Origin of the sequence: Streptomyces sp. NPDC127197 (genome assembly GCF_042672405.1) — a bacterium.
Lineage (GTDB): Bacteria > Actinomycetota > Actinomycetes > Streptomycetales > Streptomycetaceae > Streptomyces > Streptomyces flavusporus.
Genome location: NZ_JBHXVG010000010.1, coordinates 111972 through 168099 on the forward strand (window position 1 = coordinate 111972; position 56128 = coordinate 168099).

51 protein-coding genes, 2 pseudogenes and 1 riboswitch (2 of these 54 only partly in view) are annotated in these 56128 nt (G+C 71.4%); of the genes and pseudogenes, 27 read left to right on the forward strand and 26 right to left on the reverse strand.

The window, feature by feature from the left end:
• Positions 1 to 348: the 5' end (the start) of an NCS2 family permease gene (locus tag ACFVJQ_RS17980; RefSeq protein WP_385511075.1), read on the reverse strand. Its footprint begins 1104 nt before the window's first position; only the first 348 of its 1452 coding nucleotides appear in the window; it begins with the start codon at positions 346 to 348; its stop codon lies off the left edge, out of view.
• Between the two features lie 118 nt (positions 349 to 466).
• Between ACFVJQ_RS17980 and ACFVJQ_RS17985 the strand changes: the two genes are divergently transcribed.
• Both ACFVJQ_RS17985 and ACFVJQ_RS17990 read left to right on the forward strand, forming a co-directional pair.
• Positions 467 to 733, forward strand: a complete 267-nt coding sequence (locus ACFVJQ_RS17985) for a DUF2530 domain-containing protein (protein WP_385784933.1) — start codon at positions 467 to 469, stop codon at positions 731 to 733.
• A 97-nt stretch (positions 734 to 830) separates the two neighbouring features.
• The gene (locus tag ACFVJQ_RS17990; RefSeq protein WP_385784936.1) at positions 831 to 3224 is read left to right on the forward strand and encodes an HAD-IC family P-type ATPase; all 2394 of its coding nucleotides are present in this window, start codon (positions 831 to 833) and stop codon (positions 3222 to 3224) included.
• 69 nt (positions 3225 to 3293) lie between these two features.
• Here ACFVJQ_RS17990 and ACFVJQ_RS17995 read toward each other — a convergent pair whose 3' ends face one another.
• The 5 genes from ACFVJQ_RS17995 to ACFVJQ_RS18015 all read right to left on the reverse strand — a co-directional run bounded on the left by ACFVJQ_RS17995 (position 3294) and on the right by ACFVJQ_RS18015 (position 10716).
• Positions 3294 to 4220, reverse strand: coding sequence for a hypothetical protein (locus ACFVJQ_RS17995; protein WP_385511078.1), 927 nt, complete (start codon positions 4218 to 4220; stop codon positions 3294 to 3296).
• A gap of 146 nt (positions 4221 to 4366) precedes the next feature.
• Complete coding sequence (locus ACFVJQ_RS18000) at positions 4367 to 5305, reverse strand: hypothetical protein (RefSeq protein ID WP_385511079.1); 939 nt, start codon at positions 5303 to 5305, stop codon at positions 4367 to 4369.
• A gap of 207 nt (positions 5306 to 5512) precedes the next feature.
• Positions 5513 to 6370, reverse strand: coding sequence for a calcium-binding protein (locus ACFVJQ_RS18005; protein ID WP_385511080.1), 858 nt, complete (start codon positions 6368 to 6370; stop codon positions 5513 to 5515).
• Positions 6371 to 6573: 203 nt separating this feature from the next.
• Positions 6574 to 9699 (reverse strand): sacsin N-terminal ATP-binding-like domain-containing protein, encoded by a 3126-nt coding sequence (locus ACFVJQ_RS18010; RefSeq protein ID WP_385784939.1) that lies wholly within the window; start codon positions 9697 to 9699, stop codon positions 6574 to 6576.
• A 90-nt stretch (positions 9700 to 9789) separates the two neighbouring features.
• Positions 9790 to 10716, reverse strand: a complete 927-nt coding sequence (locus tag ACFVJQ_RS18015; protein WP_385511083.1) for a DUF3027 domain-containing protein — start codon at positions 10714 to 10716, stop codon at positions 9790 to 9792.
• 312 nt (positions 10717 to 11028) lie between these two features.
• Here ACFVJQ_RS18015 and ACFVJQ_RS18020 point away from each other — a divergent pair, with 312 nt between their 5' ends.
• The 4 genes from ACFVJQ_RS18020 (at position 11029) to ACFVJQ_RS18035 (ending at position 14578) form a co-directional block, all read left to right on the forward strand.
• Positions 11029 to 12420 (forward strand): MFS transporter, encoded by a 1392-nt coding sequence (locus ACFVJQ_RS18020; protein ID WP_385511084.1) that lies wholly within the window; start codon positions 11029 to 11031, stop codon positions 12418 to 12420.
• A 108-nt stretch (positions 12421 to 12528) separates the two neighbouring features.
• Positions 12529 to 13005: a DUF2771 domain-containing protein gene (locus ACFVJQ_RS18025; RefSeq protein WP_385511085.1), complete on the forward strand. Its 477-nt coding sequence runs from the start codon at positions 12529 to 12531 to the stop codon at positions 13003 to 13005.
• Between the two features lie 11 nt (positions 13006 to 13016).
• The gene (locus ACFVJQ_RS18030) at positions 13017 to 13727 is read left to right on the forward strand and encodes a futalosine hydrolase (protein ID WP_385784943.1); all 711 of its coding nucleotides are present in this window, start codon (positions 13017 to 13019) and stop codon (positions 13725 to 13727) included.
• Positions 13724 to 14578, forward strand: a complete 855-nt coding sequence (locus ACFVJQ_RS18035; RefSeq protein WP_385784946.1) for a 1,4-dihydroxy-6-naphthoate synthase — start codon at positions 13724 to 13726, stop codon at positions 14576 to 14578. The genes ACFVJQ_RS18030 and ACFVJQ_RS18035 overlap by 4 nt, the downstream gene beginning before the upstream one ends.
• A 19-nt stretch (positions 14579 to 14597) precedes the next feature.
• Here the strand turns inward: ACFVJQ_RS18035 and ACFVJQ_RS18040 are convergent, their stop codons facing one another.
• The gene (locus ACFVJQ_RS18040) at positions 14598 to 14981 is read right to left on the reverse strand and encodes a cold-shock protein (RefSeq protein WP_129798464.1); all 384 of its coding nucleotides are present in this window, start codon (positions 14979 to 14981) and stop codon (positions 14598 to 14600) included.
• Positions 14982 to 15145: 164 nt separating this feature from the next.
• Here ACFVJQ_RS18040 and ACFVJQ_RS18045 point away from each other — a divergent pair, with 164 nt between their 5' ends.
• Positions 15146 to 15418, forward strand: a complete 273-nt coding sequence (locus ACFVJQ_RS18045) for a hypothetical protein (RefSeq protein ID WP_385511089.1) — start codon at positions 15146 to 15148, stop codon at positions 15416 to 15418.
• Here the strand turns inward: ACFVJQ_RS18045 and ACFVJQ_RS18050 are convergent.
• On the reverse strand, positions 15373 to 16020 hold the full coding sequence (locus ACFVJQ_RS18050) for an HAD family hydrolase (protein ID WP_385511091.1): 648 nt from the start codon (positions 16018 to 16020) through the stop codon (positions 15373 to 15375). The two genes, ACFVJQ_RS18045 and ACFVJQ_RS18050, sit on opposite strands and share 46 nt — an antisense overlap.
• Before the next feature lie 234 nt (positions 16021 to 16254).
• Positions 16255 to 17193, reverse strand: a complete 939-nt coding sequence (locus ACFVJQ_RS18055; protein ID WP_385511092.1) for a hypothetical protein — start codon at positions 17191 to 17193, stop codon at positions 16255 to 16257.
• Positions 17194 to 17273: 80 nt separating this feature from the next.
• Between ACFVJQ_RS18055 and ACFVJQ_RS18060 the strand changes: the two genes are divergently transcribed.
• The 3 genes from ACFVJQ_RS18060 to ACFVJQ_RS18070 all read left to right on the forward strand — a co-directional run bounded on the left by ACFVJQ_RS18060 (position 17274) and on the right by ACFVJQ_RS18070 (position 20516).
• Positions 17274 to 19877, forward strand: coding sequence for a helicase-associated domain-containing protein (locus ACFVJQ_RS18060; protein WP_385511094.1), 2604 nt, complete (start codon positions 17274 to 17276; stop codon positions 19875 to 19877).
• Positions 19878 to 20067: 190 nt separating this feature from the next.
• The gene (locus ACFVJQ_RS18065; RefSeq protein ID WP_263494553.1) at positions 20068 to 20196 is read left to right on the forward strand and encodes a hypothetical protein; all 129 of its coding nucleotides are present in this window, start codon (positions 20068 to 20070) and stop codon (positions 20194 to 20196) included.
• A gap of 86 nt (positions 20197 to 20282) precedes the next feature.
• Entirely contained in the window at positions 20283 to 20516 is a 234-nt protein-coding gene (locus ACFVJQ_RS18070; RefSeq protein ID WP_385784953.1) for a hypothetical protein, read from the forward strand.
• On the opposite strand, the gene istB is transcribed toward ACFVJQ_RS18070, so the two are convergent.
• Complete coding sequence (gene istB, locus ACFVJQ_RS18075) at positions 20494 to 21708, reverse strand: IS21-like element helper ATPase IstB (protein WP_385511269.1); 1215 nt, start codon at positions 21706 to 21708, stop codon at positions 20494 to 20496. The two genes, ACFVJQ_RS18070 and istB, sit on opposite strands and share 23 nt — an antisense overlap.
• A 176-nt stretch (positions 21709 to 21884) precedes the next feature.
• Between istB and ACFVJQ_RS18080 the strand changes: the two genes are divergently transcribed.
• Positions 21885 to 23528, forward strand: coding sequence for a DNA repair helicase XPB (locus ACFVJQ_RS18080; RefSeq protein ID WP_385511097.1), 1644 nt, complete (start codon positions 21885 to 21887; stop codon positions 23526 to 23528).
• On the opposite strand, the pseudogene ACFVJQ_RS18085 reads toward ACFVJQ_RS18080, so the two are convergent.
• Positions 23497 to 24669, reverse strand: a pseudogene (locus ACFVJQ_RS18085) (glycosyltransferase 87 family protein); the annotation flags it as partial. The gene ACFVJQ_RS18080 and the pseudogene ACFVJQ_RS18085 overlap by 32 nt on opposite strands.
• 17 nt (positions 24670 to 24686) lie before the next feature.
• On the reverse strand, positions 24687 to 24866 hold the full coding sequence (locus ACFVJQ_RS18090; protein ID WP_385511099.1) for a hypothetical protein: 180 nt from the start codon (positions 24864 to 24866) through the stop codon (positions 24687 to 24689).
• Positions 24867 to 25148: 282 nt separating this feature from the next.
• Here ACFVJQ_RS18090 and ACFVJQ_RS18095 point away from each other — a divergent pair, with 282 nt between their 5' ends.
• The gene (locus ACFVJQ_RS18095) at positions 25149 to 27200 is read left to right on the forward strand and encodes a HelD family protein (RefSeq protein WP_385784956.1); all 2052 of its coding nucleotides are present in this window, start codon (positions 25149 to 25151) and stop codon (positions 27198 to 27200) included.
• A gap of 106 nt (positions 27201 to 27306) precedes the next feature.
• Here the strand turns inward: ACFVJQ_RS18095 and ACFVJQ_RS18100 are convergent, their stop codons facing one another.
• Together ACFVJQ_RS18100 and ACFVJQ_RS18105 are read right to left on the reverse strand one after the other, a co-directional pair.
• The gene (locus ACFVJQ_RS18100) at positions 27307 to 27999 is read right to left on the reverse strand and encodes a copper homeostasis protein CutC (protein WP_385784958.1); all 693 of its coding nucleotides are present in this window, start codon (positions 27997 to 27999) and stop codon (positions 27307 to 27309) included.
• Between the two features lie 114 nt (positions 28000 to 28113).
• The gene (locus tag ACFVJQ_RS18105) at positions 28114 to 28788 is read right to left on the reverse strand and encodes a maleylpyruvate isomerase family mycothiol-dependent enzyme (RefSeq protein WP_385511103.1); all 675 of its coding nucleotides are present in this window, start codon (positions 28786 to 28788) and stop codon (positions 28114 to 28116) included.
• Positions 28789 to 28835: 47 nt separating this feature from the next.
• Between ACFVJQ_RS18105 and ACFVJQ_RS18110 the strand changes: the two genes are divergently transcribed.
• Positions 28836 to 29480, forward strand: coding sequence for a hypothetical protein (locus tag ACFVJQ_RS18110; protein ID WP_385784961.1), 645 nt, complete (start codon positions 28836 to 28838; stop codon positions 29478 to 29480).
• Between the two features lie 28 nt (positions 29481 to 29508).
• Entirely contained in the window at positions 29509 to 30576 is a 1068-nt protein-coding gene (locus ACFVJQ_RS18115; protein ID WP_385784964.1) for a GNAT family N-acetyltransferase, read from the forward strand.
• A gap of 15 nt (positions 30577 to 30591) precedes the next feature.
• Here ACFVJQ_RS18115 and ACFVJQ_RS18120 read toward each other — a convergent pair whose 3' ends face one another.
• On the reverse strand, positions 30592 to 30870 hold the full coding sequence (locus ACFVJQ_RS18120) for a DUF4031 domain-containing protein (protein WP_129798472.1): 279 nt from the start codon (positions 30868 to 30870) through the stop codon (positions 30592 to 30594).
• Positions 30867 to 31250 carry a hypothetical protein gene (locus ACFVJQ_RS18125; RefSeq protein WP_385511107.1) on the reverse strand — a complete coding sequence of 128 codons (384 nt, stop codon included), beginning with the start codon at positions 31248 to 31250 and terminating at the stop codon, positions 30867 to 30869. Before ACFVJQ_RS18125 ends, ACFVJQ_RS18120 begins: the two co-directional genes overlap by 4 nt.
• A gap of 55 nt (positions 31251 to 31305) precedes the next feature.
• Here ACFVJQ_RS18125 and ACFVJQ_RS18130 point away from each other — a divergent pair, with 55 nt between their 5' ends.
• The 5 genes and pseudogenes from ACFVJQ_RS18130 to ACFVJQ_RS18150 form a co-directional block, all read left to right on the forward strand.
• Complete coding sequence (locus ACFVJQ_RS18130; protein WP_224733391.1) at positions 31306 to 32217, forward strand: MurR/RpiR family transcriptional regulator; 912 nt, start codon at positions 31306 to 31308, stop codon at positions 32215 to 32217.
• A 112-nt stretch (positions 32218 to 32329) separates the two neighbouring features.
• Positions 32330 to 33265: an N-acetylmuramic acid 6-phosphate etherase gene (murQ, locus tag ACFVJQ_RS18135; RefSeq protein WP_385784969.1), complete on the forward strand. Its 936-nt coding sequence runs from the start codon at positions 32330 to 32332 to the stop codon at positions 33263 to 33265.
• Positions 33266 to 33281: 16 nt separating this feature from the next.
• Positions 33282 to 34679 (forward strand): PTS transporter subunit EIIC, encoded by a 1398-nt coding sequence (locus ACFVJQ_RS18140; protein ID WP_385511113.1) that lies wholly within the window; start codon positions 33282 to 33284, stop codon positions 34677 to 34679.
• A gap of 172 nt (positions 34680 to 34851) precedes the next feature.
• Positions 34852 to 37062, forward strand: coding sequence for an MMPL family transporter (locus ACFVJQ_RS18145; RefSeq protein WP_385784972.1), 2211 nt, complete (start codon positions 34852 to 34854; stop codon positions 37060 to 37062).
• Between the two features lie 109 nt (positions 37063 to 37171).
• Positions 37172 to 38386, forward strand: a pseudogene (locus ACFVJQ_RS18150) (sensor histidine kinase); the annotation flags it as partial.
• Between the two features lie 41 nt (positions 38387 to 38427).
• Here ACFVJQ_RS18150 and ACFVJQ_RS18155 read toward each other — a convergent pair.
• Positions 38428 to 38817, reverse strand: coding sequence for a hypothetical protein (locus tag ACFVJQ_RS18155; RefSeq protein WP_385785128.1), 390 nt, complete (start codon positions 38815 to 38817; stop codon positions 38428 to 38430).
• Between the two features lie 254 nt (positions 38818 to 39071).
• Between ACFVJQ_RS18155 and ACFVJQ_RS18160 the strand changes: the two genes are divergently transcribed.
• The 4 genes from ACFVJQ_RS18160 (at position 39072) to ACFVJQ_RS18175 (ending at position 42019) form a co-directional block, all read left to right on the forward strand.
• On the forward strand, positions 39072 to 39605 hold the full coding sequence (locus ACFVJQ_RS18160) for a DinB family protein (protein ID WP_385511119.1): 534 nt from the start codon (positions 39072 to 39074) through the stop codon (positions 39603 to 39605).
• Between the two features lie 289 nt (positions 39606 to 39894).
• The gene (locus ACFVJQ_RS18165) at positions 39895 to 40704 is read left to right on the forward strand and encodes a hypothetical protein (protein ID WP_385511270.1); all 810 of its coding nucleotides are present in this window, start codon (positions 39895 to 39897) and stop codon (positions 40702 to 40704) included.
• A 59-nt stretch (positions 40705 to 40763) separates the two neighbouring features.
• The gene (locus ACFVJQ_RS18170) at positions 40764 to 41444 is read left to right on the forward strand and encodes a Uma2 family endonuclease (protein WP_385511120.1); all 681 of its coding nucleotides are present in this window, start codon (positions 40764 to 40766) and stop codon (positions 41442 to 41444) included.
• A gap of 5 nt (positions 41445 to 41449) precedes the next feature.
• Positions 41450 to 42019 (forward strand): hypothetical protein, encoded by a 570-nt coding sequence (locus ACFVJQ_RS18175; RefSeq protein WP_385265579.1) that lies wholly within the window; start codon positions 41450 to 41452, stop codon positions 42017 to 42019.
• A gap of 22 nt (positions 42020 to 42041) precedes the next feature.
• Here ACFVJQ_RS18175 and ACFVJQ_RS18180 read toward each other — a convergent pair whose 3' ends face one another.
• The 6 genes from ACFVJQ_RS18180 to thrC form a co-directional block, all read right to left on the reverse strand.
• Entirely contained in the window at positions 42042 to 43520 is a 1479-nt protein-coding gene (locus ACFVJQ_RS18180; protein ID WP_385784976.1) for an MFS transporter, read from the reverse strand.
• 152 nt (positions 43521 to 43672) lie between these two features.
• Positions 43673 to 44800 (reverse strand): NADH:flavin oxidoreductase, encoded by a 1128-nt coding sequence (locus ACFVJQ_RS18185; protein ID WP_385511123.1) that lies wholly within the window; start codon positions 44798 to 44800, stop codon positions 43673 to 43675.
• Positions 44801 to 44992: 192 nt separating this feature from the next.
• On the reverse strand, positions 44993 to 46615 hold the full coding sequence (groL, locus tag ACFVJQ_RS18190; protein ID WP_385511124.1) for a chaperonin GroEL: 1623 nt from the start codon (positions 46613 to 46615) through the stop codon (positions 44993 to 44995).
• A 299-nt stretch (positions 46616 to 46914) separates the two neighbouring features.
• Complete coding sequence (locus tag ACFVJQ_RS18195; protein ID WP_030050353.1) at positions 46915 to 47121, reverse strand: cold-shock protein; 207 nt, start codon at positions 47119 to 47121, stop codon at positions 46915 to 46917.
• Positions 47122 to 47560: 439 nt separating this feature from the next.
• Positions 47561 to 47836 carry a MoaD/ThiS family protein gene (locus ACFVJQ_RS18200; protein ID WP_224736160.1) on the reverse strand — a complete coding sequence of 92 codons (276 nt, stop codon included), beginning with the start codon at positions 47834 to 47836 and terminating at the stop codon, positions 47561 to 47563.
• Positions 47837 to 47960: 124 nt separating this feature from the next.
• Positions 47961 to 49244, reverse strand: a complete 1284-nt coding sequence (thrC, locus tag ACFVJQ_RS18205) for a threonine synthase (RefSeq protein WP_385511125.1) — start codon at positions 49242 to 49244, stop codon at positions 47961 to 47963.
• 18 nt (positions 49245 to 49262) lie between these two features.
• Positions 49263 to 49410: riboswitch (SAM riboswitch) on the reverse strand.
• A 154-nt stretch (positions 49411 to 49564) separates the two neighbouring features.
• Between thrC and ACFVJQ_RS18210 the strand changes: the two genes are divergently transcribed.
• Entirely contained in the window at positions 49565 to 50536 is a 972-nt protein-coding gene (locus ACFVJQ_RS18210) for a glucosyl-3-phosphoglycerate synthase (protein WP_385511126.1), read from the forward strand.
• An 83-nt stretch (positions 50537 to 50619) separates the two neighbouring features.
• Positions 50620 to 52008, forward strand: coding sequence for a trehalose-6-phosphate synthase (locus ACFVJQ_RS18215; protein ID WP_385784983.1), 1389 nt, complete (start codon positions 50620 to 50622; stop codon positions 52006 to 52008).
• A gap of 145 nt (positions 52009 to 52153) precedes the next feature.
• Here ACFVJQ_RS18215 and otsB read toward each other — a convergent pair whose 3' ends face one another.
• The 3 genes from otsB to ACFVJQ_RS18230 form a co-directional block, all read right to left on the reverse strand.
• Positions 52154 to 53011, reverse strand: a complete 858-nt coding sequence (otsB, locus tag ACFVJQ_RS18220; protein WP_385511128.1) for a trehalose-phosphatase — start codon at positions 53009 to 53011, stop codon at positions 52154 to 52156.
• Between the two features lie 190 nt (positions 53012 to 53201).
• Positions 53202 to 53435: a DUF3263 domain-containing protein gene (locus ACFVJQ_RS18225; RefSeq protein WP_385511129.1), complete on the reverse strand. Its 234-nt coding sequence runs from the start codon at positions 53433 to 53435 to the stop codon at positions 53202 to 53204.
• Between the two features lie 36 nt (positions 53436 to 53471).
• Positions 53472 to 54722 carry an extracellular solute-binding protein gene (locus ACFVJQ_RS18230; protein WP_385511130.1) on the reverse strand — a complete coding sequence of 417 codons (1251 nt, stop codon included), beginning with the start codon at positions 54720 to 54722 and terminating at the stop codon, positions 53472 to 53474.
• 136 nt (positions 54723 to 54858) lie between these two features.
• On the opposite strand from ACFVJQ_RS18230, the gene ACFVJQ_RS18235 reads away from it, so the two are divergent.
• Both ACFVJQ_RS18235 and nagA read left to right on the forward strand, forming a co-directional pair.
• Positions 54859 to 55803 carry an ROK family protein gene (locus tag ACFVJQ_RS18235; protein ID WP_385511131.1) on the forward strand — a complete coding sequence of 315 codons (945 nt, stop codon included), beginning with the start codon at positions 54859 to 54861 and terminating at the stop codon, positions 55801 to 55803.
• 128 nt (positions 55804 to 55931) lie between these two features.
• Positions 55932 to 56128, forward strand: partial view of an N-acetylglucosamine-6-phosphate deacetylase gene (nagA, locus tag ACFVJQ_RS18240; protein ID WP_385511272.1) — the start only. The gene runs 910 nt beyond the window's last position; 197 of the gene's 1107 nt are visible here — the first part of the coding sequence; it begins with the start codon at positions 55932 to 55934; its stop codon lies beyond the right edge, outside the window.

The window sequence follows — 56128 nt, forward strand, 5'->3', positions numbered from 1 at the left end:
CTGGAGCGCGACGACCGAGTTCACCCCGAGACCGGCGGCCAGCGCGATCGGCACGTTGCCGATGACGCCCATGAGGAGCGTGGTGAACGCCGCCGTCAGGGCCGTCGCGGTGACCAGCTGGCCGTTGTCGAGCTGGTTGCCGTACATGTCCTTCGCGCTGCCGAGGATGATCGGGTTCAGCACGATGATGTAGGCCATCGCGAAGAAGGTGGCGAAACCACCGCGGATCTCGCGGGCCAGGGTGCTGCCCCGTTCGGAGATCTTGAAGTAGCGGTCGAGTGCGCCGTATGCGGGCCTGGCTCCCGGCTGTTCAGGGGCGGGGACCTTGGCGGGGGCCGAGGTGGGCATGTTTTTGGTGGTTCCTACGAAGAGAAGTGGTCAGACATAAACCGTTTCAGTATGAACATATGACGCCGCGATCGGCCATCTCCGCGCGTAGACCTGATCGCCTCGTAAGCTGTCCTCCATGGCGAAGTGGACCCCCAAGCACGAGGCACCGGAGCCCCTGGAGGGCCCCGTGGTCGGCACCATCACCGGCGGCACGATCGTCTGGTTCGTCCTCTTCCTGATGCAGCTGCCGTTCTACGGCTGGTTCGACGACCGCGGGCACACCTGGTGGCTGTGGACCTGCCTGGCCGGCGGGGGGCTGGGACTGCTCGGCATCTGGTACGTCCGCCGGCGGGACGCGGCGATCAAGCGGTCGGCGCGCGAGCGGACGCCGGCCACCCCATAAACCCCGTACGCCCAGGGCACTACGGCAGTCCTCCCGTAGTCGGATCTTCCGCCCACTCCGGGGGTGAAGCCCCACATCCGCACGTACCGTCGAATGCATGACGCACATCGACGCGGACGCCGAGCTCGGTCCCGCGCACCCCGCCCCCGTGCCGTCGGTGACGACCGGGCTGACGGCCGCCGAGGTCGCCGAGCGGGTGGCGCGCGGGCAGGTCAACGACGTACCGGTGCGCAGCAGCCGGTCGATGGCCGACATCGTCCGCGCGAACGTCTTCACCCGCTTCAACGCGATCATCGGCGTGCTCTGGGTGATCATGCTGTTCGTCGCGCCGATCCAGGACAGCCTGTTCGGCTTCGTGATCCTCGCCAACACCGGCATCGGCATCATCCAGGAGTGGCGGGCGAAGAAGACCCTCGACTCCCTCGCCCTGATCGGCGAGGTACGGCCGACCGTGCGACGCGAGGGGGTCACCGCCGAGGTCAGTACGTCCGAGATCGTGCTGGACGATCTGATCGAGATCGGGCCGGGGGACAAGGTCGTCGTCGACGGGGTGTGCGTCGAGGCCGACGGGCTGGAGATCGACGAGTCCCTGCTCACCGGTGAGGCCGATCCGGTCGTCAAACGGCCGGGGGACCCGGTCATGTCCGGGAGCTTCGTGGTCGCGGGCGGTGGCGCGTTCCAGGCGACCAGGGTGGGCCGTGAGGCGTACGCTGCCCAGCTCGCCGAGGAGGCCTCCCGCTTCACGCTCGTCCACTCCGAGCTGCGCTCCGGGATCTCCACGATCCTCAAGTACGTGACGTGGATGATGGTCCCGACCGCGATCGGCCTGATCATCAGCCAGCTCGTGGTCAAGGACAACGACCTCAAGGACTCCCTCGCCCGCACGGTCGGCGGCATCGTGCCGATGGTCCCGGAGGGGCTCGTCCTGCTCACCTCCGTCGCCTTCGCGATCGGCGTCATCCGGCTCGGCCGGAAACAGTGTCTGGTGCAGGAGCTGCCCGCGATCGAGGGCCTCGCCCGCGTCGACACCGTCTGCCTGGACAAGACGGGCACCCTCACCGAGGGCGGCATGGACGTCACCGAGCTGCGCCTGCTGGACGGCCACGACGAGGCCTACGTACGGCAGGTCCTCGGCGCCCTCGGCGAGTCCGACCCGCGGCCGAACGCCTCCCTCCAGGCGATCATCTCCGCCTACCCGGACGGCGAGGAGTGGCGCGTCACCGAGGCGCTGCCCTTCTCCTCCGCCCGCAAGTACAGCGGGGCGTCCTTCAGCGAGGGCAACGGCGAGGCCAGTACGTGGCTGCTGGGCGCCCCCGACGTGCTGCTCGCGGAGGACGATCCCGCCCTCGCCGAGACCGAGCGGCTGAACGAGGAGGGCCTCAGGGTGCTGCTGCTCGCCCGCGCCTCCGGCGACCTCGACTCCCCCCACGTCACCCGGGACGCCAGGCCCGCCGCCCTCGTCGTACTGGAGCAGCGGCTGCGGCCGGACGCCGCCGACACCCTGCGCTACTTCGCCGAGCAGAACGTCCGCGCCAAGGTCATCTCCGGCGACAACGCGGTGTCGGTGGGCGCGGTGGCGAGCAAGCTCGGGCTCGACGGCAGCACGGTCGACGCCCGTCGGCTGCCCGCCGACCGGGACGGCATGGGCCGGGCCCTCGACGAGGGCACGGTGTTCGGGCGGGTCACCCCGCAGCAGAAACGGGACATGGTGGGGGCGCTCCAGTCCCGCGGGCACACGGTCGCCATGACCGGCGACGGGGTGAACGACGTCCTCGCCCTGAAGGACGCCGACATCGGGGTCGCGATGGGCACCGGCTCGGAGGCGACACGGGCGGTGGCGCAGATCGTGCTGCTGAACAACAGTTTCGCCACCCTGCCGTCGGTGGTCGCGGAGGGCCGGCGGGTGATCGGCAACATCACCCGGGTCGCCACGCTGTTCCTGGTGAAGACGGTCTACTCGGTGCTGCTGGCCGTCCTGGTGGTGTGCTGGCAGGTCGAGTACCCGTTCCTGCCCCGCCATCTGACCCTGCTGTCGACGCTGACGATCGGCGTCCCGGCGTTCTTCCTGGCCCTTGCGCCCAACAAGGAACGGGCGAAACCCCACTTCGTGCGGCGGGTGATGCGGTACGCGATACCGGGCGGGGCGCTGGCCGCGCTGGCGACCTTCGGGACGTATCTGATTGCCCGTCATCACTACACCGGTCCGGGCGCGTTGGACGCGGAGACCAGCGCGGCGACGCTGACGCTGTTCCTGATCGCGATGTGGGTGCTGGCGATCATCGCCCGGCCGTACACCTGGTGGCGCATCGGGCTGGTGGCGGCGATGGGGGCGGGGTTCCTGATGGTGCTGGTGGTGCCGTGGTTGCAGGAGTTCTTTGCGTTGAAGCTGGTCGGCGTGACTATGCCGTGGACTGCCGTCGGCATGGCGGTGGGGGCGGCGGTCGTCCTGGAGGTGCTGTGGAGGTTGGTCGACCGCCGGCCCGCTGGCTGATGCCTGTGGGTCACTGCGGCGCCGTTGTGGCTGGTCGCGCAGTTCCCCGCGCCCCTGAAGGGCGTTGTTCTACCGGACGTCCACGTAGTCGCCGGCCGTCGTCACCGCCGGGGTCGTCGGGGTGCCCTTGAACTGGAAGCGGTAGTAGCCGTCGACCGATGCCGTGACCGTGGTCTTCAGGTCACCCGTCGTGTTCGTCTTGATGCCCTTGACGTTGGTGTAGTTGGTGGTGCCCGCCTTGCGGAACTGCAGCACCACCGGCTGGGTGGAGTATCCGGCGTACTTGCCGGTCTCCCAGTTGGCGCGGGTCAGCTTGCCCGTGACGGTGAGGGTCTTGCCCTTCTGCACCGGCTCCGGGGCGGCGTTGACCGTCAGCTTGGAGTTGCGCTGCACCAGGGTCGTGCCGAGGGCGCCCTGGTCGGCGTATCCGACCTTGGTGATGTCGAAGTTCTCGCCCGCGGGGTCCTGGCCGTTGTACGCGATGGCCAGGGCGGCGCCCTTCCAGGTGCCGGAGTCCGAGTTGAGCAGGTCGCCCTCGCCCGGGTAGATGTCGATCTTGCCGGTGCAGGTGGCGGTGGTCGCCGTGGCGGTCGTGCAGGTGGCCGGCTTCACGCCGAACAGGGTGGTGTCGGGCGTGGCGAACGCGCCCCGGTAGAGGTAGGGGCCGGTCAGGAAGTCCTGCGCCGTGACGTCGACGTCCGCTCCATGGGTCAGCGTGTAGGTGACCGTTGTGGAGTAGTGGCCGGTGGTGCCGACCTTGACCGCCTTGGCGATCTTGAAGTTGGAGAAGGAGGCGTCCAGGGCGTACGGCTCGTCCTGGGCGGCCTTGGTGCTGAACGCCGTCGCACCGGAGGGGGCGTGGGCGGCCTGGCGGATCTTCGCGACGGCCTCGCGGTAGTCGGCGCCGGAGACATCGGCGGCCTGAGCGGCCGGTACGGCGAGGGCGGAGAGGGCCAGGGCACCGGTCACGGCGGCGACGGTGGCTCGTATACGCATGCGTTCCCCAGTGAGTGATCGTGGAGCCTGTTGGCTCACCTGATCAGATAGGCGAATGCCGGTAACGGTTGCTCCGGCAGGGAAAGTTGGGAAAAAGCACCCGGCCCCGGATGGCTTCCGGGGCCGGGCAGCAGTCGTGCTGTTGCTTACTTCACGTCGACGAAGTCACCGGCGACGGTGGCCGGCGCGGTGTTCGTGATGCCCGCGTAGCTGAAGCGGTAGTAGCCGTCCGTGGAGGCCGTGACGGTCGTCTTCAGGGCGCCGCCCGAGGCCGTCTTGATGCCCTTCACGTTCGTGTAGTTGGTGGTGCCCGCCTTACGGAACTGCAGCACCACGGACTGACCGCTGGGCAGGCCGGTGTAGGAGCCGGTGTCCCAGTTGGCGCGGGTCAGCTTGCCCGTGACGGTGATGGTCTTGCCCTTCACCACCGGCTCCGGGGAGGCGTTGACCGTCAGCTTCGACAGGCGCTGCAGCCGGGTGGTGCCCAGGCTGTCCTGCTCGGCGTAACCGACGTTGTCCCAGTTGACGTCGTCGGCCATCGGGTCCTCGCCGTTGTAGTCGACGGCGTAACCGCCGATCTTCCAGCTGGTGGCGTCGGCGTTGGACAGCTCGACGTCGGGGTAGATGTCGATCGTGCCCTTGCACGAGGCCGTGGTGTCCGAGGTTGCGGTGCAGGTCGGCCAGTCGTCGCCGTAGAGCAGGTTGGTCGGGTTGGCGTAGTCGCTGCCGCGCCAGATCTCGACGTCGAAGTAGAGCTCGGGGTCGTTGAGGTCGACGTCCGCGCCGTGCGTGACGGTGTAGGTCACCGGCACGGTTTTCTGGGCGGTGGTGCCGACGACGATCGGCTTGCCGCTGTTGACCTTCACGTTGGAGAAGGTGAAGTCCAGCGCGTACGGCGCACCCGTGTCGGCGGCGGAGAAGGAGCTGCGGGCGGACTCGCCGGCGGCGGCCTGGCGCACGGACTGCACGGACTGCGCGATGTCGTCGGGGCTGTACGAGGTGCTGTCCGCCTGCGCGGCCGGCACGGCAAGGGCGGACAGGGCCAGGGCGCCGGAGACGGCGGCCACGGTGGCGCGTATACGCATGCGTTCCCCATGAGGAGAAGGGGTCCCGCTGCCCTTCGTTCCCTGCGGCTCGTGAGCGCGGCGAGACCCAAGTGATCGTGGAGCCTGTTGGCTCGCACGATCAGACCCGCGGCAGTGGTCAACAGTTGTACGAACTCCGGAAAAGCACCGCAAAAACGTCCGGCCCCGGATGGCTTCCGGGGCCGGACGGAACTGCTCGGGGGCTGCTTACCTCACGTCGACGTAGTCACCGGCGGCGCTGACCGGTGCCGTGCTCGTGATGCCCGCGTAGCTGAAGCGGTAGTAGCCGTCCGTGGAGGCCGTGACGGTCGTCTTCAGGGCGCCGCCCGTGGCGGTCTTGATGCCCTTCACGTTGGTGTAGTTGGTGGTGCCCGCCTTGCGGAACTGCAGCGCCACGGACTGGCCGCTGGGCAGGCCGGAGTACGAGCCCGTCTCCCAGTTGGCGCGGGTCAGGCTGCCGGTGACCGTGATGGTCTTGCCCTTCGCCACCGGCTCCGGGGAGGCGTTGACCGTCAGCTTCGACAGACGCTGGACCTTGTGGGTCTTGTACGTCTCGTTCTCGTACAGGTCGCCGTCGTTGGAGATGACCGCGACGTACGCCTTCCAGGTGCCGGCCAGCGCGTTCTTGTACAGGTCGGTGCCCGGCTCGGCGGTGACGGTGAACTTGCAGGTCGACGTGGTCGCGCTGCTGTCGGTGCAGGTGCCGGGGTCGGCCGAGCCGAGGAAGCCGTCGACGTTCTCCGAGTCGGCGCCGTGCCACAGGTAGAAGTACGAGCTGTAGATGCCGCTGGAGTGGCTGGCGGTGACGCTGACCGTGAAGGTCTTGGCGGTGGTCGAGCCGACGACGACCGACTTGCCGGAGTTGATGGTCACGTTGGACACGGTGGGCACGGCCTCGGCCGTGCTGAGCGCCGACCTGCTGCCCGGGGCGTCGGCGAATTCGGCGGCGCTGGGCAGCTCGATGGTGTTCCCGGGAGCCGGGGAGTCGGCCTGGGCGACCGGTACGGCGAAAGCGGACAGGGCCAGGGCGCCGGTCACGACGCCGAGGGTGGCACGCATGCGCATGTCTGTGTTCCCCACGTGGAGAAAGGGGCCTCGTTGCCCTTCGGTGCACACGGCTCGTGAGCGCGGCGAGGCCCAGGTGATCTAGGGAGTCTGTTGACTCAAGTGATCAGATTCGCAACACGCGGAAATGGTTGTACGACCGGCAGGGAATCTGTTCGAGTAATTTCAGACACCCTGAAGGTCCCCGCCGGCCGCCCTTCGGCTCAGTCGAACCACCGGTCCCGCGCCAGCTCCGCCGTCCGTGACGGGTCCTCCAGCAGTGCCGCCACCTCGAAGCGCCGCGGCCACTGGCCCGCCGCCCAGGCGAGACCGGCGGCGACACCCTCCAGCGTGGCGGCGTGCAGTACGCCGTCGGAGGTGACCCGCCAGTCGATCTCCACACCGTCGACGACGAGTTCCTCGTGCTCGACGTAGGTGTCGGGCGTCCGCGGGCCCAGCAGCACCCGCACCGGCTCCGGCACCTCGTGCTCGGTGCCCTCGGAGTCCACCTCACCGGTGACGGACTCGCTCAGCCGCCGCACCTGGAACAGCTCCGCCAGCTCGGCGGCCCGGGCCGGCGGCACCGGCAGCAGGGGCACACCCTCGGTGAACGGCAGCAGGTCCGGCGAGTCGACGACCACCGCGTCGGCCGCGTCCACGACCTCGACCCGCCCGTCGACGACCGCCCGCAGCTCGTCCGGCAGGGTCACCTGCTCCGGGTCCAGCTCGGCCAACGCGCCGTACAGTCCGTGCAGTTGGGCGCCGGTGACCTGCCGCTCGGGGTCGGCGAGCCGGTCCAGCAGCTCGGCGGCCCCGCCCGGCTCGTCGAGGAGGGCCGCGACCGACGTCCGTACGCCGAGCGCCCGCAGCACCTGCTCGTCGTCGAAGCCGGTGGCGTCGGCCTCGTCGTACAGGCCGCGCAGCAGCGGATCCCCACCGGCGGCGAGCAGCCCGGCGGGGCGGCGTCCGTCGAGCACCGGGTGCCCGCGCAACCACCATGCGGTGTAGGGCCGTACGACCTCATGGGTGCCGTCGGGCAGCAGGATGCGCATGCCCTGAACGATGGCGTCACGCAAGGGGGGTTCCGACAGCAGAGCAAGAGCCTGTGGCCACTTGTCGTCGGCCACCAGATCCAGGTCGCGTACGGCGATGAGTTCCGTCGCCACCGGCGGCACCGGCGAGTCCGGGAAGCGGTCGAGGATGTCCTCGCACCAGACGTCCACGGCGTCCAGCAGACCGGGGTCGTCGGGCTCGGCGAAGTCCCCTTCGCGGGGCTCGAGTTCGTCGGGGTCGAGGACGACGTCGGTGGCGCGGACCAGCGCGAAGTCGGCGAGGACGCCACAGGCGGCGAGCGGCTGCTCACCGAAGCGCTCGGCCAGCTCGGCGTCGACGAAGGCGAGTTCCCCCTCACGCATGACCTGGGCGAAGGAGCTGCCGGGGAAGACGAGTTCGCCTGCCGGGGCCAGTTCCCCTTCCTCGTCCGGGAGGGCGAGGGCGCCCAGCCAGGGCTCGTCACCGGGTTCGAGCCCGGCGTCCCGCACGAGCGCGAGGACGGTGTCCGCCAGCTCCTCGGCGTCCGGGGCGTCCTCCTCCCAGAGGGCGCCGCCCTCGTCGTCGAGGGAGGCGGCGACGGCGGCGCGCACCTGCGGGGTGGTGAGCACGGCACGCGGGGTCGCGGGCAGGGCGCCGAGCTTCTCCAGGAGCGGGTGCGCGGCGTCCGGGTGGGCGACCTTGAGGCCGAGCCGGGCGAGGACCCCGGGGTCGATGCGGGCGGCGTCCGGGGTGGGCAGGAGGACCTGCCGGGGACCGATCGTCGTGCGCCGGTCGGCCAGCGGCACGGGAAGCCCGGTGAGCCGGTCCGGATCCACCCCGGCGAGGCTGTCGTACAGCCGCCGCCACCAGCCGGGCTCCTTCTCCAGGCCGGCCAGCCGGTCGACGGCGTCGCTCAGCCGGACCCGGGCGATCCCGAGCGTGCGCAGTTCGACCCGCCGTTCCAGCCCGGCGGGCAGCAGCGTGGGCAGCACCTCGGCGAGTACCCGTACGGTGTCGGCGCCGGCGCCCTCGACGACCTCGGCGTCCCGCGGCCGGAGGGACTCGGGCAGCTCGTCGGAGCCGTCGCCGGAGGGCGGAACGGCCGGCGGCAGGAAGGACGTCCGCGGCAGCCGCTCGAGAATCGCCTGCCGCAGCGCCCCGTCCAGCTCGCCCTTCCCCAGCGGGCCGGGCACGAGGTCGATGATCGCCTCGGTCACCGGCCGCCATTCGGCGAGGAGTTCGGCGTAGGCGTCCGCCGCACGCTGCACGAGGAAGTCGGTCAGCGGGCCGGGCGCGGCGTGTCGGCGGGTGGTGTCCAGCGGGAAGGACGCGATGAGCAGGGCAGGCACGCCGAGGGGCTCGTCGCTGGGGGTGGGAGCGTGGACGACGGGGCTGGTGCGGGGCCGGACGGGAGTGCCGTGGGCGGCGTCGATGGGCACGGCCCACGTGACGGACCAGTGGGGGCGCAGCCGCTCCTCGACGGGGCGGCCGGCGAGCAGATCGGGCGTGAGGGGGCCATGGGCGGAGGAGGTGCGCCAGTGGGTGACGCCGTTGTGGGAGTCCTCCACGACCGTGAAGGCACCGTCGGTGCTGCGGCGCACGGTGCGGGGGGCGTCGCCGTCGATCTCGACGACGACCTCTTCCAGCCCCGGCAGGGTGAGCAGCAGGGAGTCGTCGACGGCGCGCAGCAGCCGCTCGGCGAGATCGGCGGCGGCGGTGTCGCGCAGCGGCAGGATGACGACGGTGTCGTACGGATCGGGCGCGGTGCCCTCGGCGGCGAACGGCAGCCGCAGCAGCGGCACGTGCCCGTCCCGCCGGCGGATCTCGTCCCCCAGCCCGGGGCTGTGCCGGGCGGTGTCGGCGGCGAGGTCACGGGCCTCGGCCAGGGACCAGCGGACACCGCCGTGCCGGCCGACGACGGCGGGCTCGTCGGTGACGGCCAGTACGGCGGCGAAACCGACGCCGAAGCGGCCGATGGACGGCGTGTCCCGCTTGGCGGAGGCGCGGAGCGTGGCCAGCGACTCGACGCCGGCGGCGTCCAGGGGGGCGCCGGTGTTGGCGGCGAAGAGGACGCCGTCGCGGAGGGTGAGCCGGAGCCGGCCGGGCACGCCGGCGCGGGCGGCGGCGTCGGCGGCGTTCTGCGCCAGCTCCACGACGAGCCGGTCCCGGTAGCCGCCGAGGACGAGATCCTCCTCGGCGTTCGCGTCCTCACGGAACCGCGCCGGGCTGGTCGCCCAGGCATCCAGCACTCCGCGCCGCAGACGAGCCGTCCCGAAGGGGTCCGCACCTTCGGCGGCAGGCCGCACGAACTTGCTCACGTTCACTCTCCTCATCGCCGTGAGGAGAAGGTATCGCGCGGGAGCGACGACCGTGACGTCACGATCTCGGCCGGCCCCGGAGTCGGGACGCTACGAGTGCCCCAGCTCGGCCGCCGACTCGTCGGACACCTCCGGAACCGACCCGGAATCCCGCGCCGGCCGCAGCGGGAACGGATCCACCCGTGTCTCGTCGATCACCGGCTCAGTCGGCTGCGGCGGCTTCGGCATCACCGCGGCCTCGGAGTGCCCACCGCACCCGTACGCCAGCGACACCACCCGGCCGTCGGCCGGCGAGAACTCGTTCGCGCAGACCCCGAAGGCCTGCCCCAGCGACCCTCCGATCGGCACCAGGAAGCCGCAGCTCACGCAGGACGCCGGCGCCGCCTGCGCCATCGGCGTCTTCGGGCCGAAGCCCTCCTCCCAGCGGTCGGCGGCCACATGCAGCCCGTACCGGGACAGCACCCGGGCGCGGCGCATGCCCAGTTCCTCGGCGACCGCCGCGATCGAGCCGCGCGTGGGTGCCGTCGGGAGGGTGGCCGGCGGGCCCGCCGTGACCTCGGCGTCCTCGGCCTCGACCAGTTCCGCCATGTCCGCGGACACCGCGGAGTTCGGCGGCGGCTCCTCCTCGCCGGTGAAACCCGGCTCCAGCCGCAGATCCTCGGCGTCCGTGGGGAGCAGGTCGCCGGGCCCCATGTCGCCGGGGCGCAGCCGCTCGCTCCACGGCACCCACTCCGGCGCCAGCAGCGCGTCCGGGCCGGGCAGCAGGACGACCTCGTCCAGTGTGACGATCTTCGCGCGGGACGCCCTGGCCACCGTCACGGCCCAGCGCCAGCCGCGGTACCCGAGCTCCTTGCACTCGAAGAAGTGCGTGACAACGCGGTCGCCCTCGGAGGCCGTGCCGACGTGCTCCCCGACGACTCCGGGCGCGGCGGCCTCCTCGGCTGCGGCGCGGGCGAGGTCGACGGCCTCGGCGCACAGGCGGTCGGGGGTGCGGCTTCGCGTGGTCGCTGCGCTCACAGGTATCGCTTCTCTCCTACGCCGTCTCTCGGGTGCGGTGCCTTGAGGCGTCGGGGCGGACGGAGCGGACCTGGGGACCGCGTCGACGTCCGCGCGCCATCGCGCTCGGGCGCACCTGTCACCATCCATTCTGCGGGATGGCCGAGATACGCACGCTACCTGTTGTCCGGCGCTGGGCCTACACCGGCGGGAGTCTTCGCTGCTTCCCGGCGGTCTTTCCGGCCCGCCCACCGGACGCGGCGGCCTGTGAAGTGCACGCCCATACGCGCCGTAACCGCACTACGGACGCCGCTCTCGGGGCACTATGACGGGGTGGCAAGCGGCATCAAGGGCAGCAGCGGACGCAGCGGAACGGGCCGGACGCGTGGCTCACTCCGTTCGCTCGGCCGTGCCCTGCACTTCCCGCTGACGGGTACGGCCCGCGGTATCCGCAAGGCGACCCATGCGCACGGCGCCGGTGAGTCGGGGCTCGGCAAGCTGATCGAGCTGCACGGCGTGAACGGCGCGGGCGATGTCATGATCACCGTGGCGCTGGCCTCCACCGTCTTCTTCTCGGTGCCGACCGACGAGGCCCGCGGGCGCGTCGCGCTCTACCTCGCCATCACCATGGCGCCGTTCACCCTGCTCGCGCCGGTGATCGGCCCGCTGCTCGACCGGCTCCCGCACGGCCGCCGCGCGGCGATGGCGGGCGCGATGCTGGCCCGGGCGCTGCTCGCGCTGGTGCTGTCCGGGGCGGTCATCACCGGCAGTATCGAGCTGTATCCGGCGGCGCTCGGCGTGCTCGTCGCGTCGAAGGCGTACGGGGTGGTCAGAAGCGCCGTGGTGCCCCGGCTGCTGCCGCCCCGGTTCTCCCTGGTGAAGGCCAACTCCCGGGTCACCCTCGGCGGGCTGCTGGCGACCGGTGTGGCGGCGCCGGTCGGTGCGGGGCTCCAGGCGATCGGGCCGCGCTGGCCGCTGTACGGCGCGTTCGTGATCTTCATGGCCGGAATGTTCCTGTCGTTCTCCCTGCCGCCGAAGGTGGACTCGGCCAAGGGCGAGGACACCGCGCTGCTCGCCGCGGACGCCGACCATCTGCACGGGCCGCACCTGCGGCCGGTCAAACGGCCGGGGCTCAGGACGGTCGGGACGGCGGTCACCCACGCGCTCGGCGTCAACGCGGCGATCCGCTGCCTCGCCGGGTTCCTGATCTTCTTCCTGGCCTTCCTGCTGCGTGAGCACCCCATGACCGGGCAGAGCGCGGCGGTGTCGCTGGGCATGGTGGCGGTCGCGGCGGGCGTGGGCAACGCGCTGGGTACGGCGGTGGGGGCGGCCCTGCGGGCACGGGCGCCGGAGCTGATCATCGTGACCGTCGTGGCGGTCGAGCTGGGCGTGGCGATCACGGCGGCGGTGTTCTTCGGCGCGTTCCTGGTGGCGTGCCTGGCGGCGGTCGCCGGGTTCGCACAGGCACTGGCCAAGCTGTCCCTGGACGCGCTGATCCAGCGGGACGTACCGGAGCTGGTGCGGACGTCGGCGTTCGCCCGCTCGGAGACGCTGCTGCAGATGTCATGGGTGATCGGCGGCGCGATCGGCATAGCACTGCCTCTGAACGGCGCCCTCGGCCTCATCGTGGCCGCCTGCATCGTCGCCGCCGGCTGGCTGACCACCGTCCGCGGCCTGCTCGGCTCGGCCCGGCGCGGGGGTGCGGCCCGGGCGCGGGTGGTGTAGGGGCGGGCGAGTCGCGGGTGGTGCAGGGGGCGGGCGAGTGGCGTAACGCACGGCACGGCCTGTACCCCACGTGGGGAGCGGGTCGCGCGTGACCGATAGCCTTCGGGTATGACCACGAAGCAATCCGTTGTGCGACGCCGCCGCGCCGTCGCCGCCGCCGGCGCCGTTTCCGCCGGACTGCTCGTCCTGTCGGCCTGCGACAAGCCGTCGCCGATGTCGACGATCACCGTCGGTTCGAGCTCGGTCAGTTCGGAGGCCACCTGCTACCACGAGGGTGACGCCCTCACGGCCGAAGAGCGGTCCGGGTGCCTGCAGGAGGAGGACATCAAGTCCGTCTCGGTCGCCCCCGACGAGACCGTGCGCTTCGGTGTGGACCCGAAGATCGCGGACAAGGGCTGGACGATCCTGATGAACGGCTCGCCGATCACCGAATCCAGCACCAAGACGTACCGGACCATCCCGGGCAGCGTGTTCTTCAACGCCCAGTACGGCGCCCAGGGCAACTCCACGCTCGTCTCGATCATGGGCGGCAAGCCGGAGGCCCCCACCGGCCTGTGGAACTTCAGGCTGAAGAAGGACGCCTGACCCTCGCCGCAGTGTCCCCCGCACGCATCCTCGTAGCCACCGCCGTCCCCGCCGAACGGGACGCGGTGGCACGTGCGTTCCCGGGCCCGGTCACGGACGTCTCCCTCCCCGGAGCCGTCCTGCACCGGCCCCCCGCCGGCCCCGACCTCCTCGCCGCCGGCGTCGGCCCCGCCCTCGCCGCCGCCTCCACCGCGACCGCGCTCACCGCCGCCGCCCTGGCCGGCACCCCGTACGCCCTGGTCGTCTCGGCCGGGATCGCCGGCGGCTTCGCGCCCGAAGCTCCCGTCGGCTCGCTCGTCGTCGCCGACGAGATCACCGCGGCCGACCTGGGGGCCGAGACCGCCGACGGCTTTCTGCCGGTCACGGAGCTGGGCTTCGGCACCGTCACCCACCGTCCGCCGGACACCCTCGTACAGGCCGCCGCCGACGCCACCGGGGCCCGCGTCGGCCCGGTCCTCACCGTGTCGACGGTGACCGGCACCGCGGCCCGTGCCACCGCCCTGCGCGCCCGCCACCCGCGCGCCCTCGCCGAGGCCATGGAGGGCTTCGGCGTCGCCGAGGCCGCCGCCGCGCACGGCACGCCCGTCCTGGAGCTGCGCGCGGTGTCCAACCCGGTCGGCCCGCGCGACCGCGCCGCCTGGCGGATCGGCGAGGCTCTGGCGGCGCTCACCGAGGGATTCGGGAAGCTCGCGCCCGTACTGGAGAGTTGGAAGCACCCATGAGCCCTGACATGCGTTCGCTGCAGATCGCGTACTCCCCCTGCCCCAACGACACCTTCGTCTTCGACGCCCTCGCCCACAGCCGCGTGCCCGGCGCTCCCGCGCTCGACGTGACCTTCGCGGACATCGACATCACCAACGGCATGGCCGAGCGCGGCGAGTCGGACGTGCTGAAGGTGTCGTACGCGGTGCTGCCGTACGTCCTCGGCGAGTACGCGCTGCTGCCGTGCGGCGGGGCGCTGGGGCGGGGGTGCGGTCCGCTGGTGCTGACCCGGGAGCCGGGCGTCGACCTGGCGGGCCGTACGGTCGCGGTGCCGAGCGAGAGGTCGACGGCGTATCTGCTGTTCCGGCTGTGGGCGGCCGACACCCTGTCCGGTGGGGTGGGCGAGATCGTGGTCATGCCCTTCCACGAGATCATGCCCGCCGTGCGGGACGGGAAGGTCGACGCGGGACTGGTGATCCACGAGGCGCGGTTCACGTACCAGAACTACGGGCTGCACAAGCTCGCGGACATGGGCGAGCACTGGGAGAACACCACCGGGCTGCCCATCCCGCTGGGCGCGATCATCGCCAAGCGGTCACTGGGGGCGGACACGCTGACGCTGCTCGCCGAGTCCGTCCGTGCCTCTGTACGGGCGGCCTGGGACGACCCCGAGGTGTCCCGTCCGTATGTGATGGAGCACGCCCAGGAGATGGACCCGGACGTCGCCGACCAGCACATCGGGCTGTACGTCAACGAGTTCACCGCTGACCTCGGCGAGGACGGCTACGCGGCCGTACGCGGACTGCTCACGCGCGCGGCGGCCGAGGGGCTGGTGCCGCCCCTCGGGCCGGAGGCGTTGGATTTCCCCTAGTCGGGGGTTGTGTCGGGGTTTACACGTCGAGCTGGTCGGCGACCGCTCGGAGCAGGCCGGCGATCTTCTTGCCGGATGCCTTGTCGGGGTAGCGGCCCTTTTCGAGCATCGGGGTGATGTTCTCCAGGAGGGTCGTCAGATCCTGGACGATGGAGGCCAGCTCGTCCGGCTTCTTGCGCTGTGCGGCCGCGACCGACGGGGTCGGGTCCAGGAGGGTGACCGAGAGGGCCTGGTCGCCGCGCTGTCCGGCGACCACCCCGAACTCCACGCGCTGACCTGGCTTGAGCGTCTCGACTCCGGCGGGGAGAACGGAGGAATGGACGAAGACGTCACCGCCGTCGTCGCGGGAGAGAAAGCCGAAGCCCTTCTCGCTGTTGAACCACTTGACCTTGCCGGTAGGCACGTCTGTCCTCGTCCTCGTACTCGTCGGAAAACTGCTTCTGAAACGGCTCTTGATAGCACTCGGGCGGGTCGTCCGTGACCCGCCGGTACCAAGGCTAATGGTCTTCAGGCCGGTGACAAGACGTCGCCCGGTTGTTCCTTCGCGCTGGGAACTACCCTGGTCGGGTGCGTGACAAAACCCAACCGAATTCCGCCGCGCCCGGTGACCGACTGATCCGTGCCGGTGCCGTCGTCTTCGTCGTCGGGGCCGTGGCCACTCTCGTCACGGTGGCCCCGCTGTTCCTCGGGACGACGCCTTTTCCGACGTACATGTTCCTGTTGAGCATGCTCATGGGGGTCGGCTTCCTCATCGCCGGGGCGGGCGTGTTCCAGGCGATCGCGGCGGGGCGGCGTCAGGCGCGCGGTGCGTCGGCCGCTTCCGGTGCCGCTTCGAGATAGGCCGAAAGCCACTCCGGGAACTCGCCGAGGCCGGCGAGGACGACGTCCGCGCCCGCGGCGCGCAGTTCGTCGGCGTCGCACGGGCCGGTCGCCACGGTCACCGACAGCGCGCCGGCCGCGCGGGCGCCGCGTACGTCGCCGGTGTGGTCGCCGACGTACACCCTCGCGGCGTGCTCGCGCAGTGCCTCCGCCTTGGCCTCCGCCCACAGGTTGCCGATCACCGCGTCCGGCTCGATGCCGAGGTGGGTGAGGTGCAGCTTGGCGTTGGGCTCGTACTTGGCGGTGACGACGACCGCGCGTCCGCCGGCCGCCCGGACGGCCTCTATCGCCTCGTGGGCGCCGGGCAGGGCGGGGGTCGCGGCGATGGCGATCGACGGGTACATCGCGCGGTAGACGTCGGCCACGGCGGGCACGTCCGCGGCCGGGAACCAGTTGCGCAGCTCCTCCTCCAACGGCGGGCCCAGGCGGGTGATCGCCAGGTCGGCGTCGATGTACGTTCCGGTCCGCTCGGCCAGCGCCAGGTAGCAGGCGTGGATGCCGGGGCGGGAGTCTATGAGCGTCATGTCGAGGTCGAAGCCGACGGTGGGCGGGCGCGAAATCATATGGGCCATTGTGCAGGGTGCCTCCGGCGGTTGGGCGGGGGCTTGTGCCGGTGGGTGGGGCTTGTGCCTGGTGCCGGTGGGTGGGTCGGGGTCGGTGCGGTGTGGCGAGTCCGCCGCGGGTTGCGCCCCTCTGCCTGTTGCCACAGGGGGCCGACGTGGGGACCGGCTGAGCGGCGGACTGCGCCACACCGCCCCGACCCGCTTCCGTGGTACGGCGACTTTCCCGTCGTTCGGCTAACGCTCCTTCTGGGAGCGCCATACGAGGAACAGGGCCGAGGCCAGGGCCGCGCCTCGTAGGACCCAGGGCCAGGTTTCGGCCAGGGCGTCGTTCATGTGGCCCTCGGGGACGGGGGTGCCCCAGCGGCCTTCGGTTCTGCCCCAGAGCCAGATGAAACCGGCGGTGACCGCCAGGGTGGGCAGGCCCATGACCGCCCATTTCACTTCTGCGCGGGTCAGGCGGCGCGAGGCGTAGGCGATGAGCCAGCCGAAGGCGAGGGCGAGCAGGTTGCCGAGTACCGCGCCGGCGACCAGGAGGGCGGCGGCGAGGAGCAGCAGGGGGTTGCTCCACGTGCCGGGGGACGGGAGCAGGCGGCGGCGGGGGGTGGGTTCGTCCTCGTCCGGTTCCGTCGCCTGTTCGACCGGCGGCTCGGGCTTCTCGGGCGGGTCCTTCGGTGGCGGCTTGAGCAGTTCCGGGATCTCCACGCCGCCCACGAATCCGGGCACGCTGTCGCCGACACCGAACGGGCTGCTGTCCACCCGCCACCAGTCGGGCTGCGTCGCGCTGTCGCCGAGTTCGTGCTCGCCGGCGCGGTGGGGCGGGGACGGGGCGTCGGAGGGTGCCGGTGCGGGGGGTTCGGCGGGGCGGGGGCGGGGCAGCATGCTGCGCTTCGGTTTCTGGTCCCGTTGTGCCGGTACGGCCGTCGGGGGTGGTTCCGGGCGGGTGCCGGCATCGCCTGCGGCGGCGACCACTTCGTCGGGGCTGCCGATGCGGGCGATGATGCGGCGGACGGCGGCGGGGCTGTCGACGACGGCCTTGGCGCGGCGCCGGTCGATCTCGTCGCGCAGCTGGGAGACCAGGCGCATCCGGGTGGCGGAGGACAGCTGCCGCTGCTGAGCCACGTCACCGACGCGGCTCAGATACTCGTAGACGACCTTGTCGCTCTCGATCCCCACGCTGTCCCCTCCGGGGCGGGTGTGCCGGATTCCCCGTGGGACGACGGTAGCGCAGGCCACCACCCGCTACCGTGGATCGGATGAGCAGCGATGAGAAGCCGGTGGTCCCGCGGTCCCTCGCGGAGGCGCTGCGTGCGCGGGACGACGCCTCCCTGGCCGTGCTGCTGCGCAGCCGGCCCGATCTCATCACGCCCGTGCCGACGGACCTCACTCAGCTTGCGACCCGGGCCGGCACGCGTGCCTCGGTCGTGCGTGCTCTGGAGCGGCTCGACCGGTTCGCGCTGCAGACGGCTGAGGCGCTGGCGGTGGCGGCGGATCCGGCGACGTACGAGGAACTGCTCGGGCTCATGGCCGGGGACGAGGGCGATCCGCTGGTCGCCGCCGCGCTGCCGCGTGCCCTCGGCACGCTGCGCGAGCAGGCCCTGGTGTGGGGCGACGACGAACGGCTGCGGCTGGTGCGCACGGCTCGGGAGCTGCTCGCGCCGTCGCCGCAGCATCCGTCGCCGACCGGGCTCGGTCCGACGGTCCAGGAGGCGTCGGCGGGCATGTCGCCGGGCCGTATCCAGGAACTCGTGACGGCCGTGGGGCTGCCTTCCACGCACGACTCCGTCTCCGCGGTGGCCGCCCTCACCGCCCTGTTCACCGACCGGGCGCGGATGGCGGCGCTGCTCGCCGGGGCCCCGGCCGAGTCGCTCGAGGTGCTGGAGCGGCTGGTGTGGGGGCCGCCGTACGGCCAGGTCACCGCCGCTCCGGCACCCCGGCTGCGCTGGCTGCTCGACCGCGGGCTGCTGCTGCCGACGGCGCCCGGCACGGTCGTACTCCCCCGGGAGGTCGCCCTGCACATGCGCAGCGGCCGCGCGCACCGCCTGCCGGAGCCGGTGCCGCCGCCCGTGGAGGTGGCGGCCACGCACCGTCCACAGGTTGTGGACGCCACGGCGGCCGGGCAGGCCTACACCGCGCTGGCCACCGTCGAGGAGCTGCTGAAGGACTGGGACGAGGGCGGGCCCGCGGTGCTGCGGGCGGGCGGGCTCAGTGTGCGCGACCTGAAGCGGACCGCCGTCGCGCTGGACGTGTCCGAGCCGGTCGCTGCGTTCTGGGTCGAGCTCGCCTACGCGGCGGGCCTGCTGGCCTCGGACGGCGAGGCCGACGAGCGGTACGCGGCGACCCCGGCGTACGACGAGTGGCTGGAGCAGCCGGCCGCCCAGCGCTGGACCCGGCTGGCGGAGGCGTGGCTCGCCGCGACCCGGACGGCGGGGCTGGTCGGCGGGCGGGACGCCAAGGAGCGGGCGCTGGCGGCGCTGGGACCGGGCCTCGACCGCTCCGCGGCGCCGGAGGTACGGCACCGGGTGCTGAGCCTGCTCGCGGGACTGCCGGAGGGGGCCGCGCCGACGGCGGAGTCGGTGCTGGCGCGGCTGCGGTGGGAGCGGCCGTTGCGGGGGCGGGAGGGCCAGCGGGACGCCGGGGGGCGGGATGCCGCGCGTGATTCCGTCCAGGACGGTGGGACGGGCGGGCGCGACGACGATCTGCGTGTCCGGCTCGCCCAGTGGGCCCTGGCCGAGGCCGAGCTGCTCGGTGTGACCGGGCGGGGGGCGTTGTCCGCGCACGGGCGGGCGCTTCTCGGGGCGAGCGCCGCCGCGCACCTGGCGGACGAGGAGCCGGAAGGCCCCGGTGACAAGCTTCCCGTCCACCATCGCCCGCCCACTGCCCCGGAGCCCCTGTCGCCCGGCGAGCAGGCCGTCGCCTCCGCCACGGCCGCCCGGCTGCTCGCCCCGCTGCTGCCCGAACCGCTGGACCACGTCCTGCTCCAGGCCGACCTCACCGCGGTCGCGCCGGGCCCGTTGCAGCGGCCGCTGGCCGACATGCTGGACGTGCTCGCCGACGTGGAGTCCAAGGGCGGCGCGACCGTCTACCGCTTCACGCCCGCCTCCGTACGCCGCGCCCTGGACGCCGGCCGCAGCGCCTCCGACCTGCACGCCTTCCTCGCGGAACACTCCCGTACGCCGGTGCCGCAGCCGCTCGCCTACCTGATCGACGACGTGGCCCGCCGGCACGGCCGACTGCGCGTCGGCGCCGCCTCGGCGTATGTGCGCTGCGACGACGACGCCCTGCTGGGCGAGATCCTCGCCGACAAGCGGGCCGCCGGCCTGCGGCTGCGCCGCCTCGCGCCGACCGTGCTGGCCGCGCAGGCCGACCCGGCGGCGCTGCTGGACGGGCTGCGCGCGATGGGCTTCGCGCCCGCCGCCGAGTCCGCCGAGGGCGACGTACTGATCACGCGGGCGCACGCCCACCGCACCCCGCCGCGCACCGCACCCGAGCCGGTGCCGGACGGCCCGCCCGCCCCCGACGCGACGCTGCTGACGGCCGCGATCCGGGCCATCCGGGCGGGCGACCTGGCCTCCACCGCCCCGCGCAAGCCCACCGGCACGGCCCCGGTGACCGGCGGTGAGCTGCCGCGCACCAGCTCCGCCGACACCCTGGCCACCATGCAGGCCGCCGTCCTGACCGGCCAGGCCCTGTGGATCGGGTACGTCAACGCCGAGGGAGCCGCCAGCCAGCGGGTGATCGCGCCGGTACGGGTGGAGGGCGGCTTCGTGACGGCGTACGACCACACCGCGGACGAGGTCCGCACCTATCCGCTGCACCGGATCACCGGGGTCGCGGAGCTGGCCGACGACCAGATGTGAGCGCCGGTCACTCACACGGGCGTAGATCCGAATTCATGCACGCCACGCCGGACACTTCCCACCCATGAGGGAGCTTGCAGGTCGCGGCGCATTCCGCTGCGGGCCGCCGGGCAGCCACCGGATGTCCTGATCAAGCCCGAACCGCCCGGCAGGGGGCTCGGGCGAACGCAGCTGAAAGGAAATCCGCCACATGCGTGCTGCCCGTCGTTTCGCCGCCGTCCTGGCCGCCACGGCCATGATGCTCGGCGCCTTCACCACCCAGGCCGCGGCCGTCGGCATCGATGTCGCCGGCCTGGTCATCGAGACGCCGCCCGTCTGACGCGCCCCCGCACACCTCATAGGGCCGGTCCCGGCGCCCCGGGACCGGCCCTCCCCTCGACCTCCTGTGAAAGGCCCTGACGTCCCATGCGTTCCAAGCTGCCCGTCCGCGCCCCCTCCGCCGTCGCCGTCTGCGCCGCCGCGCTGGTGACCGCCGCCGCCCTCGTCGCCGCGCTCGCGCCCGAGGCCTCGGCGGCCCCTGCCGCGCCGCTGCCGCTCCCCGTCGCCGGGGCCGGTGGCGAGCCCCTCCTCGCCAACGTCGACGGGCACATCTTCGCTCAACCGCTGGTCAACAACCTCACCCTGCCCACTCCGAAGTAGCCCGCCGCATCCGGTAGCTGTCCCCGTCGAGCCGCACGATCTCGGCGTGGTGGGCCAGCCGGTCCACCATCGCCGGGGCGGCCGGACCGCCGAACACCTCGTCCCACCTCTCGAGCGGGCGGTCGCTGGTCACGATCAGCGACCCCCGCTCGTAGCGGTGGGCGACCAGCTGGAAGAAGAGGCGGGAGGTGTCCGCGTCGAAGGGGACGTACCCGACCTCGTCGACGATCAGCAGCGGGCAGTCGTCGAGGGCGGTGAGTTCCTCGGCGAGCCTGCCCGCGGTCTGCGCCCCGGCCAGCCTGGCCGCCCAGCCGGCGGCCGTGTCGAACAGCACCCGGTGGCCTGCCTGGCAGGCGCGCACGCCGAGCCCGACGGCCAGGTGCGTCTTGCCGGTGCCGGGCGGCCCCACGAACACCACGTTGCCGTGCGCCGCGACGAAGTCCAGCTTGCCGAGCCTTGCCACGGTCTCCCGCTCGAAGGCCCGGGGGTGTTCCGCGTCGAACTCCTCCAGCACCTTCCGGGCCGGGAAACCGGCGGCCCGGATCCGCTCCTCGGCTCCCGTCTCGGCGGGGGGCGGCCCGGCCTGGGCCGGGATCGACACCGCCGCCGGGGGCCGCGCGGGTTCGGGGTCGTCGGCCCGGTGCTCCCGGTGGTGGGCGCGTTCGGCGTGCGCGGCCATCGGCCCCGACATGTACGCCAGGATCGCCGCCGACACGATGAACGCCATATGGATCACCGTGCCCCACAGCAGGGAGTGCCGGGCGGTGTGGTGCACATCCACGAACATCTGCAGCAGATGGACCGAGGAGATGCCCACGATGGCGGTGGCCAGCTTCACCTTCAGCACGTTGGAGTTGACGTGCGAGAGCCATTCCGGCTGGTCACGGTGGCCCTGGAGGCCGATGCGGGAGACGAACGTCTCGTAGCCGCCGACGATCACCATGATCAGCAGGTTGGCGATCATGACGACGTCGACCAGCTTGAGCACGGCGAGCATGACGTAGGTCTCGGTCGCCTGCCCGGTGATGCACCGGAGGATTAAGGCCCACAGCTCGTTGAAGAACTTGTAGACGTACACCCCCTGCGCGGCCACGAGGCCGAAGTACAGCGGGGCCTGCAGCCAGCGGGTGGCGAACAGGGCGTAGCCGAGGGTGGTGGTGGGCGGGGACGGGTCACGAGTGATGGCCTGCACGGTCGGCCATTCTTCGCAGCCGGAGCCGTACAGGTGAAACCGTTCCACCCCCAGGAATGAATAGACATCCTGTACGACGGGACGTGCGCGCCTTCGTGACCAGGAACCGATCAGGAATCGATCAGGCACACTGGACGTTTGGCCGTACCGTCCGGCCGTACGGAAAGGGTGCCCGCGTGAATGGTCCGCTGATCGTCCAGTCCGACAAGACTCTGCTTCTGGAAGTCGACCACGAGCGTGCCGACGACTGCCGTCGGGCCATCGCGCCGTTCGCGGAGCTGGAGCGGGCGCCCGAGCACATCCACACCTACCGGGTGACGCCGCTCGGCCTGTGGAACGCGCGCGCGGCCGGGCATGACGCGGAGCAGGTCGTGGACGCGCTGGTGCAGTACAGCCGCTACCCGGTGCCGCACGCGCTGCTCGTGGACATCGCCGAGACGATGGACCGCTACGGGCGGCTGACGCTGAGCAAGCACCCGGCGCACGGGCTGGTGCTGACCACCACCGACCGACCGGTCCTCGAAGAGGTCCTGCGCTCCAAGCGCGTCGCCCCGCTCGTCGGCACCCGGATCGACCCCGACACCGTGGCCGTGCACCCCTCCGAGCGGGGGCAGATCAAGCAGGTGCTGCTGAAGCTGGGCTGGCCCGTCGAGGACCTCGCCGGGTACGTCGACGGCGAGGCGCACCCGATCGAGCTGCACGAGGACGGCTGGGCGCTGCGCCCCTACCAGAAGCAGGCGGTGGAGAACTTCTGGCACGGCGGCTCCGGCGTGGTGGTCCTGCCCTGCGGCGCCGGCAAGACACTGGTGGGCGCGGGCTCGATGGCGCAGGCGAAGTCGACGACCCTCATCCTCGTCACGAACACGGTCTCGGCCCGGCAGTGGAAGCACGAGCTGGTGAAGCGCACCTCGCTGACCGAGGACGAGATCGGGGAGTACAGCGGTACGAAGAAGGAGATCCGCCCGGTCACCATCGCCACCTACCAGGTGCTGACGACCAGGCGGAAGGGCGTCTACCCGCACCTGGAGCTGTTCGACTCCCGTGACTGGGGCCTGATCCTCTACGACGAGGTGCACCTGCTGCCGGCGCCGGTCTTCAAGTTCACGGCGGACCTCCAGGCGCGGCGGCGGCTGGGCCTGACGGCGACGCTGGTGCGGGAGGACGGGCGCGAGTCGGACGTGTTCTCGCTGATCGGGCCCAAGCGGTTCGACGCGCCGTGGAAGGAGATCGAGGCACAGGGCTACATCGCGCCCGCGGACTGCGTCGAGGTCCGCGTCAACCTCACGGACGCCGAGCGGCTGGCGTACGCCACCGCCGAGACGGAGGAGAAGTACCGCTTCTGTGCGACGACCGACACCAAGCGCAAGGTGACGGAGGCGATCGTCCGCCGGTTCGCCGGGCAGCAGATCCTCGTCATCGGGCAGTACATCGACCAGCTCGACGAACTGGGTGAGCACCTGAACGCCCCCGTGATCAAGGGCGAGACGTCCAACGCCCAGCGGGAGAAGCTGTTCGACGCGTTCCGGGAGGGCGAGATCAGCGTGCTGGTGGTGTCCAAGGTCGCCAACTTCTCCATCGACCTGCCGGAGGCCACGGTCGCCATCCAGGTGTCGGGCACCTTCGGCTCGCGCCAGGAGGAGGCGCAGCGCCTGGGCCGCGTCCTGCGCCCGAAGGCCGACGGGCACCAGGCGCACTTCTACTCGGTCGTGGCCCGGGACACGATCGACCAGGACTTCGCCGCCCACCGCCAGCGGTTCCTGGCGGAGCAGGGGTATGCGTACCGGATCGTGGACGCGGACGAGATCCTCGCGGAGAGCTGAGCGGCACGTGTCGTACCGCGGCGGGCGCGCGGTGCTCCTGCTGCCGGAGGAGGACCGACGCGAGCACGGCCAGCCCCAGCAGCGGGTAGGGCGAGGCCAACGGCTGTTGCCACCACGGGAGTCGGAGGTCCAGGTCGCCCTGGTGGGGCAGCAGCCACATCGTGCGGGCCGTGAAGAGCAGGGCCGTGAGCGCCGCCAGGCGGGTGCGGCCCTCGGCCAGGAGCACGGCGATCAGCGGCACACACCACACCCAGTGGTGGGACCAGCTGATCGGGGACACGAGCAGCGCGGTGACGGCCGTGACGACGACGCCCCTCCGGTCGTCACCGGTCCGGCATGCGAGCCACAGCCCGGCGGCGGCCAGCAGCAGCGCCGGGAGCATCCACGCCGGACCCGGTGACGGGTCGCCGAGCGTGCGGGCGAGCAGGCCCTGCAGGGACTGGTTGTCGACGATCCAGGGCTTGCCCACGCGGTCGGTCTCGTAGAGGCGGTGGAGCCAGAAGTCCGCGCCGGCGGACGGAAGGACGAGGACGCCGAGCAGGACGGTGGCGGCGAGGGCGGCGGTCGCGGTGAACGCCTCGCGGGTGCGGCGGGTGAGGAAGAGATACGCGATGAAGACGGCCGGGGTGAGCTTGATCCCGGCCGCGATGCCCATGGCCACGCCCTTGCCGGGGGCGCCGGACGGGCGGGTGAGGTCCCACAGGACCAGACAGGCGAGCAGCAGGTTGATCTGGCCGAAGAGGAGGGTCTGGAAGACCGGTTCGAGCCAGAGCGCCAGGGCCGTGCCCGCGCACAGGGCCGGAAGGCGCAGGGGCAGCCCTGCCAGCCGGGCGGAGAGATGGACGAGGCAGACGACGAGCAGGGTGTTGGCTGCGAGGAACGCCGCCTTGAGGGCCGTGACCGGAATCCAGGCCGTCGGGACGAACAGGAGCGCCGCGAAGGGCGGGTAAGTGGCGGGAAGCTGCCACTCGGTGACCCTGAAGCCGTACAGATCGCTGCCGCGCAGGACCGCCTCGCCCTGGGCCCGGTAGACCATCGCGTCCGCCATCGGCAGGCGCTGTACGGCGCACAGGGCGGCGAGGGCCCCCAGGGAAACGGCCAGGAGGAGGAAGGGAGTTGCGGAGTGTGATCGGCGGGTCACGCGGTGACCCTAGTCGGTCACTTCCGGCGTACGCCCGCCTCCTCGCCGTACTCACCGAGGATGATGACGTCGAACGCGGCACCCGCGAACACCCGCACGGCGCGCAGGGCCTCGCCGAGCCGGTGCCGGTGGCTGCCGGCGAGGGCGGTGGCGCCGGACGGCCGGGCCGGGGCTGGGGTGATGGTCGCTGCACTCATGTCTCCATGGTGGATTTCCGCACCCGAGAACGGAATCGGTCTCGGGGCCGAACCTCGACCGCTCCCGCGTAGCCCTCCGGGCGGACCCCCTCCCCTGAAGGGGGAGGGGGCACCCCCTAGGGGTAGGGAATGGGTCGCCGGAAATTCATTGGCGTCGTGCTCCCCCGATTACCTAGAATCTCCGCTCTTGCCCGCCTCCCCAGCGGAGTGCCGCCGTCCGGCCGGAAACCGGACGGCATCGATCGCCCCACACTCACGCAGGTCCCCGACGGAGGCACCCCCTTGTCCACGCCCGCCGACGGCCCCCTCTCCCGCGAGCGCGCCCATCTCTCCGCGTCCCGTGCCGCGCTGCGCGCCATGCGGGAGGACGTCGAGTCGCTCGACATCAGTGACGTCACCGCGAACTGGGTCAACGCTCAGATCCTGGAACACCAGATCGGCGAGCGGATCAAGGCCCTCGCCGATCTCAGCGACACGCCACTGTTCTTCGGCCGGCTCGACTACCTGCACGCGCCGGGTGCCGAACAGGCGGAGGGCGCGGAGGGGGAGCGCTTCTACATCGGGCGTCGGCATGTGCACGACGCCGACGGCGACCCGATGGTGATCGACTGGCGTGCGCCGGTGTCGCAGCCGTTCTACCGGGCGTCAAAGAAGAACCCGATGGACGTCGGCCTGCGCCGCCGCTTCGGCTACACCGGCGGCGAACTCACGGCCTACGAGGACGAGCACCTGTCCGACCCCGCCGAGGCGGCGAAGGCCAGCAAGCTGCTCCAGCAGGAGATCGAGCGCCCGCGTGTCGGCCCGATGCGGGACATCGTGGCGACCATCCAGCCCGAGCAGGACGAGATCGTACGGTCGGGACTCTCCGGGACCGTCTGCGTACAGGGTGGTCCGGGCACCGGGAAGACGGCCGTCGGCCTGCACCGGGTCGCGTACCTCCTCTACGCCCACCGGGAGCGGCTCGCCCGCACCGGCACCCTCGTCATCGGGCCGAACCGGTCCTTCCTGCACTACATCGAGCAGGTGCTGCCCGCACTGGGTGAGCTGACGGTCCGCCAGGCCACGGTCGACGACCTGGTGGCCCATGTGGAGGTGCGCGGCACGGACGACGCGGCGGCCTCGATCGTCAAGGGCGACGCCCGGATGGCCGAGGTCCTCCGCAACGCCCTCTACGCGCACGTCACGCCGCCGGCCGAGCCGGTCGTCGTCGTGCGCGGCTCCCGGCACTGGCGGGTCCCGGCGTACGAACTCGAGGACATCGTGCGGGAGTTGCTGGACCGAGGCATCCGCTACGGCGCCGCCCGCGAGGCGCTGCCGCAGCGGATCGCGCACGCCGTGCTGGTGCAGATGGAACGGTCCGGTGAGGCGCCGGACGACCGGGTGCAGGACGCGGTGGCCCGCAACGCCGCGGTGAAGGCGGCCGTCAAGGCGATCTGGCCGCCCGTCGACCCGGCGAAGCTGGTGCTGCGGCTGCTGACCGACGGGGACTTCCTCGCCGTCCATGCGGACGGGATCCTCACCGCGGAGGAGCAGAAGACGATCCTGTGGGCGAAGCCGGTGCGGTCGGTGAAGTCCGCGAAATGGTCGCCCGCGGACGCCGTGCTGATCGACGAGGCGACGGACCTCGTCGACCGCACGCCCTCCCTCGGCCATGTCGTCCTCGACGAGGCGCAGGACCTCTCCCCCATGCAGTACCGGGCGGTCGGCCGGCGCTGCACCACCGGCTCCGCGACCGTCCTCGGCGACCTCGCGCAGGGCACCACGCCATGGGCGACGAGGAGTTGGGACGAGGCCCTCACCCACCTCGGCAAGCCGGAAGCGGTGATCGAGGAACTGACGGCCGGCTTCCGCGTCCCGACGGACGTCATCACCTACGCCTCACGGCTCCTGCCCCACATCGCGCCGGGGCTGACGCCGGTGGCGTCGGTCCGCGAGAACCCGGGGTCGTTCGAGGTACGGCCCGTCACCGGCGATGCGGACGTGGTCGCGGCGTGCACGCAGGCGCTGCGCAACGAGGGCTCGATCGGCCTGATCGCCGCCGACGCCCGCGTACCGGCCCTCGCGGAGGCCCTGACGGCGGCGAGCATCCCGTACCTCTCGCCGGGCGAGGAAACAACCGCCGACTGCCGCCTGACCCTGGTCCCGGCCTCCCTCGCCAAGGGCCTGGAGTACGACCACGTCGTCCTCGACGAGCCCCAAGCCGTGGTCGACGGAGAACCGGACGAACGCACCGGCCTACGCCGCCTGTACGTGGCCCTGACCCGAGCGGTATCGGGCCTGACGGTCACCCATGCGGCCCCGCTGCCACCACAACTCAGCGACGCTGCCCGCTGAGCCGCGGGCAGTCGTGCCGCACAGGGCGGCAGGGGTGGGCGCGGGCGGCACGCCGTCAGCGCCGGGCTGCGCCACCCACCCCCGCCCAGCCGCAACGCCGGTCCCGTCACACCCCGTCCAGCACCCGCCGCCACTCGGCGACGGCCTCCGCCGAGACCGGCCCGTCCCAGCCCTCCGGCCGAGCCGCCCCGCCGATGTGAAACGCATCGATCCCACCGTCCAGCAGCCCCGGCACGTGGTCCAGCCGCAACCCACCGCCGACAAGGAGCTGCTGCTCGTACCCGGGCTCTCCGCAGCGCCGCGCCTCGGCGAGCAGCGTGGGAAGGCCGTCGTCGACACCGCCGGCCGACCCGGCCGTCAGGTAGGCGTCCAGTCCCGGCAGGTCCCCGAGCTGCTTACGCAGCGCGTCCCGGTCGGCGGCCCGGTCGATCGCCCGGTGGAAAGTCCACCGGCACCCGCCCAGAACCCCGACCACCCGCTCCACGGCATCCAGATCCACCCCACCGTGCGCATCGAGGAACCCGAGCACGAACTGCTCCGCCCCGACCTCCCGCATCTCCCCGGCGACCCGCACCAGCCGCTCGACGTCCCCGGCGGCGAACCCGTCCGCGAGCCGGAGCATCACGCGTACGTCGATGTCGACGGCGGCCCGGATCGCGGCGACGGTCCCCGTCGGCGGCGTGAGCCCATCGGCCGCGATGTCGGTGACCAGTTCGAGGCGGTCCGCGCCTCCGGCCTGGGCGGCGACCGCGTCCTCGACGTCGAGGGCGATCACCTCCAGGACTGCACGCTTGCTCATGGGACCCCATTCGTCGGCTACAGGTCTAGTCCAATCTAAGACTACGCCCCGAGCCGGCCCCGCACCCCTGGCCACCCACGTCGGCAGCCTGTCGGCCGCGTCGGCCGCACCGGGTCAGTCACCGAAAATATTCAGCTCCGCCGCCCGCACCCCCGCCAGCTCGAACGCGGCCCCGTCCACCGGCCGCCCCGCATACAGCCGTACGAGCGTCGCCGCGTCCCCGATGTACCGCGCCGGCGTCCGCTCCCCGCTCACCTCACCGAACCGCAGCGGCTCATCCACGTCGTCGAGGTCGGCGTGCAACGGCACATGCCCGCGATTCCGGGTGATCCAGGCGAGCAGGTCGAGCGCGTACGGCAGCCCCTCCCCCTCGTACGCCCCCGCTTCCCCGAGCGTCTCGCGCACGTCACCGGCGTGCACCCATTCCCCGAGCGCGACCCCGTCCAGCGCCCCGCCCGCCTTGGCGATGGCCGGCCCCGCCTCGGTCATCCCGCGCTCCAACTCGTCGACGACCTGCGCGTTCGTCCAGTCGGCCCGCTCGGCGATGTCCCGGTCGTTGGACTCGGGCGAGAACACGCCCTCCTCGAAACGGCGCTCCACCACCCGCATCAGCGCGGCGGAGCAGTGCGCCAGCACATCCCGCACCGTCCAGCCCGGGCAGGCAGCGGTCGGCAGTGCAAAGTCCTCCTCGGCCCGCGCCCGCAGCAGCGGAATCAGCGCATCACGCTCGACGGCCAGCAGCCGCCCGGGCAGTTCGGGGTCGCGTACCTCGTGCACGTCATCAGTCATGGACTCCACGCTAGGGGCCCAGGCACCCGCAGCGAGAGAATGAACGCATGGCCGATCTCGACGCCCTCCGCGCCCGCTTCACCCACGCACTGCAAGGAGCCCGCGGCCCCGGGGGTGGCTCCGATCCCGCCCCCTACGCCGACAACCTCCTCGCCCGCTGGCAGGAGCCGCAGCGCCGGTACCACACGCTCGCGCATCTCACCGCCGTGCTGGATCACATCGACGTGCTGGAGAAGTACGCGGACGATCCGGACGTCGTCCGGCTGGCCGCCTGGTTCCACGACGCGGTCTACCTTCCCGACCGCTCCGAGAACGAGGAGCGGTCGGCCCGTCTTGCCGAGCGGGCGCTGCCCGAGGCCGGGGTGTCCGAGGCGAAGACGGCCGAGGTCGCCCGGCTGGTCCGGCTCACCGCGGGCCACGCCCCGGCCGACGACGACCGCAACGGCCAGGTCCTGTGCGACGCCGACCTGGCGATCCTCGCCTCGCCCCCCTCGTCGTACGCCGTCTACACCGCCGCCGTCCGCAAGGAGTACGGCTTCGTCCCCTCCGACGCCTTCCGGGCCGGCCGCGCCACCGTCCTCCGCGAACTCCTCGCCCTGCCCCGGCTGTTCCGCACCCCGTACGGCGCGGAGCACTGGGAGGCGACGGCCCGCTACAACATCACCTCGGAGCTGGAAATCCTGTCGTCCTGAGCGGGCGTCGGCCTCTAGCCTGCGGTGCATGACAGACATGGGTGGGGAACGGGTGCGGGAGGCCGTCGCGGGCGCCGTCGCGGTGCTGCGGACGGCGACCGAGCGGGACTGGGAGAGCGTCGACGCGGGCTCGCTGACGTGGAGTTGTCGCAGGACAGCCGAGCATGTCGCGAGCTGTCTGCTCGCGTACGCGGGCCAACTGGCGGGGCGGGTGCAGGGGGCTTACTCCCCGTTCAGGATCAGCATCGTGGACGGCACGAGCAACGAGGAGCTGCTCCAGGTCGTCGAGACAACCGGCGCGCTGCTCACCGCTGCCGTGCGCACCGCGCCCCGCGAGGCGCGCGCCTTCCACCCGTACCCCTTCCGCAGCGCGGGCCGCGACGGCTTCGCCGCGATGGGTGTCACCGAGGTGGTGCTGCACACGTACGACATCGCAGAGGGACTCAGCCTCACCTACGAACCCCCCGCCGAACTCGCCGAGTTCGCGCTCGGCACGATCTTCCCGCACGTCCAGCCCGGCCCCGACGCCTGGCGCACCCTGCTGTGGGCCACCGGCCGCGGCGAACTGCCCGGCCGCGCCCCGGTCACCGAGTGGCGCTGGAACAACAACCTCGTCATCCCCGCCGAGCGCCTCACTCTGGAAGGCGTCACGCCGCTGGCCGCCGCCGACCTCGCCGCGGGCGGCGACGGAGGGTTCGAGTGGGTCGAGGGCGGCCCGTTCGAGGGCACACGGGATGCCGCCGGGATGACCGCGAAGGCGTACGAGGCGGGGGTGCACCGCCCGGAGTTCGGGCTGTTCGTGCTCGTACGGCAGGAGGACGGCCGGACGGTCGGCGGCATGGGCTTTCACGGCGCCCCCGACGAGGACGGCCGCACCGAGATCGGCTACGACCTCGCCGAGTCCGCCCGCGGCCACGGCTACGCCACCGACGCGCTGCGGGCGCTGGCCGCGTGGGCGCTGGCACGGGAGGACGTACGGTCGCTGTTCGCGACGGTCGACCGGGACAACCTGCCGTCGCAGCGGGTCGTCGAGCGGGCCGGGTTCCTGCGGGTCAGCGAGGACGGGGAGCAGTTCGCCTATGAGCTGCTCCCCTGATCCAGCCTCTTCCGTCTACGAACTGCGGCCCTGATCCAGCCGCTTCCGCCTGCGCAATCCGGCGCCGTGCAGCAGCCGCACCACCTCGCGGCTGCTGACCTCCACCGCCCCGGCGCGCACCGCGTCGGCGTACCGATGGGAGGGGATGTCGTAGTGGTCCCGCTCGAAGGCCCGCCGGGGTGCCCCCAACTCCTCGGCGAACTTGTGGAGTTCGTCGTACGAGACATCGCTGATCAGATGCGACCACATGCGCCCGTGGCCCGGCCAGGTCGGCGGATCTATATAGACCGTCACGAGGACGGCGCCCCGCCCCCGCAGGATCCCAGCAGGCCGACCGCGGCGACCTTCACGCCCGCCTTGTGGCACACCCAGTGCGGGTCGGGCCCGAGCTCCGGTTCGACGTCCAGCGCATGAGGATCCCCGGAGCCGCACACCGGGCACAGCGGCCAGCGCCCGTACCGCTCCAGCAGCGCATCCTGAACGTCCTGGGCGACCAGCCCCGCCACATACGTGGCGCCCTCCGGCCACTGCTCCACCCACCAGCGCCGCTGCGCGACGGACTCCTCAACCAGCGACACGACGTCCGCCTCGGCGACCTGGTTCGCGACGAGGTCGGCGAGCACCAGGGCGCGGGCCGCGTGCAACGCCTGCTCAAGGGGGCTGATGGGGTCCATGTCCCCATTGTGCGCACTCTTGACCGCAACACCGAGCCGAAAATATCTTTCATCTGTGACCCGTAACGTGAAGGAAACTTTCGGGACGCCGCCGGCGCCCGCCGCCCTCGCCGCCAAGGTGCGCACGCTCGCCCCGTCGATGACGCGTTCCATGCAGCGGGTCGCCGAGGCCGTCGCGAACGACCCGGCCGGCTGCGCGGCCCTCACCGTCACCGGTCTCGCCGAACTCACCGGCACGAGCGAGGCGACCGTCGTCCGCACCGCCCGCCTGCTCGGCTACCCCGGCTACCGCGACCTGCGCCTCGCCCTCGCCGGTCTCGCCGCCCAGCAGCAGTCCGGCCGGGCGCCCGCCATAACGACCGACATCGCGGTCGACGACCCGATCGCCGACGTCGTCGCCAAACTCGCCTACGACGAACAGCAGACCCTCGCCGACACCGCGGCCGGCCTCGACATCGCCCAGCTCGGCGCCGCCGTCACCGCCCTGGCCGGCGCCCGCCGAGCCGACGTGTACGGCGTCGGCGCGTCCGGTCTGGTCGCGCAGGACCTCACGCAGAAGCTGCTGCGCATAGGTCTCATAGCCCACGCGCACAGCGACCCGCACCTCGCCGTCACCAACGCCGTGCAGCTGCGGGCGGGGGATGTCGCCATCGCCATCACCCACTCGGGCTCGACGGGTGACGTCATCGAGCCGTTGCGCGTCGCCTTCGAGCACGGGGCGACCACCGTCGCGATAACCGGCCGCCCGGACTCGTCGGTCACGCAGTACGCCGACCACGTCCTGACCACGTCCACGGCCCGGGAGAGCGAGCTGCGGCCGGCCGCGATGTCGTCGCGGACGAGTCAGTTGCTGGTGGTGGACTGTCTGTTCGTGGGGGTGGCGCAGCGGACGTATGAGACCGCGGGGCCGGCGCTGGCCGCTTCGTACGAGGCGTTGGCTCATCGGCATCGGAGTGGGCCTCGGTAGGCCGTAGGGCTGAATGTCGTGAGTTGTCTGCGGGCCGTATGTGGCTTGTCGCGCAGTTCTCCGCGCCCCTGGGGGCGTGACTTCAACTCGTAGTGAAAAGAGCCATTTCCTCATGACCTCCACATCCGATCCCCGTGACCTCCGAGCCGAGTTGGAGACACTCACCACCGAGGCGTTCCGCCCCGAGCTCGCCGAGATCGACCGGCTGCCCACCCTGGAGATCGCGGCGCTCATGAACGGCGAGGACGCCGGCGTACCCGCGGCCGTCGCCGAGCGGCTGCCGCAGATCGCCGCCGCGATCGACGACATCGCCACCCGCATGTCCCGCGGCGGCCGCCTCGTCTACGCCGGCGCCGGCACCGCGGGCCGCCTCGGTGTGCTCGACGCCTCCGAGTGCCCGCCCACCTTCAACACGGCCCCGGCGCAGGTCGTGGGCCTGATCGCGGGCGGCCCGGCGGCGATGGTCACCTCCGTCGAGGGCGCCGAGGACTCCGCCGAGCTGGCCCGGCAGGACCTGGACGCGCTGCACCTGACGCCGGACGACACGGTGGTCGGCATCTCCGCCTCCGGCCGCACCCCGTACGCGATCGGTGCCGTCGAGCACGCCCGCGCGCGCGGCGCCCTCACCGTCGGCCTGGCCTGCAACGCGCACAGCGCGCTCGCGGCCGCAGCGGACCATGGCATCGAGGTCGTCGTGGGTCCCGAGCTGCTCACCGGATCGACCCGGCTGAAGGCGGGCACGGCACAGAAGCTGGTGCTCAACATGCTCTCGACGATCACGATGATCCGCCTGGGCAAGACGTACGGGAACCTCATGGTCGACGTACGCGCCTCGAACGAGAAGCTGCGCGCCCGCTCCCGCCGGATCGTCGCCCTGGCCACCGGCGCGCCCGACGAGGAGATCGAACGCGCCCTCGCGGCAACCGACGGCGAGGTGAAGGCGGCCATCCTGACGATCGCCGGCGGGGTCGACGGGGGGACGGCCGCCCGCCTTCTGGAGGAGTCCGGCGGCCATCTGCGCGCGGCACTCGAGGCCGCGGCCCGCTGAGCAGCACCCTCGGGGCATGCGCAAAGACCCAGCCGAAGTAGCCGCCGCGCTCCTGCCCCTGGTCGGCGGCCCTGCGAACGTCACGTCCGTCGCCCACTGCATGACCCGGCTCCGCCTGGGCCTGGCCGACCCGTCCCGGGTGGCGGAGGAGCGGCTGAGGGCGCTGCCGGGGGTGCTCGGTGTCGTCGTGGACGACGACTCGTACCAGATCGTGCTCGGGCCGGGTGCGGTGGCGCGGGTGACGGCGGAGTTCGAGACGCTGGTCGGGCGGACGACGGCCGACGAACTGGCGGCGCGGGGCGCGGAGCTGAAGGAGGCCCGGCGTCGGCGCAACGCGACGCCGGGGAAGCTGGCCCTGCGCCGCGTCGCGAACATCTTCGTCCCGCTCATCCCCGCGCTGATCGGCTGCGGAGTGCTGGCGGGCATGAACGGGCTGCTGGTCAACGCGGGTTGGCTGCCGGCCGTGACCCCCGCCCTGTCCGCGATCGCCTCGGCCTTCATGGCCCTGATCGCGGTGTTCGTCGGCCACAACACGGCGAAGGAGTTCGGCGGCACACCCGTGCTGGGCGGCGCGGTCGCGGCGATCGTCGTGTACCCCGGCGTGGCGAAGGTGACGGCCTTCGGCCTGGCCCTGTCCCCCGGTCAGGGCGGGGTGCTGGGCGCGCTGGCGGCGGCGCTGCTCGGGACGTACGTGGAGAAGTGGTGCCGCAGACGGGTCCCGCCGACCCTGGACGTCCTGCTGACCCCGACACTGACGGTCCTCGTCGCCGGCCTGGCCACCCTCTACGGCCTGATGTACGCGGCCGGCGAGATCTCCACCGCCATCGGCACCGCCGCGAACTGGCTCCTCACCACGACCGGCGCCTTCGCGGGCCTGATCCTCGGCGGCCTGTTCCTCCCCCTGGTGATGCTGGGCCTCCACCAGGCCCTGATCCCCATCCACACCACCCTGATCGAACAGCAGGGCCACACGGTCCTGCTGCCCATCCTGGCCATGGCGGGCGCGGGCCAGGTGGGCGCGGCGATGGCGGTGTACGTCCGCCTGCGGCACGACACCTCCATCCGTACGACGATCAGGTCGGCGCTTCCGGCGGGCCTGCTGGGCGTGGGAGAGCCGTTGATCTACGGCGTCTCCCTCCCCCTGGGCCGCCCGTTCCTGACCGCCTGCGTGGGCGGGGCGGCGGGCGGCGCGTTCGTCGGCGTGTTCGCGATGCTCGGCGACCAGGTCGGCGCGACGGCGATCGGCCCGTCGGGGTGGGCGCTGTTCCCGCTGCTGGCCGGGAACGCGGGGTTGGGGGTCTCGGCGGCGATCTACGCGGGCGGGCTCCTGACGGGCTACGCGGTGGGCTTCGTGACGACGTACGCGGTCGGACTCGGCGCTGCCTCCGGTGACCGGACAACCTCTGCCCCATGAAGACCTCGGGCTGACAGGGAAGCGCCCTCCGTCGTCCCCGCGGCGGACCCGTCAGCCCCTCCGTACTGCGATTTCAGTAGCGCCGATTGTCGGCAGCCACACGACGACAGCGCGGCCCTCTCCCGGACAACCTGGGGCAGACGATCGCCCCCAGATGTGGAGACCTCCTGTCGTGGCTACTTTCCTGTATCGAGTGGGCCGTCTGGCCTTCCGGCGACGCTGGTACGTCGCCCTGGTCTGGGCGGCCGTCCTGGCTGCCGTCGGTCTGGGCGCTCTCAAGGCCCCGGGAGCCTCCGACGAGGAGTTCTCCATGCCGGGCATCGAGTCCCAGAAGGCGTTCGACCTGATGGAAGAGCGCTTCCCCGGGGCCTCGGCCGACGGCGCCACCGCCCGGGTCGTCTTCGTCGCGCCGAGCGGTGAGAAGGTCACCGCCGCCGAGAACAAGCGGGCCGTCGAGCAGGCCGTGGCTGAACTGGCCGACGGCACGCAGGTCGCGAGCGCCGTCGACCCGTTCCAGGCGCAGGCGGTCAGCAAGGACGGTACGACGGCGTACTCGACCGTCACCTACAAGGTCGGGTCCAACGACCTCACCGACGCCAGCAGGACCCACCTCGAGCAAGCCATCGACCAGGCCCGGGACTCCGGACTGACCGTCGAGGCCGGCGGGACCGCGATGGAGGACGGCGGCGGGGCGGGCGGGCTCGCCGAGGTGATCGGCGTCGCCGTCGCGGCCGTCGTCCTGCTGATCACCTTCGGTTCGCTGGCCGCGGCCGGCCTGCCGCTGCTGACCGCCCTGATCGGTGTCGGCGTCAGCATGGCCGCCGTCCTCGCCCTGTCCGACGCCCTCGGCCTGTCCACGACGACCGGCACCCTGGCGATGATGCTGGGTCTCGCGGTCGGCATCGACTACGCCCTGTTCGTCGTCTCCCGCTACCGCGAGGAACGCGCCAAGGGCCGTACGCCGCAGGAGGCGACCGCACTGGCGGTCGGCACGGCCGGGTCCGCGGTCGTGTTCGCCGGGCTGACCGTCGTCATCGCGCTCGCCGGGCTCGCGGTGGTCGGCATCCCGATGCTCACCAAGATGGGCCTGGCCGCTGCCGGCGCGGTCGTCGTCGCCGTACTGATCGCGCTGACGCTGGTCCCGGCGTTCCTCGGCTTCTGGCCGAACGCGGTGCTCCCGCGGCGGGCCCGTAAGAGCGGCCGTATCGAGGCGAGCAGCGAGAACAACGGCGGCACCCGCTGGGCGCGCTTCGTGCTGCGCCGCCCGCTGCCCGTGCTGCTGCTCGGTGTGGTCGGGCTCGGCGCGCTCGCGGTGCCGGTGACCGACCTGCAGCTGGGCATGCCCGGCGACGAGGCCAAGCCGACCTCCACCACCGAACGCCGGGCCTACGACGCGCTCGCGGAGGGCTTCGGGCCGGGCTTCAACGGGCCGTTGACCGTCGTCGTGGACGCCAAGGGCGACGACGACCCGAAGGCCGCCGCGGAGACGATCGCGAAGGAGATCGGCGCCACCGAGGGCATCGTGTCCGTCTCCCCGGCCCGTTTCAACGACGTCGGCGACACCGCCGTCTTCCAGGTCGTGCCGTCCACCGCGCCGACCGACGAGAAGACCAAGGACCTGGTGACGGCCATCCGCGGTGAGCGGCCCGGGGTCGAGTCCGAGACCGGGGCGTCCTTCGAGGTCACCGGCACCACCGCGCTGAACATCGACATCTCCGACAAGGTGCAGGCCGCGCTGGTCCCGTATCTCGTGGTCGTGGTCGGCCTGGCGATCGTTCTCCTGCTGGTGGTCTTCCGGTCCCTGCTCGTCCCGCTCAAGGCGGCCCTCGGCTTCCTGCTGTCGGTCCTGGCCTCCCTCGGCGTGGTCGTCCTGGTCTTCCAGCAGGGCCACGGCGCCGAACTCCTGGGCGTGGAACAGACCGGCCCGATCATGAGCCTGATGCCGATCTTCCTGGTGGGCATCGTCTTCGGCCTTGCCATGGACTACGAGGTCTTCCTCGTCTCGCGGATGCGGGAGGCGTACGTCCATGGCGAGTCGCCCCGCCAGGCGGTCACGTCCGGCTTCCGGTACAGCGCCCGCGTGGTCGTGGCCGCCGCGTTGATCATGATCGCGGTGTTCGCCGGGTTCGTCGGCGAGAGCGACTCCATGATCAAGATGATCGGGTTCGGCCTGGCATCCGCCGTCCTCTTCGACGCCTTCGTCGTACGGATGGCGATCGTGCTGGCCGTACTCGCCCTGCTCGGCGACAAGGCCTGGTGGCTGCCGAAGTGGCTGGACCGGCTGCTGCCCCGCGTCGATGTGGAGGGCGAGGCGCTCAGCCACCGCTCGGAGAAGGAGCCGGCTCCGGACACCACAGCCGACCTAGAACCGGTACGCACCTGATCCAACCGCCCCCACCGGGGCCGCCCGTGGCGAAGGACACGGGCGGCCCCTCGGGCGTTCCCACCCGGAGTCGCCCACCATGGACCCAGTCCACCGACCGGAGAGCCCGATGACCACCAGCCCGGAGCGGCGGTACGCGGACCGCCTGGAGAGTTTCTCGGAGCGCAACCCCGTCGTCGTCGACGTGGTCCTGGCCGCGGCGCTGATGGGCTCGGCGACCCTCGGCAGCATGCTCACCCTGCCCGGCGTCGAGCCGCTGGACCAGGACAGGACCGCCACCGTCCTCCTGGGCGTGGCCTGCCTCGCCCTGCTCAAGCACCGCAGCCACCCGCGCACCGCCCTCGTCGTCACCGCGGTCTGCACGGTGGTCGCGGTCGCACTGGGCTACCTGCTCACCCCCCTGCTGCTGGCACCCGTCATGGCGGCGCTCTACTGGCTGGCGACCCACACCGACCGCGGGACCACCCGCGTCTACGGCATCACCACCATGGTGGCGGTAACGGTCGCGGCAGGGGTCTCCGACTCCATGGACCACGTGTCGCTGCTGCTGAGGACCATCGGCCCGTTCTTCTGGCTGCTGCTGCCGCTCGCCGCCGGCAACATGACCCGGCTGCGACGCGCCTACCTCAAGGCGGTACAGGCCCGTGCCGAGCACGCGGAGCGCACCCGCGAGGAGGAGGCGCGGCTGCGGGTCACCGAGGAGCGCATGCGCATCGCCCGTGAGCTACACGACGTCGTCGCCCACCACATGGCACTCGCCAACGCCCAAGCGGGCACGGCCGCCCACCTCGCGCTCACCAATCCGCAGCAGACGCAGAAGATCCTCACCGATCTGACCGGCACCACGTCCTCCGCGCTGCGCGAGCTGAAGGCCACGCTGGGCCTGCTGCGGCAGAACGACGACCCGGACTCCGCACCGCTGGAGCCGTCCCCCGGCCTCACCCGCCTGCCCGAGCTGATCTCGGCATGCGCATCGGCAGGGCTCACCGTCACGGTCACCACGGAAGGGGAGCCCCAGTCGCTCTCACCCGGCGTGGACCTGACCGCGTTCCGGATCGTGCAGGAGGCGCTCACCAACGTCACCAAGCACGCCGCCGCGGAAGCCGCCCACGTACGGCTCGCGTACTCCGGCTCCCGTCTGCTGATCACGGTCAGCAACGACGGCCCGGCCACCGCTTCCCTTCCCGAAGCCGCGCAGAGCCGGGGGTTCGGCATGATGGGGATGCGCGAGCGCGCCCACTCCATCGGCGGCGAACTGTGTGCGGGCCCCCGCCCCGAGGGCGGCTTCGAAGTCACCACCGCACTGCCGCTGCGCCCTCTCGCCCGGCTACGCGGTGGGCTTCCTGACGATGTACGCGTTCGGACTCACAGCAACCGACTCTCCTGGTTGACACGCCGGACCCGCTCACGCAGCACCTCCTTGGGCAGCACCTCCCCCAGCGACTCCGGCGGACAGTCCCACTCCCGCCCACCGCACACGGGCCGCAGCTGCACCCGGCCGCCCACGTGTCCTCGCACCTCACCGACCCACCCGTCCCGCACGTCCTCGACGTACGCCCCCACCGGCGGGGTCTCCCCACGCAGCGCGGACGCCAGGCGCTCGGCCGTACGCACATTGCAGCGCCCCAGGTCGACGAGGGCGAACGGCTCGTCACTCGCCCCGGTCACCGGGTCGACGCACAACGACGGCAACACGACGCCGACTCCGTTCAGCGCCGCCCGCAACGACTCCACGATCTCTTCGGTCGACCGCACGCTTCCCTACCTCCACGCTGAGTTTCCGATTCACGACTCAGCGTGTCGACCATGCTTCTAACCTGGCCAGATACGGCGCCCCAACAACGTCGTCTGTCGGACAGGGAGTTGCCCATGCCAGGACCGAAGGGCCTCGATCCGTCGTCATCGCCGCGCGCGCTGCTGGGCGCGGAGCTCATATTCCGAGCGTCGGCCTGGTCGGCCTTCGTCAAAGCGGTCAGGAGCTGACCTCAATAACTCCTAGCGTGGCTGTCATGAATGAGACCACGCACCTCACCGCCACCGACGAACGCGCCGACCTGCTGGAGACGCTGGCCAAGCACCGGCACTTCCTGCGCCTCACCACCCGCGACCTCACCGACGAGCAGGCCGGGCAGCGAACCACCGTCAGCGAGCTGTGCCTGGGCGGCCTGATCAAACACGTCACGTCGACGGAGCGTCACTGGGCGGACTTCATCCTGAACGGCCCGTCGCCAAAGGACGACTTCACCGCCATGACTGAGGCCGACTGGGCCCGGCGGGCCGACGAGTTCCGGATGCTGCCCGGCGAGACACTGGCCGGCGTGCTGGCCGAGTACGCCGAAGTGGCCAGCCGAACCGACGAGTTGGTCGCCGCCCTGCCCGACCTGAACGCCGACCATCCGCTGCCCAAGGCCCCGTGGAACGAGCCCGGGGCTCGATGGTCGGCCCGCAGGGTGCTGCTGCACATCATCGCCGAAACGGCCCAGCACGCCGGCCACGCCGACATCATCCGCGAGTCCCTGGACGGCGCGAAGAGCATGGGCTGACGCACCGACCGCCCGGCCCGAAGCTCAAGCATCCAGCCCCGAGCCCTCTTTGCAAGGAATGGATGGAGGGCTCCAACCCACCCTCCCACCCGGCGAGTTGACTTGACGCGTTCGGCTTGCCACGCACAGTCACGGTCGTCTAGCGTGCCCGCATAACGAACAGCCCCCGCCAGGTGCTCGCAACACCTGCGGGGGCTTGACCAACGAGATCGACTGACAAGGACCCGATCCCGTGGCTGATGCCAAGCTTAGTGCTGCCTCCCTGACCGCGCACGCCTCCCCGCACCCGATGGCCAATCCGGGTTACGGAAAGCGCTCCGCGCCGGATCAACTCCCCCGCACGAACCACGACTTCGCCCACCTCCCACCCCGCGAAGCCGCCATCGCCGCCTACATCGACCGCCTCCCCGACGGCGCCGACATCTCAGTGAAAACGCTGGCCAAGCAGCTCCCGTACGGACAGTGCGCCCTGCGCACGGCGCTCAACAACCTCCAGCGGGCAGGTCACTTGCGCCGCGGTCGCGAACGCCTGGCCGACTCGGGAAGTCAACGCTGGATCACCCGAACGTGGTTCACCCGTACCGCACATGACGATGCCTGGTGGGCAGCGTTCACGCGGGGAGACGTACCCGAGCCGGAAGCGGAACCGCGACGCCCTACCCGCCCGCGCGCCCACATCCTCCTCGCCGCCCTCGGCCGTACAGCACCCGCCCTGTCCCTCTCCGAGGCCGACTGCGCGCAGCTCGCCCCGCTGCTGACCGAGTGGTTCGCGCGGGGCGCCACCGACGACGCCGTACTCCGCGCCCTGACCAACGGCTTGCCCACCCCGGTCCACTCCCCGGCCGCCCTGGTCCGCAACCGGCTGACCACCAAGCTGCCGCCAGAACCCGCACCCCGCCCGCCCCTCCGCATCCTGGAGTGCGCCGAGTGCGGCGTACCGGGACGCCCCGAAGCGCTCCCGGGTGGCGTCTGCGGCGCATGCCGGTGCGAACACACCCCTGCTCGCCCCAACACGCCGCTGCCCGCCTCCACAGTCCATGCCCGCGCGGCCGAGATCCGTGCCGCGATGTCCCAACGACGAGAAAGGACCTTCGTATGACGGCTCCTACGGTCCGACGCCACCACTCCGGGGCACGATGGGGAGAAGGAGGCAACGCCATGAACCCTGACACCACTGACTGCCCGCAGATGTCCGTCGAGGACTTCGACGAACTCGTCCGCAGGGCCCCGAGGGAGCTGCGGAACAGGCTGGAATTCCTCGGGGGGCGACTGTGCATCCGGCACGGTCCGCTCGACGTGGAGGAATTCGAGGAGCTTGCCGCCGTCGCCCCCGAAACCGTGCGGCTGGAGTACATCAGCGGAAAGGTAGCGGTCAAGGCAATGCCGGACGGCAACCACGGCGAGATCTTCATGTGGCTGCTGCGCCAGTGTATGCAGCAACGTCCCGAGCTGAACCTCATGCCCGAGCGAGGCGTCAAGACAGAGGCCTATCGGAAGGGCCGCGCCCGCACGGACGGTTTTCTGGCACCGGTGGACCACTTCAAGGGCCACGGAGAGTGGTCCGTAGCTGACGGCGCTCTCATGGCCGTAGAGATCACCTCCCGCGACCGCGACACCGACCAGCGCGACCGCATCGACAAGCCCACCGGCTACGCGGCGGCCGAAATCCCTGTCTACCTCCTCATCGACCGCGACATCGACATGGTCACCGTGTTCAGCGAGCCCAAGGACGGCCGCTACCTGCAGTCCGCCTCCTACCCGTATGGAGCGGTGGTCGAGCTCCCCACCCCCGTCAACATCACCCTCGCCACCGAAAAGCTCAAGGACTACGCAGACTGACCTTTATGAACCACGCCCAGCTCACCGCCCTCGGCCGTGCCCTCCGTCTCCTCGGCGAGCACGGCGAAGCCCTCACCCCCGACACTCCGGACGCCAAGCTGCACGAGGTCAAGGCGGATCTGCAACGCGCCCTGGATCTGCTGGAGGAGAGCGTCAGCACGGCCGCGCCCACCACCCGCTGCCCGGAGCATCCCACCGGCCCCGTCGACGAGAGCGCCCCCGACCTCTGTCTGCTGTGCGAGACCCGGCGCCGGGCGGCCCGCCGCGCCGAGTTCAACGGGCCCTCCGCGCCACCCCGCCCCACCGGAAACGCCCCCTCCCGGTACGGCGTGCGCGCCGACCGCCCCCAGCCCCAGCAGCGCTGGCTCCCGGAGCTGTGGAACGGTCAGGAGTGGCAGTTGTGCGGCACCCCGCGCCGGGACCGCCGTGAGGCCGAGCTGTACATCGCAGCCCAGCGGCGCGGCTCCCGGCCCGCCATGGCGTACCGCCTGGTGCACGAGTTCACCGACTACGAGGTGCTGCGCGTATGGGGCACACCGGTGCGGGTCGACATCGAGCCGATGGGCAACCTGTAGGCCGTACGACGAGCTCGAACGCCTACGCCTTCACTGCGGAGACCTGCGCCGGTTCCGCCTCTGCGGCCGCCGCCGCCCCGGCCGCCGGACGCCCGCGCGGGATGAACGACGCGACGGCGAAGGCGAGCAGGGCCGCTCCCGCGCCGATCGCGAGAACCGTGCGGAAGCCGTCCTGGGAGGGCAGCGCTACGGGGCCGAGGTTGATGGTCATCTGGGCCAGGATGACGCCCGCCACCGCGCTCGCCGTGGACGTACCGATGGACCGCATCAGGGTGTTGAGGCTGTTGGCCGCGGCCGTCTCGGAGGGGTCCACCGCGCCCATGATGAGCGCGGGCATCGAGCCGTAGGTGAAGCCGATGCCGGCGCCGATGACGCAGGAGACCAGGACGAAGTGCCAGACGGCGTCCATCAGCACGATGTTCAGGCCGTAGCCTCCGGCCACGATCAGGGCACCGATCATCAGAGTGACCTTCGGGCCCTTGGCCTTGGACACGGCGGCGGAGACCGGTGCCGTCAGCATCATCACCAGACCGGATGGCGCCATGACCAGACCGGCGGCGAGCATCGACTGGCCCAGGCCGTAGCCGGTGGCCTCGGGCGCCTGCAGCATCTGCGGAATGACCAGGGACATCGCGAACATCGCGAAGCCGACGGCCACCGAGGCGAGGTTCGTCACCAGCACCTGGCGGCGGGCCGTGGACCGCAGGTCCACCAGCGGCTGGGTGACGCGCAGCTCCCACCGGCCCCACACCAGCAGGACGACGACGGCCGCGGCGAACAGGCTGAGCGTGGTGCCGCTGGTCCAGCCCCAGTCCGCCCCCTTGGAGATGCCCAGGAGCAGGCAGACCAGGCCGACTGCCAGGCCGAGTGCGCCGATCAGGTCGAACCGTCCGCCGGTGCGGACCTTCGACTCGGGTACGAGGGTCAGGACGAGGACACCGGCCACGACACCGAGGGCGGCCGAGGTCCAGAAGAGGACGTGCCAGTCGAAGTTGTCGGCGATGAGCGCGGCGGCGGGCAGACCGAGGGCGCCGCCGACGCCGAGGGAGGCGCTCATCAGCGCGGTGGCGGAACCGAGCCGTTCGGCGGGCAGTTCGTCGCGCATGATGCTGATGCCGAGCGGGATGACACCGGAGGCCAGGCCCTGCAGCACCCGTCCGACGATCATCGGGACCAGGGAGTCGCTCAGCGCGGCCGTGACCGAGCCGGCCACCAGCAGGACCACGCTGACCAGCAGCATGCGGCGCTTGCCGTACATGTCACCGAGCCGGCCCATCACCGGCGTGGCGACGGCGGCGGCGAGCAGCGTGGCGGTGACGGCCCAGGCGGTGTCCGAGGAGGGGGCGTCCAGGAGCTGCGGCAGCTCCGGGACGATCGGGATCACCAGGGTCTGCATCAGGGAGACGACGATTCCGGCGAAGGCCAGCACCGCCACCACGGCGTTCGACCTCGACGGGGCTGTTCCCCCGGCGTCGGCGGGTCGGGCAGGGGCGTGGGACATGACTGGCCTCCGGTCGCGATGAGTGATGCTTGACTCAGGCAACCTTAAGTCAATTGCTTGACTTACTCAAGAAATCCCGGTCACGGCTGGACCAGAAGAGCGACGGCCCCGGCGTGCACTGCATCGCCAGGGCCGCCCACTGCCACCGACCGTCAGCTCAGCGACCTCAGCGACGCCGCGTCGTACGGGGCCAGTTCGTCGAACCGGCCCGCCAGCACCTTCGCCGCCCACTGCGGGTCCTGGAGCAGCGCGCGGCCGACGGCCACGAGGTCGAACTCGTCGCGCTCCAGGCGGTCCAGGAGGTTGTCGAGGCTGCCCACCCCGGCACCCTCCCCCTGGAAGGCCTTGAGGAACTCACCGTCCAGGCCGACCGAGCCGACGGTGATGGCGGGCTTACCGGTCAGCTTCTTCGTCCAGCCCGCGAGATTGAGGTCCGAACCCTCGAACTCCGGAAGCCAGTAGCGGCGCGTGGAGGCGTGGAAGGCGTCGACGCCGGCCGACGCCAGCGGGGTCAGGATCGCCTCCAGCTCCTCCGGCGTCTCGGCGAGCCGCGCGTCGTAGGCCTCCTGCTTCCACTGCGAGTAGCGGAAGATGACCGGGAAGTCCGGCGAGACCGCCTCCCGGACGGCGGCCACGATCTCCGTCGCGAACTTCGCACGGGCCACCGGGTCGCCGCCGTAGGCGTCCGTACGGCGGTTGGTGCCCGCCCACAGGAACTGGTCGATGAGGTAGCCGTGGGCGCCGTGCAGTTCCACGCCGTCGAAGCCGATCCGCTCGGCCGCGGCGGCGGCCTCGGCGAAGGCCGCGACGACGTCGTCCAGGTCCCGCTGGGTCATGGCCTTGCCGGTGCCGTCCGTGCCGTCCAGGCGCAGCCCGGACGGGCCGACCGCCGGGGCCTCGGGGAACGGCGGCTTGCCCGCGCTGCGCACCATGCCGATGTGCCAGAGCTGCGGCACGATCCGGCCGCCGGCCGCGTGCACCTCCTCGGCGACCTTCGCCCAGCCGGCCAGCTGCTCCTCGCCGTGGAAGCGCGGGACGTCAGCGCTCTCTCCGGCGGAGTCGTGGCCGACGTAGGTGCCCTCGGTGACGATCAGACCGACGCCCGCGGCCGCGCGGCGGGAGTAGTACGACGCCACCTCCGCGCCGGGGATGCCGCCCGGGGAGAAGGAGCGGGTCATCGGCGCCATCACGATGCGGTTGGGGACGGTCAGGCCGCCCACGGTGAAGGGGCGGGCGAGGACCTGGGTCGCTCGGGAGACGGAGGACGCGGTGACGGTCATGTGGAGGTTTCCTCGGAGCAGCTCGACGATAGATGCGCGTGCATACTTGCACAGCATTAACTTCCTCGCCGGACCCCGCATTCCGCCCCCTTTCCGACTCCGGTGTGATCCCGGACACGCCCGAGGGCGGCACCCCCTGCTGCCAGGGAGTGCCGCCCTCGGTCCAACGGACGGTCGATCAACCGGAGTTGATCAGAAGTCCATGTCACCGCCCGGCATGCCGCCGCCGGCGGGCGCGGCGGCCTTCTCCGGCTTGTCGGCGATGACGGCCTCGGTGGTGAGGAACAGCGCGGCGATGGAGGCGGCGTTCTGCAGGGCAGAGCGGGTCACCTTCGCCGGGTCGATGATGCCTTCCTTGACCAGGTCGACGTACTCACCGGTCGCGGCGTTCAGGCCGTGACCCGGGGTCAGGCCGCGCACCTTCTCGACCACGACGCCGCCCTCGAGGCCGGCGTTGACGGCGATCTGCTTCAGCGGCGCCTCGAGCGCGAGCTTCACGGCCTGGGCGCCGGTCGCCTCGTCACCCTCGAGCTCCAGCTTCTCGAACACCTGGGAGGCCTGGAGCAGGGCCACGCCACCACCGGCGACGATGCCCTCCTCGACGGCCGCCTTCGCGTTGCGGACGGCGTCCTCGATGCGGTGCTTGCGCTCCTTGAGCTCGACCTCGGTGGCGGCACCGGCCTTGATGACGGCCACGCCGCCGGCCAGCTTCGCCAGGCGCTCCTGGAGCTTCTCGCGGTCGTAGTCCGAGTCGCTGTTCTCGATCTCGGCGCGGATCTGGTTGACCCGGCCGGCGACCTGGTCGGCGGAGCCGGCGCCGTCGACGATGGTGGTCTCGTCCTTGGTGATGACGACCTTGCGGGCGCGGCCCAGGAGGTCCAGGGTCGCGTTCTCCAGCTTGAGGCCGACCTCCTCGGAGATGACCTCGCCGCCCGTGAGGATGGCGATGTCGCCGAGCATGGCCTTGCGGCGGTCACCGAAGCCCGGGGCCTTGACGGCGACGGACTTGAAGGTGCCGCGGATCTTGTTGACGACCAGGGTCGACAGGGCCTCGCCCTCGACGTCCTCGGCGATGATCAGCAGCGGCTTGCCCGACTGCATGACCTTCTCCAGGAGCGGGAGCAGGTCCTTGACGTTGGAGATCTTGGAGTTGGCGATGAGGATGTAGGGGTCCTCGAGCGACGCCTCCATGCGCTCCATGTCGGTGGCGAAGTACGCCGAGATGTAGCCCTTGTCGAAGCGCATGCCCTCGGTGAGCTCGAGCTCGAGACCGAAGGTCTGCGACTCCTCGACGGTGATGACGCCTTCCTTGCCGACCTTGTCCATCGCCTCGGCGATGAGCTCGCCGATCTGGGTGTCGGCGGCGGAGATGGAGGCCGTGGAGGCGATCTGCTCCTTGGTCTCGACCTCCTTGGCCTGGTCGAGCAGCGCACCGGAGACGGCCTCGACGGCCTTCTCGATACCGCGCTTCAGGGCCATCGGGTTGGCACCGGCGGCGACGTTGCGCAGGCCCTCCTTGACCAGGGCCTGGGCGAGAACGGTCGCCGTGGTCGTACCGTCACCGGCGACGTCGTCCGTCTTCTTGGCGACTTCCTTGACCAGCTCGGCGCCGATCTTCTCGTACGGGTCCTCGAGCTCGATCTCCTTGGCGATGGAGACACCGTCGTTGGTGATCGTGGGGGCGCCCCACTTCTTCTCGAGGACGACGTTGCGGCCCTTGGGGCCGAGGGTGACCTTGACGGCGTCCGCGAGCTGGTTCATGCCGCGCTCGAGGCCGCGCCGCGCCTCCTCGTCGAACGCGATGATCTTGGCCATGTGAAGTGGTCCTCCCGGACTGGGGTGGATTGCTCCGGACCGCGCTGGCGCCCGCGACGGACGGCTCGCACACCTCGTGGTTCCTTGCCCCACCCGGCTTGCGGCCTCACCGACCCGGTCCTTCTTTGTCACTCTCACCTTCAGAGTGCTAACGCCAATGATTAGCACTCGCCCCTGCCGAGTGCAAGCGCCTCCCACGGACTGAGGTCGGCCTCCGGGCAGACCGAAGGGCTCGCACCCCGGGAGGTGCGAGCCCTTCGAAGATGAACAGAAGAACGTCGCTGCAGTCGGCGCGTGCTTCAGCTGGCCGCGAGCCGGACCATGTCCGCCTGCGGCCCCTTCTGGCCCTGCGAGATCTCGAAATCGACCCGCTGGCCCTCTTCCAGGGTGCGGTATCCGTCCATCTGGATCGCGCTGTAGTGGACGAAAACATCCGCACCACCGTCGACCGCGATGAAGCCGTACCCCTTCTCCGCGTTGAACCACTTGACGGTGCCCTGAGCCATGCCTAACTCCCCTATTACTGGCCCTTGCACAGATCCACACTTCGCGGATCCGGGTCAGACCTCACCCCCCATTGGTTGGGGGCGTGCGCCGGAACGCGTCGACCGCGGCTGAATGTATCTGTCCAACTGCCGTCTGCAACAGGTCAATCGGACGAGAAATCTGGGCACCGAGGGTCGGGAATTTGCGGAGAATTCGCCCGAATTCAGGGCAAGTCGGGCCCCATAAAGGGAATAAAAGACGCAAAAGAGCCACACAGTTTGGCTGCTTCTTATCGCACGCGGAGCCGGAACTCATATGCGTCCGGCATGCGGGTCGCAGCGGGTTCCCCAACTGTACCGCGCTCAATCACACAGAATTGCCCCCTCCGCTTCTCTCACGGAGGGGGCAATTCGATGAACAATGCGTAACCTGCGTTACTCACGGTAACGCAGGAGCGTGTCAGCCGCCCGCGACCGCCGGAATGATGGAGACGCCCGCGCCGTCCGGCGTCGCCGTCTCCAGGCCCTGCTCGAAACGGACGTCGTCGTCGTTGACGTACACGTTGACGAAGCGACGCAGCTTGCCCTGGTCGTCCAGGACGCGGGCCGAGATGCCCGTGTGGTTCTTCTCCAGATCGGCGATGACCTCGGCGAGGGTCGCACCCTCGGCGGCGACCTCTGCCTGCCCGCCGGTGTAGGTGCGCAGGATGGTGGGGATGCGGACGGTGACGCTCATGCGGTGTGACCTCCGGTCGAGTACACAGGGACGGCGGGGCAGCGCCCCAGGGGCGCGGGGAACTGCGCGACCAGCCCCCACCGGTCCGCAGCGTGAATTCGGCCTTCCGGCGGAGCGCCCCCGCTCATGCGAGGCCAGCCTCTCGGAAGGAGTCAAGGTTCGGGCGGATGGTGGCGGTCAGGCCGGTGCCGGCCACCGCGTCAAGGGTCTTCAGGCCGTCGCCGGTGTTGAGGACGACCGTCGTCAGGGTCGGGTCGAGTACGCCGTTCTCGATCAGCTTGCGCGTGACGCCGACCGTCACGCCACCCGCCGTCTCGGCGAAAATGCCCTCGGTCCGGGCGAGCAGCTTGATCGCGTCCACGATCTGCTCGTCCGTCACGTCCTCCACCGCACCGCCCGTACGGCGCGCGATGTCCAGGACGTACGGCCCGTCCGCGGGGTTGCCGATGGCCAGCGACTTGGCGATGGTGTCGGGCTTCTGCGGCCGGACGACGTCGTGGCCCCCCTTGAAGGCCACCGACACCGGCGAGCAGCCCTCGGCCTGCGCGCCGAAGATCTTGTACGGCCTGTCCTCGACCAGCCCGAGCTTGATCAGCTCCTGGAGACCCTTGTCGATCTTCGTGAGCTGGGAGCCGGAGGCGATCGGCACGACGATCTGGTCGGGCAGCTGCCAGCCGAGCTGCTCGCAGATCTCGTACGCCAGGGTCTTGGAGCCCTCCGCGTAGTACGGCCGCAGGTTGACGTTGACGAAGCCCCAGCCCTCGCCGGCCGGGTCGCCGATCAGCTCGGAGCAGAAGCGGTTCACGTCGTCGTAGTTGCCCTCGATGCCGACGAGTTCGCCGCCGTAGACCGCGGCCATGACGACCTTGCCCTGCTCGAGGTCGTGCGGGATGAACACGCAGGAGCGGAAGCCGGCGCGGGCCGCCGCGGCGCCCACCGCACCGGCCAGGTTGCCGGTGGAGGAGCAGGACAGGGTGGTGAAGCCGAAGGCGCGGGCGGCCTCCAGGGCCTGGGCGACCACGCGGTCCTTGAAGGAGTGGGTCGGGTTGCCGGAGTCGTCCTTCACGTACAGCCCGCCGGTGACGCCGAGTTCGCGCGCGAGGTTGTCGGCCTTGACGAGCTTGGTCCAGCCCGGGTTCAGGTTCGGCTTGCCGGCCACGTCCGCGGGGACGGGCAGCAGGGGTGCGTAACGCCAGATGTTCGACGGTCCCGCCTCGATGCGCTTGCGGAGCTCCTCGGCGTCGTACGCAGAGAAGTCGTACGCGATCTCGAGCGGGCCGAAACACTCCTCGCACGCGAAGACCGGGCCGAGCGGTACGCGGTGGCCGCACTCGCGACAGGACAGCGCGGCGGCGGGACCGAGGTCGACGGTGGGAGTGCTGGTGCTTTCGACAGTCTGCACAGCCATGTGAGGCGAGGCCCTTTCTCCTCATCTTCCTCACGACGCATCTCGCCGTGAGACGGAATTGGCACCTTCCCTAGCCGGGAGCCTCACCACGTCTGCGTGACAAGAACCGGCTGGAGGGTTGCCGGGGCTTCATCGGGCCGTTTCCCTCTGCCCCTCTGGATGAGCTGTATGTGGTTGTAGACGCAAACAACCCCCGACATGCGATGGTCATCAGCGTTGTTCAAGACTGTAACCGAAGGCCAGGACAGTTGAGATAGTCGTCCGAACCGCGAGATGGATCACAACCCCCTCGCCTGGAGAACGCAGAGGAGCCGCAAGCTGTGCTGGAAGAAGTCGAGCGCTGGCTGAGCACCCGCTCCTGGTCCCTGACCGATCGCCCGCTCCACAAGATCCTGGCCGCCAAACGCACGACGGGCCAGTCGGTCAGTGTCGTGCTGCCCGCACTCAACGAGGAGGAGACCGTCGGCGACATCGTCGCCGTGATCCGTCACGACCTCATGCAGCAGCTCCCGCTCGTCGACGAGATCGTCGTCGTCGACTCGGGGTCCACCGACCGCACCTCCGAGGTGGCCGCCGCCGCGGGCGCCCGGGTCGTCCACCGCGACGACATCCTGCCGCGCATACCGGCCCTCCCCGGCAAGGGCGAGGTCCTGTGGCGCTCCCTCCTCGTCACGAGCGGGGACATCGTCTGCTTCATCGACGCCGACCTGAAGGAGTTCTCCTCGGACTTCGTGTCGGGCATCGTCGGCCCGCTGCTCACCGACCCGGAGGTCGACCTCGTCAAGGGGATGTACGACCGTCCCCTCGGCACTGAGTCGGATTCGCTCGCCTCCGGCAAGACGGCGGGGCAGGGCGGCCGGGTGACCGAGCTGATGGCCCGTCCGCTGCTGAACATGCACTGGCCGCAGCTGGCCGGTTTCGTCCAGCCGCTGGGCGGCGAGTACGCGGCCCGCCGCTCGCTGCTCGAACAGCTCCCGTTCCCCGTCGGCTACGGCGTGGAGCTCGGCATGCTGGTCGACTCCCTCCACCTGGCCGGCCTCGACGCGCTCGCGCAGGTCGACGTCGGGGTGCGCAAGCACCGCCACCAGGACGGGCAGGCGCTCGGCCGGATGGCGGCGGCGATCTACCGCACGGCCCAGCTGCGGCTGGCCCGCGGCCATCTGATCCGGCCCTCCCTCACCCAGTTCGAACGGGTGGAGGACGGCTTCGAACCGCGTACGTTCTCCGTGGACACGGAGGAGCGGCCACCGATGGTGGAGATCGCCGAGTACGCCGCCCGGAAAGTGGCGTGACCGTTTTATGGGCGTTGTATACGGCCCCGCCGGGCGACCTTCCGTACGTTTGAGCGGATCCGGCTCGGGCTAGGTTGAGGCGTATGGCTTCAACGTACGGTGCTGCGCAGGTACTGGTGGCCTCCAACCGTGGCCCGGTCTCGTACGAGGTGCGCGAGGACGGCTCGCTGGCCGCCAGACGCGGCGGCGGCGGGCTGGTCTCCGGGCTGTCGGCCATCGGGCCGGACGCCGGCGCGCTGTGGGTGTGCTCGGCCCTCGGCGACGGCGACCGCGAGGCGGTGCGGCGCGGGGTGGGCGAGTCCGGCGTACGCATGCTGGACATTCCGGCCGCCGTGCATGCGGACGCGTACAACGGCATCGCCAACTCCGTGCTGTGGTTCGTCCACCACATGCTGTACCAGACGCCGCTGGAGCCGGTCTTCGACGCGGAGTTCCGGCGGCAGTGGGCGTCGTACGAGGCGTACAACCGCGCCTTCGCCGAGGCGCTGGCGCAGGAGGCGGCGCAGGGTGCCGCGGTGATGGTGCAGGACTACCACCTCAGCCTGGTCCCGGGGCTGCTGCGCGAGCTGCGCCCGGATGTGCGGATCGGCCACTTCTCGCACACGCCGTGGGCGCCGCCGGAGTACTTCCGGGTGCTTCCGGACGACATCGCCGGGCAGCTGCTGCGCGGAATGCTGGGCGCGGACCGGCTCGGCTTCCTCACCCATCGCTGGGCGGACGCGTTCACCGCGTGCTGCGAGGCGTTCGCCGGGGGCCTCGGGGACACCCGGGTCGGGGTGCACGGGCTCGGCGCGGACGCGGACTTCCTGCGGAAGCGGTCGCACGAGGCCGATGTGAACGAGCGGATGGCGACGCTGCGGGCGGAGATCGGCGAGGGCCGCAAGGCGATCGTCCGGGTGGACCGGACCGAGCTGTCGAAGAACATCGTGCGGGGCCTGCTGGCGTACCGGCAGCTGCTCGACGAGCACCCGGAGTGGCGTGAGCGGGTGGTGCACGTCGCGTTCGCGTACCCGTCGCGGCAGGATCTCGCCGTGTACCGGGAGTACACGGCCGAGGTGCAGCGGCAGGCCGAGGAGATCAACGGGCGGTACGGGACGCCGGGCTGGACGCCGGTGGTGCTGCACGTCAAGGACGACTTCGCACGGTCGCTGGCGGCGTACCGGCTGGCGGACGTGGCGCTGGTCAACCCCATCCGGGACGGGATGAACCTCGTCGCCAAGGAGGTGCCGGTCGTCTCCGACGAGGGGTGCGTGCTGGTGCTGTCGCGGGAGGCGGGGGCATATGAGGAGCTGGGGGAGGATGCGATCGGGGTGAATCCGTATGACGTGGTCGGGACGGCCGAGGCGTTGCATGAGGCGCTGACCATGTCGGTCGGGGAGCGGATGGAGCGGACGAAGCGGTTGGCTGCGGCTGCTACCGCCTTGCCGCCGGCTCAGTGGTTCCTGGATCAGCTGGGTGAGCTGAACGCCTGATCGGGCGGTGCGCGGTGCTGGTGGGGGTGGGTCGCGCGGCCCGGCGCTGACGGGGAGCCGCCCGCGCCCACCCGTGCCGCCCCAGCGGCACGACTGCCCGCGGCTTGACGGGGTGGCTGCGGCACGACTGCCCGCAGCCAGGCCGTCAGCCGATGCGTGCCGCCAGTCCGGCCAGCAGTCCTACGACGCCCTCCGGGCCGTTCACCACCAGATCTGCTCGTTTGCTCAGTTCGGTGACCTCGTCGCTGCCGCTGCAGACCAGTAGGCCGGGGGTGCCGGTGGAGCGGAGTTTTTCGATGGTGGCGTAGGCGGGGAGGTCGCCGAGGTCGTCGCCGGCGTAGAGGATGGAGGCGGCGGAGAGGTCGCGGGCGTGTTCGAGGAGGGCGACGCCCTTGTCCATGCCGGGTGGGCGGAGCTCCAGGACCATGCGGCCGGGTTCGACGATCAGGCCGTGCCGGGTGGCGAGGTCGGAGAGGGGTTCGCGCAGGGCCTCGAACGCGGCCTGGGGGTCGGCGGCGCGGCGGGTGTGGACGGCGACCGCGTGGCCCTTGTCCTCCACCCAGGTGCCCTGCCCGGTGCCCACCCGTTCGAGCAGCCCCGGCAGTTCCTCGCGGACGGCGGCGACACCGGGGTGCGGGGCGGGGGCGCTGACCTCGCCGCTCACGGCGTCCCAGCGTTCGGCGCCGTAGTGGCCTAGGACGACGAGGTGCTCGAGGCCGGGTACACCCGCGAAGCCGCCGTACCGCACGGCTACGTCCGCCGGGCGGCCGGTGATCACGGCGACGGAGGCGACCTTCGGGGCGAGGGCGGCGAGCGCGGGCACCGCATCGGGATGGGCCCGCGCCTGCTCGGGGTCGGGCACGATCGGGGCGAGTGTCCCGTCGAAGTCGAGGGCGATCACCGCCTTGCCGGGCCGGGCGAGAATCGCGTCGAGCCCGTCACGCCCGGCGGGGGTCGAGGGCGTCGGGAGAGTCGTGTTGGGTTCGGTCTCGTGGCTGCCCATAGGGCGACCCTATCCGCGGGCGGGCCTGTCCGGGAGCGAGCCTGTCCGGGGACGAGCCTTTACACGCCGGGCGGCATCATCCAGCCCGTCCGGCGTTTGAGGACGAGGCCGTCCAGACCGAAGCGGGGGCCTGGGGGCGGCAGCCCCCAGCAGGGGCCCACACCCACGCCGGGTGACCAGAAAACGCCGGTCACCGCCCCGCCCGCCGCCGCTCCCGCAGCCTGCGAAGGCGATTCACCGTCACCGGATCGTGCGCCAACGCCCGCGGATCGTCGAGCAGGGCGTTGAGCAACTGGTAGTAGCGCACCGGGGCCAGCCCCAGCTCCTCCCGTATCGCCCGTTCCTTCGCTCCGGGCCCGGCAAATCCCCGGCGTTCCAGCGCGAGGATGTCCTGTTCCCGCCGTCCGAGCCGCTCCTGCTCCATGCCCGAAACCGTAACCTCCGGCACCGACAGCGCGACCTATCCCGCCGCCGAGCTCTCCGCCGTGGTCGCCGTCGACTGCAGCTGACCGAGGATCGCCGACGGGCTGCCACCGGGCTCCACGGCGGAGCCGATCCGCTTCTTGACCTCCGCGCTGACCGCCGCCCAGGACGTCTTGCCGACGGGGTAGAACTCGGCGAGCGGCAGCTCGTCCAGGAACGGCTTGAGGTCCCGGTCCTCGGACGCGCCGCTCATGGCCTCGGACGCGGCGTTGGTGACCGGCAGCAGGTCGTACTCGCGGGAGAAGGCGAGGACGTTCTCCTCGCTGTAGACGAAGTCGAGGAAGTCGCCGACCTGCTCCTTGTGGCCGTTCTGCTTGAACGCCAGCATCCAGTCGGCGACGCCCATCGTGGCCTTGCTCTCACCGTTCACGCCGGGCATCGGCACCATGCCGAACTTCACGCCCTTCTTCTCGGCCATCTTCATCAGGGACGGGTGGCCGTTCAGCATGCCGACCTCGCCCCGGGCGAAGGCGGCGAACGCGTCGGCGCGGTTGAGCTTGCCGGGGGCGACCGGCCCGGTGAGGTCCTCGCCGACCAGTTCGTCGCGCAGCCAGGTGAAGGTCTCGACGTTCTCCGTGGAGTCGATGCCGTAGGTGCCGACGGTGTCGGTGTAGCCGCCGCCCCCGCTGAGCAGCCACTGCATGGTCTCGGCCTGCGCCTCCTCGGAGCCGAGCGGCAGGGCATAGGGGTACTTCACGCCCTCGGCCTTCAGGGCCGCGGCGTCGGCGGCCAGTTCCGCCCAAGTGGTGGGCGGGGTGAGGCCGGCCTCCTCGAAGAGGGTCTTGTTGTAGAAGAGCAGGCGCGTGGAGGCGGCGAACGGCAAGCCGTACTGCGCCCCGTTGACCTGCCCCGCGCTGGCGAGCGCGGAGGAGAAACCGGCCTGGACCGGTATGGAGAGCAGGTCGTCGGCGGTGTAGAGCAGGTCGTCGGCCGCGTAGTCGGCGTACGCGCCGATCTGGGCCATGTCGGGCGCCTTCCCGGCCTCGACCATCTCCTTCACCTTGGCGTCGATGTCGTTCCAGGAGTAGACGCTGACCTCGACGTTCACATCCGGGTGGTCGGCCTCGTACTCCTCGACCAGCTTCGCCCAGTACTTCTTCGAGCTGTTGGCCGCGCTGTCGCCGTAGTCGGCGGCGACCAGCCGCAGCGTCACGTCGGCCGAGTCTCCGCCGAGGCCGCAGCCGCCGAGGACCGCCGTCATGCCCAGTGCGGACACCACCGCGATCATTCCTGTCCTGCGCCGCTGCACGTGCTCTCGCCCACCCTTGCCGAAAGATACATCTGACTTTTCGAAAACCGGATTAAGGTCTACACCACGCAAGTGGACTAGACCTCTTCCGGGTCCTCGGGCCACACTGTCCCCCGTGAGACACGTCATCGCCCTCGATGTGGGCGGCACCGGGATGAAGGCCGCCCTGGTCGGGGCGGACGGCGCCCTGATCCACCAGGCGCGCCGGCCGACCGGTCGGGAACGCGGGCCCGGCGCGGTCGTCGACGGCATTCTCGGCTTCGCCGCCGAGCTTCGCGCGTACGGCGAACAGCACCTCGGCACGCCCGCGGCCGCCGCCGGCGTCGCCGTCCCCGGCATCGTCGACGAACAGCACGGCATCGCCGCCTACGCGGCCAACCTCGGCTGGCGTGACGTCCCCCTGCGCGAACTCCTCGCCGACCGGCTCGACGGCATCCCGGTCGCCCTCGGCCACGATGTGCGCACCGGCGGACTCGCCGAGGGCCGCATCGGTGCCGGGCGGGGCGCGGACCGGTTCCTGTTCGTGCCGCTGGGCACCGGCATCGCGGGTGCCATCGGCATCGACGGCCGGGTGGAGGCGGGTGCGCACGGCTTCGCGGGCGAGATCGGCCATGTCGTCGTACGGCCCGGCGGGACGCCCTGTCCCTGCGGACAGCGCGGCTGCCTGGAGCGGTTCGCGTCCGCGGCGGCGGTGAGCGAGGCGTGGGCCGCCGCCTGCGGGGACCCGGAGGCGGACGCGGCGGACTGCGCGAAAGCCGTCGCGTCCGGTGATCCGAACGCCGTACGAGTGTGGCAGGAGGCCGTGGACGCCCTGGCCGACGGCCTGGTCACCGCGCTCACCCTGCTGGACCCGCGCACGCTCATCATCGGTGGCGGGCTGGCCGAAGCAGGGGAAACGTTGTTCACACCGCTGCGGGACGCGGTGAGAGAACGCATCACCTTCCAGAAGCTGCCGACGATCGTCCCAGCTGCCTTGGGCGACACGGCCGGCTGCCTGGGTGCGGGACTCCTGGCCTGGGATCTCCTCGACCACACCGACCGCAAGGAGGAAACGCCCTGATGGCAACCCCCCCAGGGGCGCGGGACAGCGTCGATATGCGGCTCCGCCGCGGGGCGCGACCAGCCACAGACAACCCGCAGCCCGCGACCGGCAAGGTGCCCCTGATCCTCTCCGGCGCCAACGTGGTCATGCCGACGGGAACAGTCAAAGACGGCCAAGTGATCGTCGACGGCACACAAATCGCCGCCAGCGCCCCAGCCGACGTGCCCGAGATCGACCTGTCCGGCCACTGGCTAGTACCCGGCTTCGTAGACCTCCACAACCACGGCGGCGGCGGAGCCTCCTTCACCTCCGGCACCGTCGACGAGGTCCTCAAGGGCATCCA

Excerpts from the sequence above, each read along its gene's own strand:
- ACFVJQ_RS17985 (WP_385784933.1), top strand. The coding sequence starts at position 467 with ATGGCGAAGTGGACCCCCAAGCACGAGGCACCGGAGCCCCTGGAGGGC.
- ACFVJQ_RS17990 (WP_385784936.1), top strand. The coding sequence starts at position 831 with ATGACGCACATCGACGCGGACGCCGAGCTCGGTCCCGCGCACCCCGCC.
- ACFVJQ_RS17995 (WP_385511078.1), bottom strand. The coding sequence starts at position 4,220 with ATGCGTATACGAGCCACCGTCGCCGCCGTGACCGGTGCCCTGGCCCTC.
- ACFVJQ_RS18000 (WP_385511079.1), bottom strand. The coding sequence starts at position 5,305 with ATGCGTATACGCGCCACCGTGGCCGCCGTCTCCGGCGCCCTGGCCCTG.
- ACFVJQ_RS18005 (WP_385511080.1), bottom strand. The coding sequence starts at position 6,370 with ATGCGCATGCGTGCCACCCTCGGCGTCGTGACCGGCGCCCTGGCCCTG.
- ACFVJQ_RS18025 (WP_385511085.1), top strand. The coding sequence starts at position 12,529 with ATGACCACGAAGCAATCCGTTGTGCGACGCCGCCGCGCCGTCGCCGCC.
- ACFVJQ_RS18035 (WP_385784946.1), top strand. The coding sequence starts at position 13,724 with ATGAGCCCTGACATGCGTTCGCTGCAGATCGCGTACTCCCCCTGCCCC.
- ACFVJQ_RS18050 (WP_385511091.1), bottom strand. The coding sequence starts at position 16,020 with ATGATTTCGCGCCCGCCCACCGTCGGCTTCGACCTCGACATGACGCTC.
- ACFVJQ_RS18060 (WP_385511094.1), top strand. The coding sequence starts at position 17,274 with ATGAGCAGCGATGAGAAGCCGGTGGTCCCGCGGTCCCTCGCGGAGGCG.
- ACFVJQ_RS18065 (WP_263494553.1), top strand. The coding sequence starts at position 20,068 with ATGCGTGCTGCCCGTCGTTTCGCCGCCGTCCTGGCCGCCACGGCCATG.
- ACFVJQ_RS18070 (WP_385784953.1), top strand. The coding sequence starts at position 20,283 with ATGCGTTCCAAGCTGCCCGTCCGCGCCCCCTCCGCCGTCGCCGTCTGC.
- ACFVJQ_RS18090 (WP_385511099.1), bottom strand. The coding sequence starts at position 24,866 with ATGAGTGCAGCGACCATCACCCCAGCCCCGGCCCGGCCGTCCGGCGCC.
- ACFVJQ_RS18100 (WP_385784958.1), bottom strand. The coding sequence starts at position 27,999 with ATGAGCAAGCGTGCAGTCCTGGAGGTGATCGCCCTCGACGTCGAGGAC.
- ACFVJQ_RS18105 (WP_385511103.1), bottom strand. The coding sequence starts at position 28,788 with ATGACTGATGACGTGCACGAGGTACGCGACCCCGAACTGCCCGGGCGG.
- ACFVJQ_RS18110 (WP_385784961.1), top strand. The coding sequence starts at position 28,836 with ATGGCCGATCTCGACGCCCTCCGCGCCCGCTTCACCCACGCACTGCAA.
- ACFVJQ_RS18115 (WP_385784964.1), top strand. The coding sequence starts at position 29,509 with ATGACAGACATGGGTGGGGAACGGGTGCGGGAGGCCGTCGCGGGCGCC.
- ACFVJQ_RS18125 (WP_385511107.1), bottom strand. The coding sequence starts at position 31,250 with ATGGACCCCATCAGCCCCCTTGAGCAGGCGTTGCACGCGGCCCGCGCC.
- murQ (WP_385784969.1), top strand. The coding sequence starts at position 32,330 with ATGACCTCCACATCCGATCCCCGTGACCTCCGAGCCGAGTTGGAGACA.
- ACFVJQ_RS18140 (WP_385511113.1), top strand. The coding sequence starts at position 33,282 with ATGCGCAAAGACCCAGCCGAAGTAGCCGCCGCGCTCCTGCCCCTGGTC.
- ACFVJQ_RS18160 (WP_385511119.1), top strand. The coding sequence starts at position 39,072 with ATGAATGAGACCACGCACCTCACCGCCACCGACGAACGCGCCGACCTG.
- ACFVJQ_RS18165 (WP_385511270.1), top strand. The coding sequence starts at position 39,895 with ATGGCCAATCCGGGTTACGGAAAGCGCTCCGCGCCGGATCAACTCCCC.
- ACFVJQ_RS18170 (WP_385511120.1), top strand. The coding sequence starts at position 40,764 with ATGAACCCTGACACCACTGACTGCCCGCAGATGTCCGTCGAGGACTTC.
- ACFVJQ_RS18175 (WP_385265579.1), top strand. The coding sequence starts at position 41,450 with ATGAACCACGCCCAGCTCACCGCCCTCGGCCGTGCCCTCCGTCTCCTC.
- ACFVJQ_RS18180 (WP_385784976.1), bottom strand. The coding sequence starts at position 43,520 with ATGTCCCACGCCCCTGCCCGACCCGCCGACGCCGGGGGAACAGCCCCG.
- ACFVJQ_RS18185 (WP_385511123.1), bottom strand. The coding sequence starts at position 44,800 with ATGACCGTCACCGCGTCCTCCGTCTCCCGAGCGACCCAGGTCCTCGCC.
- groL (WP_385511124.1), bottom strand. The coding sequence starts at position 46,615 with ATGGCCAAGATCATCGCGTTCGACGAGGAGGCGCGGCGCGGCCTCGAG.
- ACFVJQ_RS18195 (WP_030050353.1), bottom strand. The coding sequence starts at position 47,121 with ATGGCTCAGGGCACCGTCAAGTGGTTCAACGCGGAGAAGGGGTACGGC.
- ACFVJQ_RS18200 (WP_224736160.1), bottom strand. The coding sequence starts at position 47,836 with ATGAGCGTCACCGTCCGCATCCCCACCATCCTGCGCACCTACACCGGC.
- thrC (WP_385511125.1), bottom strand. The coding sequence starts at position 49,244 with ATGGCTGTGCAGACTGTCGAAAGCACCAGCACTCCCACCGTCGACCTC.
- ACFVJQ_RS18215 (WP_385784983.1), top strand. The coding sequence starts at position 50,620 with ATGGCTTCAACGTACGGTGCTGCGCAGGTACTGGTGGCCTCCAACCGT.
- otsB (WP_385511128.1), bottom strand. The coding sequence starts at position 53,011 with ATGGGCAGCCACGAGACCGAACCCAACACGACTCTCCCGACGCCCTCG.
- ACFVJQ_RS18225 (WP_385511129.1), bottom strand. The coding sequence starts at position 53,435 with ATGGAGCAGGAGCGGCTCGGACGGCGGGAACAGGACATCCTCGCGCTG.
- ACFVJQ_RS18230 (WP_385511130.1), bottom strand. The coding sequence starts at position 54,722 with ATGATCGCGGTGGTGTCCGCACTGGGCATGACGGCGGTCCTCGGCGGC.